Genomic DNA, 55,890 nt, shown 5'->3' with positions numbered 1-55,890 from the left:
CAACGCGATGCGTCTCACCCTCCACCCGCAGGGCCTCGCACCGCGCATCCGCAACCTGCGCGAGTGGCGCGGTCACCTGCTCGCCCAGATGGAGCGGCAGATCGCCCTGTACCGATCGGCGCCGCTGCGGGAGTTGTACGAGGAGGTCGCCGCGTACCCGGTGCCGGAGTCCGGGCCGGTGCCGGAGCCCGGGCCGGTGGACGAACCTGCGGATCCTGTGCCGCCCTTCGCCCTGCCGATGCGGATCGAGCACGAGGGACGGGTGCTCTCCTTCATCTCGTCCGTCGCCACCTTCAACACCCCCATGGACGTGACGGTCGCCGAGCTGGCCGTCGAGACGTTCCTCCCCGCGGACCCGGCCACGGTGAAGTACCTCCACTCGCTCATCGGCTGACCGGGCCGCGGGCGGGAATGGAGATGAACGTTCGACTCCGTTCCTGTGAGAGTGACGCCGGGACGTGACACACTGGCCCGCGTGCCTCGACGCGTAGGGGAGACGTGGGGTGAGTGAGCGACGGCCCGCACCCACGGTGGGCCAGGTGGTCCTGGGCAGGCGGCTGCAGGAGTTGCGTGAGGCGGCCGGCCTCGGCCGCGAGGAGGCGGCCCGCGCCCTGCGCGTGGCCCCGGCGACCGTACGGCGCATGGAGACGGCCGACGTCGCGCTGAAGGTCCCTTATGTGCAGGTGCTGCTGGAGACGTACGGCGTCGGCGACGAGGAGGCCGAGGCGTTCGTCTCGCTCACCGAGGAGGCGAACCGTCCCGGCTGGTGGCAGCGCTACCACGACGTGCTGCCGGAATGGTTCAGCCTGTTCGTGAGCCTGGAGGGCGCGGCCCGGCTGATCCGCTCGTACGAGCCGCACTTCGTGCCCGGCTTGCTCCAGACGGAGGCCTATGCGCGCGCCGTGCTGGAGGCCGGGACCGTCGGGCAGACAACCCCGGAGTCGATCGAGCGGCATGTGTCGCTGCGCCTCGCGCGCCAGCGGCTGCTGGAGGCCGGCGACCCGCCCCATCTGTGGGTGGTGATGGACGAGACGGTGCTGCGCCGCCCGGTGAGCTCGGACGCCGCGGTGATGTCCGAACAGCTCGACAGGCTGGTCGAGTTCGCCGAGCGCGACCGGATCACCCTGCAGATCTCCGAGTTCGCGGCCGGTCCGCACCCGGGGACGTCCGCGCCGTTCTCGCTGTTCCGTTTCGCCGAGCCCGAACTCCCCGACATGGTCGTCACGGAGTACCTGAGCGGCGCTCTGTACCTCGACGACCGCAAGGAGGTCTCCGCGCACCTGGAGGTCCTCGACCACATGACCACGCACGCCGCGTCCGCGGAGCACACCAAGAAGATCCTGCGGGACGCCCGCGCGGCCCTTTGAGGCCCCCCGCACCGCGGGCCTCGCCCGGCCCTCGGCTGCCTCGTCCGTACTCCGGACTGCCGCTCCCGACTGCCGAACCCCTGACTCCCGACCCCTGACTCCCGACCTCTGACCCCGACCTCTGACCCCGACCTCTGACTTCCGACCCCTGGCTCCTGACTCTCCTGGAGGCGAGACCGTATGCCCGGATCCGAGGCCGAGCAGGCCCCCGCCCGCATCGACACCAGCAGGCCGCATCCGGCCCGCGTCTACGACTGGTGGCTGGGCGGCAAGGACAACTACCCCGTGGACGAGGAACTGGCCCGCAGGATCCTGGCCGTGGACGGCACCGTGCTGCGCGGTGCGCGGGCCAACCGCCGGTTCATGCAGCGGGCCGTCCGCACGGCCGCCGAGGCCGGGATACGCCAGTTCCTCGACATCGGCACCGGCATCCCCACCCGGCCCAACCTGCATCAGGTGGCGCAGGGCGTGGCCCCGGAGGCAAAGGTCGTCTACGCGGACAACGACCCGATCGTGCTGCGGCACGCGGAGGCCCTGCTGCACGGTTCGGCGGAGGGCTCCACCCGGTACGCGCACGCCGACGTCCGCGACATCGACGCGCTGCTGCACCGGGCAGCCGACACCCTGGACCTCACACGGCCGGTGGCGCTGTCGCTGGTGGCGTTGACGCACTACCTGAGCGACGACCCGGCAGGCGACGACGTGCACGGCCTGCTGAAGAAGTACGTCGCCGCGCTCGCGCCGGGCAGCTGGCTGATCCTCTCCCAGGTCACCCCGGACCTGAACCCCGCGGCCATCGAGAAGGCCGCGGAGAACTTCCGGCGCAGTGGAACCCCTTTCTACCCGCGTTCCCTGGCCGGGTTCGCGCGCTTCTTCGAGGGCCTGGAGCTGCTCGGGCCGGGCGTGATCCCGGTCTCCGGCTGGCGCCCCGAGCCGGAGGACGTGGCGGTCCAGGCGGAGGGCATCGTGCCGGTGTACGCGGGGGTCGCCCGTAAGCCCTGAGCCGGTGCGGAAACGCGTTCCCGACCGGCGGAGAGGGGTCGGGTGAAGGCCCCTGCCCGCACCGCCGGCGTCACGGCCTGCACCCCCGACGCCGCCGCCCCCTCCGGTAGCATCGGTGACGGGGAGTCGACGGTTCGTCACGGGCGGGCGCTGCGGGGGAAGCGGGCATGGTCAAGAGATACGTGGTCGCGCCGCACGGGGGTCGTGGCACCCATCCCGACATCGGGTCCGCGCTGCGCGCCGCGACCGCGCGGGGCCGGGCCGCCCGGGTGGAGATCACTCCCGGCCACTACGAGGAACGGCTCACCGTCCGGGGCGAGATCGAGCTGACCGCGCTCGGTGAGGCCGGCTCCGTGGTGGTGGGCGTTCCCCGCGGCACCGTGCTCGACGCCTCGGGGTCGGTCGTGGTCCGCGGTCTCGTGCTGGTCGGCCGGGACGCCGAGACCGGCGTCGTCGACTGCCACGCGGGAGCCCTGACCCTCGACCGGGTGGCGATCCGGGCGCACGACGGGATCTGCGCGCAGGCCCGTCCCGGCACGTCCATGACGCTGACGGACAGCGTGTTCCGGTACGGCCGGACCGTCTTCGCCGGCGCCGCCGGACACGTCGAGCGGTGCCGGTTCACGGACGCCGCCGACAACGCCGTCGCGGTGATCGAGAACGCCCGGGTGCTGGTCCGGGACAGCCGGTTCGACGGCAGCCGGATCCACGGCGTACGCGTCAGCGACGCCTGGGCCCACCTCGTCGGGTGCGAGCTCACCGGCGCCGGGCAGGCGGCCGTCATGGCGGACACACGGGCGGAGCTGACCGTCGAGAGGTGCACGGTTTTCGCCACGCATCTGGCGGCGCTGGCGTTCATCGAGCAGTCCCGGGGCTCCGTACAGGACACCCGTGTCACCGACGCAGAGAACGGGATTCTGGTGGCGAGCGGCGCCGACCCCACGGTGCGCCGCTGTGTGTTCGCCGACTGCCGCGACACCGGCGTCCACGTGCAGGACTCGGGCCGCGGCACCTTCGAGGACTGCGAGATCACCGGCGCGGGAAACGTCGCGGTGCTGTCGACCCGGGGCGGCGCCCCGCGGGTCACCGGCTGCCGCGTCTCGGCGGGCAATGTCGGCATCGCCGTCACCGACCGGGCCAGAGGCCACTTCACCCGCGTGGACGTGCACGACCTGACGGGCGTCGCGCTGCGGGTCTGGGACGAGAGCAAGGCCGAGTTCGCACAGGTCCGCGTCGAGCGCTGCCCGTTCGGTCTGGAGACGCGGGGCAACGGCGGTACGACGGCCGAGCTCACCGACGCGACGATTCTCGACTTCGACATGGCCGCGGTGGCCGCCGTCGGTCAGTCCCGGGTGACGCTGAGGGGGGTGTCGGCGCAGCGCGGGCTGCTGGGGTTCGGTGCCGGCGAGGAGTCGCAGCTGCACGTGCACGACAGCGAGGTCTCCACCGTGAGCACCGGTGGGGCCCTGGCGTTCGGCACGGCGCGGCTCGTCGCGAGGAACCTCACCGTGACCGGCGCGGAGTCGTACGGCCTGTGCGGGACGGGCTCCGCGTATCTGGACGTCGCCGACAGCCGTTTCGAGGACTGCGCGGCCACGGGCGTGCGCTGCGACGACGCGTGCGGCGGCCGTCTGGCGGGCTGTGCCGTGACCGGGACGACCGCGGTGGCCGTGCAGCACAACGGCCGCGTCAAGCTGGACTCGCTCCGGACGTCGCTGCCGGTCAGGGAGATCACGGAACCGGCCCCACCGCCCACGATCGTCAACCACTACCACGGGCCGGTCTTTGTCGAGGCGGTCCACAGCGCCCAGTTGGCATGGAACAACACCAACGTCATCCAGCAGCAGACCGACCGGAACGGCCGGAGCGACGAGAGCGAACAGGACGGAGTCGGCCCATGAACGACCCGCAGCAGGTGCACCACTACGACGGTCCGGTGTTCCAAGGGACCGTCTCGGGCGCGCAGTTCGCCTGGAACAACGAGACGGCGACCCAGAACCAGCAGCTCAACAGCACGGTCGCCGCGGGGCACGAGGCGCTCGCGACGCTGGTGACCGAGCTGCTCCGGCAGCTGCCCGCGGCCGGCCTCGGCGACCAGGAGCGCGCGGACACCGAGAGCGCCGCCCAGGAGGTCCTGGCCGAGATCACCGGCCCGGAGTCGCCGGAACCGGGCAGGCTCCGCCGCTCGGTGACCATGCTCAAGGGGGCCCTGGCACCCGTGGCGACCGGCCTCGCGGCCGGGACGGCGGTCGGGGCGCAGGAGTGGGCGCAGTCCGCGATCAGAGGGCTGACGGGACTCGTCTGAGCCGGGACGGCGCTTGTCCGGCGAGGGCCGGGCGGCGAATGGACGGGGCGCGGGGCCGGATACGGCTCCCGCGCCCCGGACCCGACGCGACGGACTCAGGCGAGCTTGGCCGACAGGGTGATGGTCGTGCCGGTGAGCGCCTGGCTGACCGGGCAGTTCTTCTTGGCGTCCTCGGCGGCGGCGGCGAACGCGTCGTCGTCGAGGCCCGGGACGGTGCCCTCCACGGTCAGGTGGATGCCGGTGATGCCCTCCCCCGGCTGGAAGGTGACGTCCGCGGAGGTGACGAGCTTGGTGGGCGGGGTGCCGGCGCCGGCCAGGCCGTGCGACAGCGCCATGGAGAAGCAGCTGGAGTGGGCGGCGGCGATCAGTTCCTCCGGGCTCGTCTTGCCGTTCGCCTGCTCGGCGCGCGAGGGCCACGACACCGGCTGCTGACCGATGCCGGAGGAGTCGAAGGTCACGACCCCGTTGCCCTCGAGCAGGTTGCCTTCCCAGACCGTGTGTGCGGAGCGCGTGGTAGCCACGGTTCTTCCTTTCGCATGAGGTTCTGCATTCGGTACCCGTGGAACGGGTTTCCGTGCCCCCCATCCGATCACACTCCGCGTCACCGCACCCGGAACACCGGCCCCCGCGCGGTGAACGGCAGTCGACGACCCTGTGGGATCAGGTAGGCGTGCTCCCGCCGTACCCGCAGTACGTCGCACCAGCCGTCGGTGATGACGAGCAGCGGCGCGCCCGGCGGGAAGTCGTCCGCGCGGTGCAGCAGGTCGATGCCGGGCTGGAGGACCGTACCGCCGCGGCCGTGCACCCGGACCCGGCCGGCGATCTCGGCGACCGGCAGATAGCCCGCGTCGTGCGCGGCCGCGTCGCAGAACACCACCCGGGCGGCCGGAACGTCACGGGCCTCGGCGTACGAGGCGATGGCGCCGAGCGCCTTGCCGAGCAGCGTGCGGTCCATGGAGCCCGAGGTGTCCAGGACGACGCCGAACGTACAGCGGGCGATCTCCTCGGGCGGGAAACGGCGGCCGGCGCGCGGGATGCCGGGCGTGGAGGCCTGGCGGCGCGCGGGACGGGCGTAGGTCCGCACCGGCTCCGGGCGTGGCACGAACTCGTCGAACCAGCGGGCCAGTCGGGCGTCCCAGGGCAGCGGAGGGTGGCTGAGGGCGCGGATCTCCTCCACCAACCCGCCGGGCAGGAAGCCCCGTTCCTGCCGCTGGTGCAGCTCGAGACCCTGGGCGAGACCGCGGCGGTAGAAGCCGTCGAGGTCGACGTGGTCGCAGGGCGGGCCGAGCGGGGCCCCGAGGATGTCACCGAGCCCCTTGCCGCGCAGTGTGGCCAGTCGCCGCATCCGGCGCAGGTCCACGGTGATGCGGTCGTAGACCTCCTCGGCGGACAGCCCCGACAACTCGGCGTCGTACAGCAGCCCTTCGGGCATGGTGCCGACCTGCATCTCGCGCAGCCAGCCGTTGATGACGTAATCGCAGGCGACGTTGAAGAGATAGGGGTCGCGGGTGCCGCAGCGGTCGCCGTGGCGCAGGGCGGCGTGCAGCATCTCGTGGGCGAGGACGAACCGCCATTCCTCGTCGTCGTAGCGGCGCAGCGGGTTGATGTAGATCTCACCCGCCTCGGCGTTGACGGCGGCGATCGAGATGCCGTGCGCGCGGGCGAGTTCGGCGTCGGCGACGAGCTCGATACCGGCCGCGAGACCGCCGAGCAGCGGGTAGGACGAGACGAACCAGCTCAGCGCGCGTTCCCAGGGGCGCCGGTCGGTCATCTCGCCGGTCAGGGACGCGCGGCGGCCGCCGGTCAGGGACGCGCGGCGGCCGCCGGCCATGTCCATCGCGGCGGACACGGTCCGGGTCAGGGCCGTGGCGAAGGCCAGCGGCCAGTCCGGCATCGGGCGCCCGGACGAGGTCCACCGTACGAGCACCTGGTCGACGGCCGTGCCCGCGGTGCCGCAGTGCTCGTAGGCGGCCGGGAGCCCGGTGCGCCGCCAGCGGCCGGCGAGCTGCTCCTCGTCGCCGCCCGGGTACGAAGCCGGCAGTTCGTCGGGGGCTCGGCCGACCGGAAAGGTCAGCAGAAAACGGTTGACGACCGTGCAGCGCGCGGCGAGGTCGTACCGGTCGGGCTGGACGCGCTCGCCCGGGGACGCCGGAAGGTGTCCGAAGCCGAGGTGGAGGGCGGCGTGCGCGAGGGACCAGGCCCAGACGGCGGGGTCGGCGATCCGGGTGGGGTGGGCGTGCAGGGTGCCGTTGGAGTCGGCGCGGACGAGGCCGTCGCGGGGAGCCATGGTGCACTCCTCACGGCGGCAGGTGCCGAAGTCGACGGCGGCCAGCGCCGGGTGCCCGCGCAGCGCCGTCCGCCCGGACTCGAACGCCTCCGCCGCGAGGTCCCGCTTCTTCGTGTCGCGGTCCTCACGTCTCACCGGCGCGCCTCCACCAGGCGGGGCATGTCCCGGGCCGCCTCGACCAGGAACCAGGCGGGCAGCACCGGGTTGCCGTCGGCGTCGGCGGCGATGACGGTCTGCGCGACCTCGACGGAGATCTCGGCGAGCTGTACGAGCAGCGACTTGGCGCGGTAGGCGGTCTGCCGGCCCTTGGCCGACATGTGTTCCCGGACGGTGGGGAGTTCCTTGACGAGCCGGCCGCGGAACGAGTCGGCGAGGTAGTAGAGCAGGTCGCGGTCCTCGACCCGGCGCGGCCAGGGGGCGTCGCCCTTGAGGACGGCCTCGATGCCGTAGCGGCTGCGGACGATCTTGACATAGCCGCGGAAGGCGGTGGCGTGCGTGGGCGTCAGCGTGCCGTGCGCGAGCACCGCGAGGGTGTCCTCGTCGAGATCGCGTCCGAAGGAGTGCAGCGCGTCGGAGAGCATGTGCCAGGAGCGGGGGGTGGAAAACGGTTCCTCGGTTTTCGGCGGCTTGGACCACAGGTGGTCGGGCCGGTCGGTGAGGTGGTCGACGACCCACGGGTGGATGTCGTTGCCCGCGGCCCACTTCAGCCAGTCCTTCGCCGAGGCCTCGAGGTGGACATGGGTGAGGCGGTTGACGAGCGCGGAGGCGATGGGCCGGGCGAGCGCGTTGTCCGTGGCCCGGTTCCCGGCGCCGATGACGATGGAGCCCCCGGGAAGTTCGTAGTCGCCGATCCGCCGGTCGAGGATGAGCGAGTAGAACGCCTTCTGGACGTCGGGCGTGGCCGCGTTCAGCTCGTCCAGGAACAGACAGTACGGCTCGTCACGGGCGATGGCCTCGGGCGGGCAGAACACCGACCGCCCGTCCCGGATCTGGGGTACCCCGATCAGGTCCTCGGGCGCGAGCTGGGTACCGAGCAGGCTCACGCACTCCAGCCCCAGCGACTCGGCGAACTCCCTGACCAGGGAGGACTTTCCGATGCCGGGGGCGCCCCAGAGGAACACCGGCCGCACGGTGGCGAGGCCGAGGAGCAGTTCGGGGATGCGGGAGGGCGTGACGGTGACGGCAGCCTGCAAGGCAGAGGCTCCTCGAGGGATGCGGAAGGGGCGCGAGTGCGCGGGATCCGGAGACGACCGGATCGGTACCGACAGTGTGTGCGTACGGCTCCCCCGGCGCAGCCGAATTTCAGGCGGCGCGCTCCTCCGGGGCTGTCGTGAGCGGTATCTGGGGGCCGTCGGACTCGCGCAGCCAGCGGCGCAGGACACGGTGCACCTGCTCCGCGCCGGTCAGTTCCTCGCCGTCCCCGACGGGTGCGGACAGCGCGAGCGGGGACAGCAGGAACGGTCTGGCCTGCGCGCCACCGAGACCGCCGTGGGAACCGATCTGCTCCTCGAAGGCGAGGACCTCGCCGTCGCCCGGGTCGTGGAACGAGTTGACCATGATGTCTGCGGTGTGCGGAAAGGAGTGGGTGCGGCGCACGGCGTCGGCGGCGGCGGGCCCGAAGGCGGCCAGCGGGCCCGGCGTCCGGTCGAGTTGGTCCAGCGGTATCTCCGCGCCGTACGCGCCGAGGACGACCCCGCCGTGCTGCTCGCTGCGGACGAGGAGGAAGCCGATGCCGGGGTGGTTGGCGAGGGTGGTCAGCAGGGCGGGGTGGCGGGCGTCGATCTCCTCCTTGCTCATCCGGTGCGGTACGTCCGGGAAGGAGATCAGGCCGAGGTTGCCCGAGGCCAGCACGATCGGTTCCGGGCGGCGGCCGGCCGGGCGGTGGCGTTCGCCGACCTCCTCGACGGGCCGGCGCAGGGCCGCGCGGACGGCCCCCCGGGCCTCGGCGCCGCTGTGGGTGCGTTCGGCCTTGCGCGGCACGGGCAGCCCGCAGCCGGCCCGCACCAGGTCGCCGAGGGTGAGGCCGTAGCGGGCGCGGAACGTCTCGCCGGGGCTCTGGCCGTGGTCGGACAGCACGACGATCCGGTAGGGGCGGGGCGCGTGCTCGGCGACGCTCTCGAGCAGTGCGAGCGCCCGGTCCAGGCGGCCGAGGACCTGTTCGGTGTCCCTGCCGAGCGGCCCCGAGTGGTGCGCGACCTCGTCGTAGGCCACCAGGTCGGCGTAGACGGCGGTGCGGCCGGCGAGCATGTCGCCCATCACGGCGGCCACCACGACATCGCGTTCGACGACCGTCGCGAAGGCGCGGACGAGCGGGTAGAGACCGCCGCGTCCGACGCGCGGGCGCTCCTTGCGCAGCCGGGCGCGGATGGACTGGCCCGTCTCGCGGCCGACCTCGGCGACGAACGACAGCGCGGTGCGCACCGCGTTGGCCGGATCGGAGAAGTAGGCGAAGTAGCCGGCCCGGGACCGTGTCTCCCGGCTGCGCCGGCGGGTGGCGATGGACAGCACGAGGGCCTGCTCGTCGGCGCCGCCGCTGAAGAGGTTGCCTCGGCTCGCGCCGTCGGCGGACAGCAGCCCGCCGTCACCGGTGCGTTCGACCGCGCGGCGCTGCAGTTCGGCGGCGCTGGTGGGACGGTTGCAGACCATCACCTCCCCGGTGTCCTTCTCGTACCAGCGGAAGGCGGGCACGTCGTGGTTGCTGCCGTGCAGGATGCCGAGCTGGCTGGCGCCGGTCTGGCTGGACCAGTCGGTGTGCCAGAGGGTGAGCCGGTGGCTGGGGCGGGGGGCGCCGCCGCCCGCGCTCCCCTGTGCGGAGGCCTGTCGCGGGGCCGCGCCCAGCCATCCGGCGACGGTCGGCATCAGGCCCTTGCGTACCGCCGCGGCCAGCACGTCGTGGCCGACGCCGTCGAGCTGGAGGAAGACGGTGCCGGGTGTGGCGGGGCAGGGGGCGCCGGCTCTTCGGCGGCGGTCGGCCAGCCGGTACAGGCGGCGGCGGTAGGCCTCGTCGTCACGTACGGCCAGGGCGCCGCCGGTCGCCGAGGCCACGGCGGACATCACGGCGGCGACGATCACGGCGGTCTCCGGGGCCACCTCGCTCTGCCCGGAGGGGTTCAGGCGCAGGGCGAGCAGCAGCAGCGAGCCGTTGAGGAAGAACACCAGCAGGCCCAGGACCAGCGCCGGGACGAGCAGCAGCAGGCGTACCAGCAGGGGCCAGGCCAGGGCCGACAGGACACCGAACACGCCGGCGCCGACGGCGGCCGTCATGGCGATGGTGGTGGCACTGTCGCCGTCGGCGGACTGGAGCCGGAAGTCGGGCAGGATCCCGGCGAGCACCAGCATCGTGAGCGTGGAGACGACCCACACCGCGACGCTCCGCCCGGCCTGACTGACGGCCCGCCGCCACCGCACCCCTCGCACGCCCCGCACACCTCGCGTTCCGGCCCCGACGCCCGGGGGCCGCCCTCCACCCTGTCATACGGCGGTGACAGGCACCCGGCGGCTACCTCCCGTCGTAGCCGGCCGTCGGCATCGACAGTCTCCGGTGCACCCGGGCCTTCATCTGCGCGTCGTAGGCGGGTTCGGCGCTGCCGACCGTCTCCACCCGCACTCCGCGCCTAGCGCACTCCGCGGAGAACTCCTCCACGGAACTCAGCGCGCTCTCCAGCACCCGGCGGCTGGGCGCGACGAAGAGGTCGACGCCGGCCCGGATCCCGTCCCACAGCACGCAGTGGTCGGCGCGCAGACCGCGGACCAGCAGTTCCCGGCCGACGACGTAGCCGCGCTCCGCGGCCCATCGCGCGCACATCGCGTGCTGGCTGCGGGAGTCCACCAGGAAGGGATCGGCGTCCAGTTCCTCGAGCGGCGTCAGACTCGCGATCGCGGTGACCCGCATGACCCGCGCCGGTCCCATGGCGTCCCCCTCTCACCTCCGGGTTTCGCCGCCGACCCTACTCCTGCCCGTAGGCTTCGGGGAGTCGCGCGAAGGAGGCAAAGAGGTGGCGGTGGAGATCACATGGTGGGGGCACGCCACCTGCACGGTGGAGGATTCGGACGTACGCGTGCTCACCGATCCTCTGTTCGCACGCCGCCTCGCGCATCTGCGCCGCCGCCGGGGCGCGCCGCCCCCGCCCGACGCCTGGCGCGCGGACGTGGCGCTCGTCTCCCACCTGCACGCCGACCATCTGCATGTGCCCTCGCTGGCGCGCCTTGCGCCGGGCACGCGCCTGCTGGTGCCCCGGGGCGCGCCGCGCGCCGTCCCCGGGCTGCGCCGCCTGCGCCATCTGCGGCTGAGCGAGATGGCGCCGGGGGACGAGACCACCGTCGGCGACGTGCGGATACGGGCCGTGCCCGCGCGTCACGACGGGCGGCGGTTGCCGGTCGGGCGGCACCGCTGCCCCGCGCTCGGGTACGTCGTCGAGGGCGAGGCCAGGACGTATTTCGCCGGGGACACCGGTCTGTTCGACGACATGGCCGAGCAGGTCGGGCCGGTCGACGTGGCGCTGCTGCCGGTGGGCGGCTGGGGGCCGCATCTCGGCGAGGGGCACCTGGACGCGGGGCGCGCGGCCGAGGCCCTGGTCCGGCTGGCGCCGCGGACCGCGGTGCCGGTGCACTACGGCACGTACTGGCCGATCGGCATGGACGCCGTGCGCCCCCATGAATTCCATGCTCCCGGCGAGGAGTTCGTCCGGCTCGCGGCGGAACGTGCGCCGGGAGTGGCGGTCCACCGGCTCGGGCACGGCGAGAGCGTGCGCGCGGGAGTCCCACGGTGAAATGGTGGCTCGCCGCGACCGTGACGGTCGTGCCGACCGAGGCCACGCAGCAGGCCCTCGGGTATCCGTCGCTGTTCCTGCTGGTGCTGATCGGGGCCCTGGTGCCGGTGGTGCCGACGGGGGCCCTGGTGAGTACGGCGGCGGCGGTCGCCGTCCACCAGACGGTGCCGTTCGCGCTGGCGACGGTGTTTCTGACGGCGTCGCTCGCGGCCTTCTGCGGGGACGCGTCGCTGTACTGGCTGGGGCGGCGCGGGATGCGGTCGAAGAACGGCTCGCGCTGGCTGGAGGCCATCCGCTCGCGGGCGCCCGAGGAGCGGCTGGAGCAGGCGCAGGACAAGCTCGCCCACCACGGCACGGCCGTGCTGGTGCTGTCCCGGCTGGTGCCGGCGGGCCGGATACCGGTGATGCTGGCCTGTCTGATGGCGAAGTGGCCGCTGCGCCGCTTCGTGCGGGGCAATCTTCCGGCGTGTCTGGCCTGGACGGCGACCTATCAGCTGATCGGGATACTCGGCGGCTCGCTGTTCCCCGAGCCCTGGGAGGGCGTGGTCGCCGCGATCGCGCTGACCGTGGTGGTCGGCGCGGCCCCGAGCCTGTGGCGCCGGGTCCGGGGGACCACGACCGCCTAGCCCGGGAGCCGCGCGGGGCGGCGACCGCGTGGAAGCGCCACTGCCGTTCCGCTCCTACTCGAGAACGCGTGCGCCTCCCACCGGCAGGTCCCACAGGGCGTCCCGCTCCAGTCCCGCCTTCTCCCAGGCCGCGCGCACCCGTGTGAGGGGCTCGAGGACGGGCTCGGCGGACAGCACGAAGGTGCCCCAGTGCATCGGGGCCATCCGCCGCGCCCCGAGGTCGAGGGTGGCCCGGACCGCCTCCTCCGGATCGCAGTGGACGTCGCTGAGCCACCAGCGGGGGTCGTAGGCGCCGATGGGCAGCAGGGCGAGATCGATGCCGGGGTAGCGCTGTCCGATCCGGGAGAACCAGTGGCCGTAGCCGGTGTCCCCGGCGAAGTAGACGCGCTGTCCGTCGGGGGCGGTGAGGACCCAGCCGCCCCAGAGCGAGTGACAGGTGTCGGTGAGGGAGCGCTTGGACCAGTGGTGAGAGGGCACGAAGTCGAAGCGCACGCCGCTCAGTTCGGCCGCCTCCCACCAGTCCAGCTCGGTGACCCGCGTGAACCGGCGGCGCAGGAACCAGCGTCCGAGCCCGGCCGGCACGAACACGGGCGTGTCCCGCGGGAGCCGGCGCAGGGTGGGGGCGTCGAGATGGTCGTAGTGGTTGTGGCTGATGACGACGGCGTCCACGCGCGGGAGCGCCTCCCAGGGGACGCCGACGGGGGTGATCCGGGCCGGGGTGCCGAGGATGCGACGGGACCAGACGGGGTCGGTCAGGACGGTGAGGCCGCCGACGCCCACCACCCAGCTGGCGTGCCCCGCCCAGGAGACGGCGACGGTACGGGCGTCCACCCGGGGCAACGGAGCGGGTGCGAAGGGCAGCCGCGGAATGTCGGCGAGGCCGTCCCTGCCGGGCCGTACGGAACCCTCGCGGGCGAACCGGGCCAGGGCCTTGAGGCCGGGCAGCGGTGAGGTCAGCCGGTCGTGGAAGGTCCGCGGCCACACCCGCCGCTCCCCGATCGGGCGGGGCTCGGCGAGCGGCGGGGCGGGGGACGCGAGCGGGGACAGGGGAGCCGGGGCGCCGGCGTCCTTCGTGGTCACCGCGGTGGTGGTGGTCGACTCGGACTGCTGCGTCATCGAGGAGGCTCCCATCGCCGAGCGTCGTCACGGAGGTCGTCGAAGACCGACCTCAAGAGCGCCAACGCGCGGTGCACGTGTGGCAGTTCCAGCGGTTCGGGTGACGTGAGGCATGCCGCGCGCTGGGCGTCCGTGCCGTCCAGCAGCATGTCGGTGGAGAGCCGGACGCGCAGGGCCCCGAGTTCGTCCCCGAAGCGGTGTCCGCCCGGTGCGGGCATCCCGAGCCGCAGGGAGAGGAAGTCCTCCAGGTCCTGCGCGTCGCCGACGCCGTGCGCGGCGAGCGCGGTGCGCAACGGGCCGAGATCGACGTACAGGTGACGTCCGGCCCGGGGCGGGAGGGCGAGGCCGCCCGCGGCGGTCACGACGGCGTGCACCGCGTCGGCCACGCGCGCGTGCAGGCGTACGACGGCGGCGACGCGCTCGGTGACCGGCTCAGGCTCGGTCAGTGCGTACGCGGCCGCGGCGGCGACCGGAGCGGCCACCCCCGCGCCGAGCGCGGTGAGGACGTCGAGCACCCGCGCGCGCAGGTCGTCGCCGGTCGCCGTGGCGGGGAACCGGGCGACGGCCGCCGGCCAGCCGATGGGCAGCAGCGCACCGGCGAGATCGCTGACGACGGTGACCTGCTCCGGGAGCATCTCGGCGGGGCTGACCGGCACGGTGTCGTGCGGGGCGTGCAGCGTGTCGCGCCAGGTCTCGTCGCTGACCAGGTGCAGGCCCTCGCCCGCGGCGGCCTCCACCGCCTCGTGCAGCACCTCGGGCGGCGCGACGGTCGCGGTGGGGTCGTCGGCGACGGACAGCACCAGCAGCCGCGGGTCGCCGCCCTCGGCGCGCACCCGGCGCACGGTCTCCAGCAGGGCGAAGGGGTCAGGGACTCCCCCGCACTCGGCGGGCGTCGCCACATGGAAGACGGGCCTTCCCAGCAGGCGTGCGTACGGCGCCCACCAGGCCGCGCAGGGCCGGGGCACCAGGACGTCGCCGCCCAGGGCGGCGGTCAGCGCCAGGAGCAGGGCGGGGGCACCGGGCCCGGCCACGACGTGCCCGGGTTCCGCGGGGGTCCCGCGCCGCTCCCAGTAGCCGCGGGCGGCGCCGAGCAGGGCGGGGCCGCCGCCGACCGGCTCGCCGTCGGCGCGCCCGGCGGCCCGGGCGAGCACCGAGACGAGTTCCGGCAGCACCGGCAGTCCGTCCGAGGGCAGCGGCGGGCCGTAGCGGACGGGCCCGTGGTCCTCCGCTCGCGTCCGCCGCATCTCGTCCTCCGCGCAGTCCGTCCCTGATGCCCTGTCCGGTCCGGTTGCCCTGTCCGGTCCTGGGGCCCTGCCTCGTGCGGTGCCCGCGGCGCCCCGTCCCGGCGACCTGCCCGGCCGTCGGACGTCGTCGCGGGCCGGGCGGGGTGCCGCGTCCCGTGCGGGCCGTCCGGCCCCGCGGGGCCGGACGCTCGTACGGGGCCGATCGTGCTCCTGGGCTCTGAGTACCCCGTGGGGCCTCGCCCCATGGCCGTGCCGCACGTTGCGCCCGTCACAGCGCGGGCCGGACGGGCCCTCCGGCGGGTCAGACGCCGCCCTCGGGGCCCCGGCGGCGCAGCCGGTGCACGGCGGCGCCGAGCGCGCCGGCGATCAGCAGGCCGCCGGCGGCGAGCGCGGGGACGGAGTCGGTGAAGGCACCGCCCTCACCGGCCTGGACGCCGTGCCCGACGGTGGCGGGGGCGCAGTCGGCCTCGTGGGCGGAGGCCTCGTGGGACGCGGCGGCTCGGGGCTCGGGCGGGGTGCAGGGCCGGACGGTGCGGCAGGTGTCACCGTGCGGCGCGCCGGTGCCCTGCGCCGGCGGACACGGCCCGCCGGTGGCACAGGACCCGGCGGGCGCCGAGCCGCACGGCTGCGGCGCGGCGCGCGCGACGTCCAGGGTCGCGCTCCACGGCTTGCCCTGTCCGCCGGGCGCCGCCGGACAGGTGCCGTCGACGGTCCAGGCGGCGTCGGGCCCGACCGCCTCCGGGCTCACCTCGAGGTCGTCGGCGGGCGCGATACGGGCGGTGCCTTTGTACGCGGCCCCGGTCTGCGCACCGTCGGCGCCGGGGACCTTGCTCAGTTTGACGGTGCCCTCGGCGAAGGCCTGCGAGGTGGCGTCGAGGCTCTCGGGCGCGGTGCCGCCGAGGGGACCGCAGGAGACGGAGACGGTGACACTGCCGCCCGGGGCGACGCTGCCCGGGCTGACCTCCGCCGCCGGGTCCGCGAACGCCGCCGGAGCGACGGCGACCAGGACGGCGCCTGCCACGGTGAGGGCGGAGAGGAGCTGGGCGGTGCGACGCATGGGACGGTTCCTTCGGCCGACGGCTGCGGGCGGGGCGTTGCCGCCCCACAGCCATCAGAGCCCGAGGAGCCGCCGGCCGCGCGCGGCCGGACGCCATTGGCGGGACACGCGCCACCAACCGGGTGACCGCGGATGCCTCCGCGACGGCGGACTCCCGCTGCGCCACGCCTGCTACGCCACCTCGTTCAGCACCTGTTCCCGCAACCGATTGCAGCACCGGTTGATCAGCCGGGACACATGCATCTGCGAGATGCCCAGCTGTTCCGCGATCCGACTCTGCGTCATGTCCTCGAAGAACCGCATGTACAAGATCGCCCGCTCCCGCTCGGGCAGCGCGGCGAGCCGTGTCCTGACCGCCTCCCGGTCGACGACCGTGCCCAGCGCCGGGTCCGCCGCTCCCAGCACGTCACTCAGCGAGTAGCCGTCCTCGCTGCCCGGCAGCTCCGCGTCCAGCGACAGCGCGGTGAAACTCTCCAGCGCCTCCATACCGGTGCGGACGTCCTCCTCGCTGAGCTGAGCGCGCTCGGCGATCTCGGCGACGGTGGGCCGCCGCCCGGAGACGGTCTGGGCCAGGTCCTGGTCGGCGAAGCGCACCCGGTTGCGCAGTTCCTGGACGCGGCGCGGCACGTGCAGGGTCCACATGTGGTCGCGGAAGTGCCGCTTGATCTCACCGGTGACGGTGGGGACGGCGTAGCTCTCGAAAGCGTTTCCGAGTTCCGGGTCGTAACGGTCGACGGCCTTGACCAGACCGAGAGCGGCGACCTGACGCAGGTCGTCGAAAGCCTCGCCACGGCTGCGGAAACGGCCGGCGAGACGGTCGGCCATCGGGAGCCAGGCCTCGACGATCTGCGAGCGGAGCGTGTCGCGCTGGGGCCCGGGAGGCAGGCCCGCGAGCCTGCGGAAGGCGTCGGCGGTGTCGGGGGCGTCGTCGTGCGGACGGCGCTTCGCGTTCGCTCGGTTCGGCATGGGTGTGCAACTCCCTCGGGCGTGCTCTGGGTTGGCCGGTCACCGGGGAAGCGCGACGGCGGCCCGACCGGGCCGCCGGGGGACGCGAGGTCGCGGCCTCCCACGGACGTGCCTCCGGTCCGAAGCACTGTGGCGCGCCTGCCCCGGACTCCCCTCGCCAAACACCCGCCCAGGTTTTCCGGCGGCCCCGGGGGTCACCCGCAAGGGGACACGGCCTTCACCCCGTGTCCATGTCCCGAGCCCAGGAGTCACGTTCATGAGCGTCAAGGTCTCCGACCACGTCCTTCAGCGGCTGCGGGAGTGGGGAGTGGAGCAGGTCTTCGGCTATCCCGGCGACGGCGTCAACGGCCTGCTCGCCGCCTGGGGCCGGGCCGGGGACGAGCCGCGTTTCGTGCAGTCGCGGCACGCGGAGATGTCCGCGTTCCAGGCGGTCGGCCACGCCAAGTTCAGCGGCCGCCTCGGGGTGTGCGTGGCGTCCTCGGGGCCGGGCGCGATCCACCTGCTCAACGGCCTGTACGACGCGAAGCTCGACCATGTGCCGGTGCTGGCGATCGTCGGTCGGTCGCACCGCTCGGCGATGGGCGGCCCGTACCAGGGGGAGGTGGACCTGCACACGCTCTTCAAGGACGTCGCCTCGGAGTTCGTGGAGACGGTGACGGCCCCCGAGCAGGTGCCGAACGTCCTGGACCGGGCGATCCGCACCGCGTACGCCCGCCGCTGCCCGACCGCGGTCGTCATCCCCGCGGACGTGCAGGAGCTCGCCTGCGCGGCACCCGCCCACGAGTTCGGGACGGTGCCGTCCGGTCTCGGCCCGAGCGAGGGGACGACGATCCCGTCGGAGGAGTCCCTGCGGCGGGCCGCCGACCTCCTCAACTCCGGTGACAAGGTGGCGATCCTGGTCGGCCAGGGCGCCGCCGGGGCCCGGGCAGAGGTCGAGCGGATCGCCGAACTGCTCGGTGCCGGCGTCGCGAAGGCACTGCTCGGCAAGGACACCCTGAGCGACGAACTGCCCTACGTCACCGGCTCGGTCGGCCCGTTCGGCACCCGGCCGTCCTACGAGCTGATGCGCGACTGCGACACCTTGTTGACGATCGGCTCGTCCTTTCCGTACCCACAGTTCCTGCCGGAGTCCGGCCGGGCGCGGGGCGTGCAGATCGACATCGACCCGCGCACGATCGGGACGCGCTATCCGTACGAGGTGAACCTCGTCGGGGACGCGCGGGAGACCCTGCGCCGGCTGATCCCGATGATCAGGGGCGAGGAACGCGGCCGGGAGTGGTTCGACACCGTTGGTGACAACGTACGGCGCTGGAACGACGTGCTGGACCGGCGGGCGCGGCTGTCGGCCGACCCGATCAACCCGGAGTACGTGGCCCGCGCGCTGTCCCCGCTGCTCCCGCCCGACGCGATCGTCACCGCGGACTCGGGTTCGGTGGCGAGCTGGTACGCCCGCCACGTCACGCTGCGCCCGGGGATGCGCGGTTCCCTCTCCGGCACGCTGGCGACGATGGGCTGCGCGGTGCCGTACGCGATCGGCGCGAAGTTCGCCCACCCGGACCGGCCGGTGATCGCGCTGGTCGGTGACGGGGCGATGCAGATGAACGGGCTCGCGGAGCTGATCACGGCCGCCAAGTACCAGGATCGCTGGGCGGATCCGCGGCTGGTCGTCGCGGTGTGGAACAACCGCGACCTGAACCAGGTGACCTGGGAGATGCGCGCCATGAGCGGCGCTCCGTCCTTCCTGCCCTCGCAGGAGCTGCCGGACGTGCCGTACGCGGCGTTCGCCCGCTCCCTGGGGCTGACCGGGGTGCGGGTGGAGACGCCGGAGGACGTCGAGCGCGGCTGGCGTACGGCCCTGGAGGCGGACGGCCCCGCCGTCGTCGAGTTCCTCACCGATCCGGCCGTGCCGCCGGTCCCGCCGCACGCCACCTGGGAGCAGATCGAGGCCACGGTCGCCTCGGCTCTCAAGGGCGACGCCGACGGGGGTTCCATGATCAGACAGGGCTTCATGGCGAAGGTGCAGGAGTTCCTGCCGGGACCGCTGGAGAAGTGACCCGGCGACCCCGTGTCGGCTCCCTGTCCTCGGGTACGCGGTGCGCACCGACACCGTGGAAGACCTGGAGGGAGAGACATGCAGCGAGGCAGCGACCGGCTGAGCGTGCACCGGGACGACGAGATGAAGCACGAATTGCAGGGTCTGCTGAGGTCCGGTCACCCCACGCGGGTGGAGGAGTGGCACGACCCCGAGCCGTCCGCCGAGGACGACCCCGAGATCTGGGGCGGGCCGGTGGTGCCCGGGAGCTCCCGGGCGACGCTGGAGACCCTGCGGCTGGAACTGGCACGGACCCTGGGACGCAGTTCCTTCCCCGCGGACGCGGGCGCGCTGGCCGTGGGCCTGCGCCGCAAGAACGCGCCGGACGCGCTGGTGGAAGCGGTACGGCAGCTGCCGTCCGAGGACCGCTACGCCACCGTCCAGGAACTGGCCGAGGCACTGGTCGAAAGCCGCCGGTGACGGCACGGGACCGAGCCGGCGGGACCGGGCCCACCGAGGCCGGCATCTGAAGGACCTGCCGACATCACAGGGACCCCTGGGCCCCTGGGGCCCCAAGGGCCCCGAGCACACGGAAAGGACGTTGAACTCTCATGCGCATCGCGTTTCTGGTGGCGCCCGAAGGCGTCGAGCAGGTCGAGCTCACCGACCCCTGGCAGGCGGCGGTTGACGCGGGCCACGAGCCCGTCCTGGTGTCGACCGAACCGGGCGAGATCCAGGCGTTCAACCATCTCGACAAGGCGGACACGTTCCGGGTCGACGAGGTCGTCGGCGAGGTGTCCGCGGAGTCCTTCGGCGGGCTGGTCCTGCCGGGCGGGGTCGCGAACCCCGACTTCCTGCGCACCGACGACAAGGCCGTGGCGTTCGTCAAGGACTTCTTCGAGCAGGGCCGCCCGGTCGCCGCGATCTGCCACGCCCCGTGGACGCTCGTCGAGGCGGACGTCGTACGGGGCCGGGTGCTGACCTCGTGGCCGAGCCTCGCGACGGATCTGCGCAACGCGGGCGCCACCTGGGTCGACGAGCAGGTGAAGATCTGCGACCACGGCCCCAACAAGCTGGTCACCAGCCGCAAGCCGGACGACCTGAAGGCCTTCTGCGAGACGTTCGTGGACGTGTTCGCACAGGAGGCGGGCTGACCGTAGCCGGAGCTCGGCGCCAGTCACCGAAAGCCGGCGCCAGGTCGGCGCCGGCTCCGCACGAGCCGACCGAGATCGGGGAAGGCCCGGCAGACGGCGAAGACCGCGACAGAGGCCGCGACGGAGGGAACAGTCGGACGGCTCCGGTGGGCTCAGGCCTCGCCGGGGCCGCTCGTCGTTCCCGGGCCCCACTTGCCGACCGGAGCGCCCGCCGGACCGCCTTCCGAGGTCTTCGGGCTGCCGCCCGGGGCCTGGCGCGAGCCGGGTCGGTCGGCTTCGACGGCTCGCTCCCTCGCCCCGTCCCGGGTACGGCCGGGCGAGACGAAGCGGCGCGGGTTGCGGCGCAGGTACTCGCCCTCCAGCTGGGCCATGCGGCCGTTATGGGCGCGCAGGGCGTCGTTCGAGCCGTACAGCAGGGTGTCGTGGCGCGTGCGGTGGATCGTCTCCAGCTCTTTCATCAGCTGCTGATCGTCCAGCCGCTCAGGTTCGACTCCGGTCATGGTCATGCCCCGCTCGTCGTGGTCGTCCATGCGGTCCGGGTACCCACCCGCGAGCACGTCCCCGCATCCACTGTACGAACATTCGGGCCCCCGGGCCCCGCGGGCCTGCCTGGGGAGCGCGCTCCCTGCCTACCTGGCCCGCTCCACGCGCCGCTCGTCCCACACCGGCTCCGCGGTCTCCCGGACCCGGCCGTCGCTGCCGAAGACCAGGTAACGGTCGAAGGAGCGGGCGAACCAGCGGTCGTGGGTGACGGCGAGAACCGTTCCGTCGAAGGCCTCCAGGCCCTCCTGGAGCGCTTCGGCGGACTCCAGGTCGAGGTTGTCGGTCGGCTCGTCGAGGAGCAGGGCGGTGACGCCCTGCAGTTCCAGCAGCAGGATCTGGAAGCGGGCCTGCTGGCCGCCGGAGAGCCGGTCGAAGCTCTGTTCGGCCTGCTGGGTCAGCTCGTACCGGCGCAGCCGGGACATGGCCGCGCCCCGGTCCTGGGAGTGTTCGCTCCACAGGATGTCCAGGAGCTTGCGGCCCAGGAGCTCGGGGTGGGCATGGGTCTGGGCGAAGTGGCCGGGCACCACCCGCGCGCCGAGCTTCCACTCCCCCGTGTGCGCCACGGTGTCGCCGGCGAGCAGGCGCAGGAAGTGCGACTTGCCCGAGCCGTTGGAACCGAGGACGGCGACCCGCTCGCCGTAGAAGACCTCCAGGTCGAAGGGCTTCATCAGACCGGTGAGCTCCAGTCCCTTGCAGGTGACCGCCCGCACGCCCGTGCGGCCGCCCTTGAGGCGCATCGTGATGTCCTGCTCGCGGGGCGGCTCCGGCGGCGGGCCGGCCTCCTCGAACTTGCGCAGCCGGGTCTGCGCGGCCTGGTAGCGGGAGGCCAGCTCATGGCTGATGGAGGCAGCCTGACGCAGGCTCAGGACCAGCTTCTTCAGCTGGGCGTGCTTCTCGTCCCAGCGGCGGCGCAGCTCCTCGAAGCGGGCGAACCGTTCACGGCGGGCCTCGTGGTACGTGGCGAAGCCGCCGCCGTGCACCCAGGCGTCGGCGCCGGCCGGGCCGGGCTCTACGGAGACGATCTTCTCGGCGGCGCGGGAGAGGAGTTCGCGGTCGTGGGAGACGAAGAGGACCGTCTTGCGGGTCTCCTTCAGCCGTTCCTCCAGCCACCGCTTGCCCGGCACGTCGAGGTAGTTGTCCGGCTCGTCGAGCAGCAGCACCTCGTCGGTGCCGCGCAGCAGCGCCTCCAGCACGAGCCGCTTCTGTTCGCCGCCGGAGAGGGTGCGCACGAGGCGGAACTGGGCCTTGTCGTAGGGGACGCCGAGCGCGGCCATGGTGCACATGTCCCACAGGGTCTCGGCCTCGTACCCGCGCACCTCGGCCCAGTCGGCGAGGGCCTGCGCGTACTGGAGCTGCGCGGTCTCGTCGTCGACGGTCATGATCGCGTGCTCGGCCTCGTCGACGGCCTTCGCCACCTCGCGGATGCGGGGCGAAGCCACGGACACCAGCAGGTCCCGGACGGTCGTCTCGTCCCGCACGGAGCCCACGAACTGACGCATCACGCCGAGACCGCCGGACACGGTGACGGTCCCGCCGTGCGGTTTCAGCTCGGAGGAGATCAGCCGCAGCAGGGTCGTCTTGCCCGCGCCGTTGGGTCCGACCAGCGCCACCACGGCCCCTTCACCCACCCGGAAGGACACGTCGCCGAGCAACGCCCTCCCGTCGGGGAGGTAGTACTCGAGGTGCGCGGCTTCCAGGTGTCCCATGAGGCGCATTCTGCGGGCCGCCCACGGGATGCGGCAAACCGTTATGCGCGGCCCGGCGGGGAAGGCGTGCCGTCGCCCGTCAGCCGCCCGCCTCCGTCACCGGCTGCCCCGCGGGGCCGGCCTCGCCCGCGGGCACGACCGTCGCGCCCGCCCAGGACAGGGCCTTCCAGCCGTCGGCCGGGGAACCCTCGAGGACGACGGCGCCGGTGTTGGCGAGCCGGTTGGCCGCGGCGAAGGGCACGTCGACGTTGTCGGCGCGGGTGGCCGCCCACGCGCGGATCGCGGCGCCGTGGCTGACCATCGCGACGGTTCCCGCGCCGCTCGCGGCGGCCTCGGCGACCACGGCGTCGTACCGCGCCAGGAACTCGGAACCGCTCTCCCCGCCCGGCATACGCAGCTCGACGTCGCCGGCCGCCCAGGCGAACACCGTGCGCATGTAGAGCTCGCCGCGCTCCGAGTTGCCGGACACCATCTCGAGGTCGCCCGCGGAGATCTCCCGGATGCCGTCGCGGACGAGTACGTCGAGGCCGCGGGCGGCGGCCAGCGGGGCGGCGGTGAGCCGGGTGCGTACGAGGGTGGAGGCGTAGAGGGTCTCGATGTCCTCGTCCGCGAGGGCCTGCGGCAGGGCGGCGGCCTGCCGGGCGCCGAGTTCGGTGAGGCCGGGGCCGGGGACCGCGGTGTCGAGCAGGTAGTCCACGTTGGTGGGGGTCTGGCCGTGGCGGACGAGCAGCAGTCGCATGCAGTGACCCTCCGGTGTCGGAAGCCGCCCCGCACAAGAAACGGCCACTTCAGGGTACTCGCAGCGGATGATTCCCCATGTCGGTCCCAGCGTCCTGAAGCCCGGTCGGCACGGCCCGCGCGGTCTGTTCCTCGCCCTCGACGACCAGGTGTTCGCGTTCGCCGCCGAACGGCACTGGCCGGCCGCCGAGCCGGTCCTGCCGCGGCTGAGCCGGGGCGCGAACCACGGCCTGCTCTGGTTCGCGACGGCGGCCGCCCTCGCCGTGTCCGGCACGCCCCGGGGCCGCCGCGCCGCCGTGCGCGGGCTGGCCTCACTCGGTCTGGCCTCCCTCACCATCAACACCGTCGGCAAGCCATCGGTACGCCGGTCCCGGCCGGCGCTGGACGCGGTGCCGCTGGGGCGGCGGCTGAAGCGGCAGCCGATCACCACGTCCTTCCCGTCCGGCCACTCCGCGTCGGCGGCGGCCTTCGCGGCCGGGGTCGCCCTGGAGTCGCCGACATGGGGCGCGGTGGTGGCGCCGGTCGCGTTCTCGGTCGCGATGTCCCGGGTGTACACGGGCGTCCACTTCCCGAGCGACGTGCTCGCGGGCGCGGCGCTGGGCGTCGGCGCCGCGTTCGCCGTCCGGCGGGCCTTGCGTCCCCGACGGCGAAGTCACCGGGACACGGAGGACGACTGACGCGCCGTCAGCCCACAGTGCAAGACGAATGGTCTCACGATCCGGTCATCGACGTACGGTGAGGGAACCGGGGACCCGGTTCGTCGAGAAGGGGTAGAACCATGCCGAAAGCACAGGAGACGGCCGTCTACACGCACGGACACCACGAGTCGGTGCTGCGCTCGCACACCTGGCGGACCGCCGCCAACTCCGCTGCCTACCTGCTCGGTTCGCTGAAACCCCACATGAAGATCCTGGACATCGGCTGCGGCCCGGGCACCATCACGGCCGACCTGGCCGCCCTGGTCCCCGACGGGCACGTCACCGGCGTCGACCACGCGCCGGGGATCCTGGAACAGGCGCGTGGCGCGGCCGCCGAGCGGGCCCTGACCAACATCGACTTCGCGGTCGCCGACGTACACGCCCTGGACTTTCCGGACGACACGTTCTGCGTCGTCCACGCCCACCAGGTGCTCCAGCACGTCGGCGACCCGGTGCAGGCGCTGCGCGAGATGCTGCGGGTGACGAGGCCGGGCGGCTACGTCGCCGTCCGGGACTCCGACTACGCGGCGATGACCTGGTATCCCGCCTCGTCCGGGATGGACGACTGGCTGGACCTGTACCGCCGGGTGGCGCGGGCCAACGGCGGCGAACCGGACGCCGGGCGGCGGCTGAAGTCGTGGGCGCTGGCCGCGGGATTCACCGACATCACGGCCACCTCCGCCACCTGGACCTTCAGCACCGCCGAGGAGCGGGCCTGGTGGAGCGGCCTGTGGGCCGACCGCACCGTGGCCTCGGCGTACGCGGAGCGCGCCACCCGGGGCGGACACGCCACGGTGGAGGATCTGCACGCCGTGTCGGAGGCCTGGCGGGAGTGGGGGCGGCGGGAGGACGGCTGGTTCAGCGTCCTGCACGCGGAGATCCTGTGCCGGAAGGCCGCCTGACGCGTGCGGGCATCACGCACGCGCTCGACGGGTGTGCGGACGCACCACGAAGGATCCGCGCACGCATCGTGGACGACTCGCGCACGACTCGAAAACGAACCGCGAATGATTTCCGCAATCCGGGAAACCCGCATGGCAGGAGGTTGACACTATGGTTCCCGTTCTGCTGGTTCTGCTGCTGGTGCTGATTCTTTTCGGCGCCGGATTCGCGGTGAAGTTGCTCTGGTGGATCGCACTCGCGGTTCTCGTCCTCTGGCTGCTCGGCTTCCTGGCTCGCGGAACCACTTCCGCGGGAGGCAGGGGTCGCTGGTACAGGTGGTGAGCTGAGGCAGTGAAGCAACGCCGGACCGGCTTCCCGGGGAGTGGGGCGACTCACTCCCGGGGAAGCAGCGGTCCCAGCGGCCCGAGGTCCAGATTCAGGTCCTCGGGCCGCAGTCCGTAGCGTTCGCGCAACTCGGTCATCCGGTCGTCCAGCAGCATCAGGGTGAGCCCGATCCGCTCCTCCTGCTCCTCGCTCAGATCGCCCGTGTCGAAGCGGCGCAGCGCCTGCCGTTCCATCAGCTGGCGCAGCAACTCCACGACGGTCAGCACGAGTTTCACCAGATCGCGCTCGACGGTGTCCGGTTCGAGATCGAGATGGTTGCGGCGTTCGGTCACAGCGACTCCCCCCATGGCGACGGCACCTGCTCATTGACGGAGCTGATCAGCGCGTTGAGGTCGATGCGGACGAGGTCGACGTCCGCGATGCGCAGGGTGATGTCCCCCGTGATGACGACCCCGCCGGCCAGCAGCCGGTCGAGCAGGTCGACGAGAGCGACCTCACGGCGCTCCACCACGGTCATGCGCCCTCCCCCGTTTCCACGGCGCCCGGCTCACCGGCGGACTCCACGAAGGAATAGGCGGCCCACGGTCCCGTGAGTTCCACACGCATTCCGGGTTCCTGTCCCTTGGTGCGGTCCACCATTTCCACGAATTCCTCGGATTCCGCGCGCGGAACGAGATAGGCGGCGTTCAGTACGTTCTGTCCGGACGCCTCGGCCAGGGCGGAGTTCTGCGGCGGATGCAGGCGGGCGTCGTCGGCGTGCGCGGACAACTGAGCGTGAAGGCTTCCGGCGAACCGCTCGGCGCGCTGCCAGGCGTCCTCGTGGGCCCGGGCCCTGGAGCGCCGCTGCATCAGGTAGTCCCGGCCCGAGGCGGGCTTGCTCACCGCCCGCTCGGACTCCTGAGCCTCGGCCTCCACATACACCTTCACCCCCCACTCGACCCGGCCGGCGAGCCGGTCCAGGACGCGCCGGAAGTCGTCCTCGCGCTCCTCCATCATCACGCGGACGCCGCTGTCGTCCCGGAACACCGTGGCGAGCCGCAGGGGCAGCGGTGTGGTGACGGCCGTGAGGGCGTCGATCACCTGTTGATGGGCGCGGGCGGTCGCGGTCAGCCAGTCCAGGTCCTCCAGATGGCGCCGGAGCGGCTCCTCCGCGAAGTCCCGCTCCGGCACATGGCTGACCACGGCGATCAGGCCGCGGTGGGTGAGCAGTCTGGGCGGGTCGCCCGCCACCCCCGACAGCGCGGCCTGGAGGGGCGCGCCGAGGGGGTGACAGACGGCGTACACGTACCGCAGTCCGGTCATGGTGACTCCTCTCGGACGTCCTTCGGGGCGCTGCCGTCCTTCGAGGCGCGCCCCTCCTTCAGGACACGGCTCTCCTCCGGGGCGCGGCCCAGCTCCAGTTCCTCCAGCCGCGCCAGCCGCTCCCGCAACTCGGCGTTCTCACGCGCGAGTTCGTTGCGGCGGGCGCCGGAGGACAGCGCCGGGTCGTCCTCCCACCAGTCGATGCCCATCTCCTTGGCCTTGTCGACGGAGGCGACGATGAGGCGGAGCTTGATGGTGAGCAGTTCGATGTCGAGCAGGTTGATCCGGATGTCGCCCGCGATGACGATGCCCTTGTCGAGGACACGTTCCAGGATGTCGGCGAGATTGGCTCCGCCGCCCTGGCCGTACGGCTCCGGCATCCGGCTCGGCATGCTCATCGCCGGCTCCGGCCCCTGGCGGGCGCGTCCTCGGCCCGGGGCTCCTCCTCGGGCTCCTCCTCGTCGTACTCCTCGTACTCGTCCTCGGCGGCCTCGGGCTCGCCCTCCTCCTCTTCCTCCTCGTACTCGCCCTCGGGCTCCGCCTCGTCGTCCTCTACTTCCTCGTCCTCGGCGACCGGGCCCTCGTCCTCGTCGTCGTACTCCTCATCGTCCTCCCGGCCGCGGTCCCCGGCATCCCGCGCCTCGGCGCCCTCCTCGGGCTCGCCGTTCTCGTCGTTCTCGTCGTTCTCGTCGTTCTCCTCGGCGACCGCGTCCTCGTGGGACGTGACGACCTCGCCGTCGCGGATCTCACCGCGCCAGCTGTCCTGCGCCTCCCCCTTGATCGTGATGAAGCGGGCGAAGTTCTTCAGGTCGAGGCGGGCACGGCGGCCCTGGGCGCGCCAGATGTTGCCGGTCTTCTCGAACAGCCCCGTGGGGTAGTACTCGATGACCAGCAGGATCCGGGTGAGGTTGTCGGCGAGCTCGTGGAAGGAGACGACGCCCTTCGTCGTGCCCTTGGCGCCCTCCGACGTCCAGGCGATCCGGTCGTCCGGCACCTGTTCGGTGGTCTTCGCCTTCCAGCTGCGGTTGGACCAGAAGACCTTCGCCTGCCAGTCGCTGGTGGTGTCGTCGGCGCGGTTGGCGCTCTTGACGCCCTTGGCGAAGGTGCTGAAGTCCTGGTACTGCGTCCACTGGTCGTAGGCGGTGCGCAGCGGCACGCCGACGTCGATCGTCTCCATGATCACGGTCGGCTTCTTGCCCGCGCTCTTCTTGCCCTTGCCCTTGCCGCCGAGGTTCTTGAAGGCGCCGGTCACCTTGTCCTTCGCCTTCGAGGCGCCGAGCTCCAGCGCGCTGCGCAGCGGCCCCTTGCCCTCGGCGACCTTGCGACCGCCTTCGAGGGCGAGCTTGGCGAAGCCGGGGCTGTTGCCCTCGGCGATGTCGTTCAGCTTGGCGGTGGTGTCGCCGAGCTTGTGGCCGACCCCGGTCAGCAGGCGTGTGACCTGCGCGGCGAGGTACTCCTGCACCTCTTCCTTGAGCCGGTCGGCGGCCTCGCTGTGGGCGACTCCGGAGAGCGGGTTGCCACCCGCCGCCTTGCCGGCCGCGGAAGTCGCGGACTTGGCGGATCCGAGGGTCTCGGTCATCGGTCGTCGCCTCCCTTCGGCCGCCGGGAGGTGGTACCCGAGGCAGCCTTCGATGCGGTCCTCGCGCCCGTCTTCGGGGCCGACGCGGTCTTCTTCGCGGCGGTGGCGCGGGCCGGAGCCTTCTTGGCGGGCGCCTTCTTCGCGGGGGCCTTCTTGGCCGTCTTCTTCGCGGGTGCCTTCTTCGGCGGTTCCTCTTCGTCGCCCTCGTCGTCGGCGTCGCGCTCGTCGTCCTCGTCGTCCTCGTCGGCGTCCTCGTCGGCGGCGTCCTGAGGCTCGTCGTCCTCGTCCTCGTCGGAAGCGTCCCGAGGCGCCTCGTCCTCCTCGTCCTCCTCCTCGTCCGCGTCCTGCCGGCCGGGCACCACGCCGTCGAGCTGGTCGCGCACCTCGGCGGTGCGGCCGTGCAGCCGGTCCGCGAGGGATTCGATCTGCCGCTCGACCATGGCGCCGGAGGCGGCCTTGCCGACCCCGCGCAGGTCCTGACGCAGCTGATCCCCGATCTCCTTGAACTGAGGGTTGTCCCGCAGTTGCTGGGAGACCAGATCCGCGATGCCCTTGGGGGTCAGGTTCAGCCGCTTGCCGGCCACCAAGGAGCCGACGGCGAAAGCCAGTTTCAGTTTCTTGGTACGTCCGAGGAAATACCCGGCCCCGACCGCCAGGCCCAATGCCGTTCGGTTCATCCTGTCCACCCGTCGTCCGTTCCCGCACTTCTGCGCGTAGCGCTCTCCAGCCGATCGAGGAGTTCGTCCTCCTGCTGGTCGAACTCCTCCTCAGTGATCTCGCCGGCGTCCAACCGCTCCTCCAGACGCGCGAGTTCGGCCCGGACCGTGGCGGGGTCGTAATAGATCCGCTCGGCCTCCCGGACCACCTGTTCGATCACCCAGCCGCTGCCGCGCACCGGGGCGAACGGCAACAGCAGCACCTCTGAGATGAGACCCATGGCGCACCTGCCTACTCCGTGCCGGTGCCCGCCGGTGCGGCCGGACCCGGTTCGACAAAGCTGTACGGCGGCAGCGGCCCGTTGACGCGCAGTTCGAGGTGCGGACGGCCCTTGCGGAGCTCCTCCGCGGCCTCCAGGAACCCGGCCGCCGAGTCGCGGTCCACCAGGAACGAGACGTTGACCAGCCAGCCCGTGGACTCGGGGCCCACACTGGTGGCCGCGGCCAGCGGCGTGAGGCTCTGCTGCACGTCGGCCGCGTCCTCGGCCTCCTTGGCCTTGACCGCGGCGGCCACCATCTCGCCCAGCTGAAGCTTCTGCTCATAACTGCCGCCGCCCGCCTGCCGGTTGGCCTCCGCGAGACCCCGCAGTTCGGGACTGTCGGCCATCACCTGGTGCAGGACGGCCTCCTCCACGTGCGAGGCCTTGATGTTGTACTCGACCTTGCCTTCGAGGGCCCGCAGACGCTCCTCGTAGTGCTCGGCGCGCTCGGCGAGGACTCCGGTGACGGAACTGTCGTCGGGCGCGACACTGCCGAACCGCATGGGCAGCACACAGCCGTCGGCGCCGGCCTCGGCGAGCACGGTCTGGTGGGCGAGCAGCTCCCTGCGCTTGGGCCGCAGCCCTTCCGGGGCGTCGCTGACGATCGCCGCCAGAGTGCCTTCCTTCAGGACGCGCACCGGCAGAGGCGGGTCGCCGACCCCGGCCAGGCCGTCCGGAAGGTCCGCGTGCGAACCCGCCACGATGCCGTACACGTAGGTGCTCACTCCTGCTCCTCCTTCCGGCGCGCGGTGGTGCTCTTGCGCGTCCGCGGCCTGGACTCCCGCTCCTCCTGGGCGGAGCCCTCGTCACGGGCCTGCTTGAAGGCTCCGGAGATGGTCTCCGCGGCGCCGGACAAGGCGCCCTTGGACTTGCCGCGCGCGCCGGACTCGGTGATCTCGCCGACCAGGTCGGGCAGGCCCGGGCTCTTGCGCGGCCCCGCCTCCAGGTCCAGGCGGTTGCACGCCTCGGCGAAGCGCAGGTAGGTGTCCACGCTGGCCACCACGACACGTACGTCGATCTTGAGAATCTCGATTCCGACGAGGGAGACCCGTATGAACGCGTCGATGACGAGACCCCTGTCGAGGACGAGCTCCAGCACGTCGTAGAGGCCGCTGGAGCCGCCTCCGCCGCCGGACTGTTGTGCCGGGACAACGGTCATGTCGACCGCGCCTCCTTCTGTGGGAGTGGATGATCGGTCATGAATGCGGGCCGGCGGCCTAGCGGCCGCCCGGCCGGTGCGAGTCGGAGCGCCCACGCTCGTAGCGGCGAACACGCCGGTAGCCGGTGAGCTGGCCCTCGGGGTCGAGTTCCACCTGGTAGCTCGCCATCAGGCTCATCGTGTCGGGCACGCGGGCGAGCTCCAGAACCTCGACGTCCAGGGACCAGCCGTCCTCCGTCTGCTCGAAGGACGAAACGCTCTCGGCGGTCATCCCCGTCAGCTCCGTGAGCTGGGCCCGCGCCTGGCGCAGCACCTCCATGGGGCTCGGCCGGTCGTCCGCCACGTCGTCCTTGCCTTCCCTGGTCGTCGGAGTCCGCGCACTCTCCGGACTCTCTGATCTCTGCGGTCTCTTCGAACCCCGGTGACCTCGTGAACCCCGCGGAGTCCGGGAACTTCCCTCGTCACCGGAAGTCCCTGTGGTCCGTGAGGTCCGCGAGGTCCGTGAACTTCGCGAAGGGTGCGGTTCTTGCGATTTAGGTGTTTCGTGTTCTCTATGTGAATCGTGAGACGCGTGTGACTGTGATGTGCTTTCTGTGTTCACCATGGCCACCTCTTCTTCCGTGTGGCCCAAAGGCTCTTGGCCAAACCTTCACGCGTCACGGAGTGCGTCGAGCCGCCGTCTGGCGGGCCCCAGGGCGCGCACGCGGCCCGTCAGCCCCGACCAGGGACGGGCATGGGCCTGCTCGGCGGCGTCGGCGATGGTCCAGCGGCGCGGACCGAGCTCCGGATCGCGCAGCTGATCCCAGGTGATGGGCGTGGCGACGGGCGCCCCGGGCAGCGCGCGCACCGTGAAGGGGGCGACGGCGGTCTGCGCGTAGCCGTTGCGCTGCACGTCCAGGTAGAGCCGGTCGCCGCGGTCCTTCTTGCGCGCGGCCGTGGTCAGCCGGTCGGGGTGCTCCGCCACGAGCAGCTCGGCGGCGTCCCGGGCGAAGCCGCGCACCTCGTCGAAGTCGTCGCGTCCGTCCACCGGGACGACGACGTGCAGTCCGCGCGAGCCCGTCGTCATCAGGGCCGAAGGCAGCCCCAGCTGGTCGAGGAGCTCGCCGAGCCGTTCGGCGGCCTCCCGGACGGCGGCGAAGCGGGAACCGTCGGCCGGGTCGAGGTCGAAGATCATCAGGTCCGGGCGGTCGACCCTCCCGACCCGGGAGAGCCAGCGGTGCACGGTGAGGCACGCCTGGTCGGCGAGGTAGGCCAGGGTGGCGGAGTCGTCGCAGACGGTATGGCGGACGGTGCCGTCCTCCTTGGCCACCTCGGCCCGCTTGATCCATTCCGGATAGTGCTCGGGGGTGTTCTTCTGCATGAAGCGGGGCCCGTCGATCCCGTCCGGATGCCGTTCCAGCATCAGCGGCCGGCCGCGCAGCTGCGGAAGCATGAACGCGGAGACCGACCGGTAGTACGCGACCAGATCTCCCTTCGTGTACTGCTTCGCCTCCCCACCGCCCGGAAAGAGCACCTTGTCCGGACGGTGGACCTCGATGCTGCGGCGGCCCACCCGCACCTTTCGTACGGCGTCGCCGCTCACGGGGCGATCGCCTGCTCCACCAGCAGCCGGGCGGACGCCGCGATCGACTCGGCGTCGATGCCCGCGGCGTGCAGCTGCTCGGCCGGGCTCGCCGAGCCGGGCATCGTCCGGACGGCGAGCCGCACCAGCCGGGGCACCGGCCGCCCGTCCAGGAAGGCGTCGAGGACCGCGTCCCCGAGCCCGCCCTGTTCGTGGTGGTCCTCCACGCTCATCAGCAGCCCCGTCTCCTCGGCGGCCTGCCGCAGCGTGGCCCGGTCGACGGGCTTGACCGAGTAGAGGTCGACGACCCGGACCGCGATGCCCTCGCCGTCGAGCGCCTCCGCGGCCTTCAGGGCCTCGTGCACGGTGACGCCGGCCGCGACGATCGTCAGCCGGTCGCGGTCGGAGGAGCGCAGCACCTTGCTCCCGCCGACGGGGAACTCCTCGTCCGGCCCGTAGAGCACCGGGGCGGCGCCGCGTGAGGTGCGCAGATAGCGGACGCCGTCCAGGCCGGCCATGGCCGCGACGAGCCGCGCGGTCTGATGCGGGTCGCACGGGTACAGCACGGTCGAGCCGTGCACGGCCCGGAACATCGCCAGGTCCTCGAGACCCATCTGCGAGGGCCCGTCCTGTCCGATGGCGACCCCCGCGTGCGAGCCGACGAGATTGATGCCGGCCCCGCTCACCGCGGCCATGCGGACGAAGTCGTGGGCCCGGGTCAGGAAGGCCGCGAACGTCGAGGCGTAAGGGACCCAGCCGCGCGTCGCGAGGCCGACCGCCGCGGCGACGAGCTGCTGTTCGGCGATGTAGCACTCGAAGAACCGGTCGGGGTGCTCCTTGGCGAAGGCCTCGGCGCGCGTGGAGTCGCTCACCTCGCCGTCGAGGGCGACGATGTCCTCGCGGGCTGCCCCGAGCGCGGTGAGGGCTTCGCCGTAGGCGTCACGGGTCGCCACGCCCTTCTCGCGGTCCTCCCCCTCCCAGCGGGGCAGCACGAGGGGCCCGGTCGGGACGGAGTGCAGCATGCGGGCGGCGGCCGGCTCCTGCACGTGGACACGCAGGCTGCGGATGCCGCCCAGTTCCTCGATCGCCTCGTCGGCGTCGGGCAGCGGCTTGCCGTGCAGGCCCTCGCGGTCCTCCACGGACCGCACGCCCCTGCCCTTGAGGGTGCGGGCGAGGATCACGGTGGGCTGCCCCAGGGTGGAGGCCGCCTCGCCGTAGGCGCGGTCGACGGCGTCGACGTCGTGTCCGTCGATCTCTGTCGTGTGCCAGCCGAAGGCCTGGAAGCGGCGGGCGTACGCGTCGAGGTCGTGGCCGTGCCGGGTGGGGCCGCGCTGGCCGAGCCGGTTGACGTCGACGACCACCGTGAGGTTGTCGAGGTGTTCGTGGCCCGCGTGCTCCGCGGCCTCCCACACCGAGCCCTCGGCGAGTTCGCTGTCGCCGCACAGCACCCACACCCGGTATCCGACGCGGTCCAGCCGCTTCCCGGCCAGCGCGATGCCGACGCCCACCGGCAGCCCCTGGCCGAGCGAGCCGGTGGCCGTCTCGACCCACGGCAGCCGCTGCGGGGTGGGGTGTCCCTCGAGCCGGCTGCCGAGTTCGCGGAAGGTCAGGAGCTCCTCGTCGTCGATGGCTCCGGCGGCCTTGTAGGCGGAGTACAGCAGGGGGGAGGCATGGCCCTTCGAGAGCACGAAGCGGTCGTTGCCCGGGTGCGCCGGGCGGTCGAAGTCGTAGCGGAAGTGGTTCGCGAGCAGTACGGCCATCAGGTCCGCGGCCGACATCGAGGACGTCGGATGTCCGGATCCCGCGGCGGCGGAGGCACGCACGCTGTCGACCCGCAACTGCTGTCCGAGTGCGGTGAGTTGGGCGGTGTCCATCGGACTAGCGGCCTCCTTCCGCGCGGTCGTCGCCGCCCTCGGCTGGGTCGTTGTCGACGGGGGTGTTCTCGCCGGGGGCGGGGGCCGGATCGTTCCCGTCCGCCCCCCGGCCTGACTGCTTCCTCGCGGCCTCGGGGTCCGGTCGGCTCCCCACGGACCCGGCGTCGGTCCCGTCGGTCCTGTCGGTCCGCACGGCCGCCGGCCCGTCACTGTGCCGCCCCACCTCGGGTGTCGGCGAGTCGATCGACTGGGAGCCCTCCTCCGGCGACGACTGGCCCACCCGGGACCCGCTCCCACCGCCCGAATGCTGTCCCACCTCGGGTGTCGGCGCGGTGATCGACTGGGAACCGTCCTCGGGCGCGGGGTGGTGCTCGCCGGACCCGCCGGTCGCCTTCTTCGTCTCGTTCACGTCGTTCACGTCGTTCACGTCGTTTCCTTCGTTCTTGTCGTCGGCGTTCTGGTCGTGGGCGTTCTCGACGTCCGCGTTCTCGACGTCCGCGTCGTGCGCGTCGTGCGCGTCCGCCGCGGTGGCCGCGCCGGGACCGGAGGCCGCCGGTTGGCGCCCGTTCTCTCCCGGCATCCGTGCCAGTTCCGGCGACGCCGTGTCCAGCGGCACCGACCAGGACCGGACCAGACCCAGCTGCACGTCCTGTCGCGGGAGTACGGCGTCCAGCAGCCAGTCGGCGGCGACGCGCACGCGGTTGCCGGGCATGGCGGCGAGATGGTAGCCACGGGCCACCGCGCCGGCCGCGGGGCCGGACAGGTGGACGCCGAGCGGATTGGCTGCGGCCTGCACCCCGCCCAGGTCCACGACGAACCCCATGTCCTTGTGCCGGTAGGGCCGCAGACCGGCCGGACCGCCGCCCTCGACGAGAGAGGCGGCGACGTTCTGGCCGGCCACCTTGCCCTGCCGCCACGCGTGCTGGGCGGTCATCGGCGTGTACTCACCGGGCTTCTCCAGATCGGGTACGGCGGCCGCGTCACCGCACGCGAACACCTCGGGCCTGCCCGGAACCTGCAGGGTCGGTTCCACGAGCAACCGCCCGCGTTCCATGGGCAGCCCGAGCGACTCGGCCAGCGGATCGGGCCGTACGCCCACGCACCACGCCAGGGTGCGGGTGGCGACGAACTCGCCGTCGGTCAGCAGGACTCCGTCGCGGGTCGCCTCCTTGACGGAGGTCCCCATGCGCACCTCGACGCCCCGTTCGCGCAGCACCCGGTCGGCGGTGCGGGAGAGCCGCTCGTCCAGCTCGGGCAGGACCCGCGGCGCGACGTCGAGAAGCAGCCAGCGTGGCCGCATGCCCCGGCGCAGGGGGTGGGCGCGCACCAGGGCGTCGGTGAACAGCTGCCCCTGTGCGGCGACTTCGGTGCCGGTGTAGCCCGCGCCGACCACGACGAACGTACAACGCGCCGTACGCTCGGCCGCGTCGGCGCCGGAGGCGGCCAACTCCACCTGCCGGGTGAGGTGATCACGCAGGTAGAGGGCTTCGGGCAGGCCGCGGAATCCGTGTGCGTGCTCGGCGACGCCGGGAATGGGCAGCAACTTGTTCACGCTGCCTGCGGCGAGCACGAGCCGGTCGTAGCCGAGCGTGCCCTTGTCGCCTTCGGGGTTCGTGTAGTGGACGGTGCGCGCGTCGAGGTCGACGTGTTCGGCCTCGCCGAGCACCGGCCGCACCTCACGAAGGGTCCCCGACAGGGAGACGGTGACCCGCCGCGGCTCGAGGATGCCCGCCGCCACCTGGGGCAGCAGAGGCAGGTACAGGAAGTAGTCGGTCGGGTTGAGCAGAGTGATGTCGGCCCGCCCTCTGGCCGCCCGCGCCAGGGTGCGGGCCGTCCGGTACCCGGCGAAGCCGGCTCCGACGATCACGATGCGGGGACGCCTCACGTGGGCCTCCGATGGGGTTCGGGCGGTTTTCGTACGAAGGTTTCCGCGTCCCCCCGGCAGAAGCCGCCAAACGTGGGCCGGCGCCCCCTCCGGCCGCCCGTGTCCGCAGCGTGACGGCCCGGAGGGCCGGGACGCCCGCGCACACCGGGCGGCCCCGCGGCAGCGTGTGCCGCGGGGCCGCCCGGCTGCCGAACACGTGACGCGGCTACGTCACTTCGGCGTCGGCGCGCCGCCCGTCAGACCTGCTGCGGACGCTCGGGATCGATGTCGTCGGCGCGCGGCGCCTCGCCCGGCTGCGGCACGTGGGCGCCGGGCGCGGTCGGCGGCATCGGGGGGTACGCCAGCCCGGTACCGCCGGGCGGCCCGGCCGGCGGCGTACCGCCGATGACGCGGCCGGGGCCCTTGTCCGGTGCCGCGCCGAGGCCGGCCTTGGGCGATGACGGGGCGTGCGGCCTCGCGGCTCCGCGCAGCAGGTACGCCGCGACGGCGAGGACCGCGGCGGTGATGAGTGCCGCGACCCAGTCCGGCAGACCGATGTCGAGTGCCAGCCCCACGGCGAGTGCGACGGCCGCGCCCGCGTAGAGGGCGACGGCGCCGGACGCCGCGTAGAGCATGGCCGTACGGCGCTGCTTGCGGGTCTGCTCGCGCAGCTCCTCGCGGATCGTCTCGCGGGCCACCTGCGCCAGCTCGTCGACCAGATGCTTGTCCAGATGCTCCAGGTGATCCATGCGCTCCATGGACCTCGGGTACCCGCTGTCATGGACGCTTAACTCCAGGAACCGGCGCGCCGGAGCGGTGGGGAGGGAACGGGCGGAGGGCCCGGGCGGGGATCGGGTGAAGGGACGACCTCGCCGCGCCCGCCCCAACCAGGCTCGTCCGCAGGGACGTTCCGGGATCCATACTGCGTGTCTGTGTCGACGACCTGGAGGCCTCGGTCTCCTTCTACGAGCGGCTGGCGGGGACCGGCGCGCTCCGCTTCGAGCGGGGCCGGGTCCAAGTGGCCGCGGTCGGCTGCTTCCTGCCGATGAGCGGGCCTGCGGCCGAGCTGGACCTGATCGCCCGCCACCCGGACGGGGCGGTGTGCGGGTACGTCGACCGGCGCGGGTCGTGAGGCGCCGGGCGCGGTGAAATTCCGTGGGCGGCGGTCCGTGGCGGACGTAGAGTCGGGCGTTCGACGGCAGGCACGAGGGAGCGGCAGTGAGCGAGCAGCACACCTACCGGGTGATCGTCCGGGGCACCTGGGACGGCCTCACCGACGAGGGCCGGACCCGGCTCGTCGCCGAGGCCGCCGACCACGGTCTGACGAGCATGCGGTTCACCGAGGAGGGCACGCTGACGTACGAGCCGTCGCCGCTGAAGCACTTCTCCATGCGCTACGTGGTGGTGTCGGACGCGGCGGACGGCGAGGAGATGGCGGGCGCGCTCGCCGAGGAGCGCGCCGAGGCGACGCTGCGGGAACTGGGCCACGGCTTCACCGCGCTGCGGTCGACGGTCACCGACCTCGACACGATGAAGATCAACTACAAGTCCGCATCTCGGCGGTGATCGCCCACCGCTCGTGGTCCCGCCACTCTCCGTCGACGTGGAGCATCTTCGGGGAGAAGCCCTCCCTGCGGAAGCCGCAGCCACGGGCGAGGGCGATCGAGGCGTCGTTGCCGGGCTGCGCGTTGATCTCCAGCCGGTGCAGCCGCATCGGTCCGAACGCGTGCCCCACCACGAGGTCGAGCGCCTCGCGCATCAGCCCGCGTCCGGCCGCGTGCGCGAAGGCGCCGTAGCCCAGTGCGCCGCACTGGAAGCCGCCCTCGACGATGTTGTTGATGTTGACGAACCCGGCGACCGCCCCGTCCTCCAGGGTGCACACGAGGAAGCCCGCCTTCGACGGGTCCTCGATCAGCCGGCCCGCGTAGGCCGTGTAGGCGTCGGCGGTGACCGGCGGGAACAGCCACGGGTGGTGCAGGTCCTTGCTCTCACGCGCGCGGGCCGTGAACTCCGGACCGTCCTCGTACGCGAAGTGACGGATGCCCACGCGGGGGCCCTCGGCGAGGTATCGGGATGCGGTGTGCGGCATCCGGACAGCCTACGACGAGGTCACTTGCGCCGTTTTCTGACGTACGCGAAGGAGGCGCCGCACAGGGCGCCGACGGCCCACATCGCCAGGAGCGCCGTCCACAGCGGCACCGTCACCTCGGGGATCAGCAGCCGGATCTTCACGGGGCGGGTGTTCTCGAAGACGAAGACCAGGGCGAGGACGGCGAGCGCCAGGACGACGATCCGGCCCGGCGTCAGCGCTTCGCCCTTGCCGACGCTCTCGGACGTCTTCGAGGTCTTCCGGCTCATACGGCCAGCCTGGGCCCCGCACCGCGCTCACGCACGGTGAGCCGCGCCCTCCGGGTGAGGCGGCCGGGAGGTCAGCGCAGGGCCGGGGTGTCGAGGGTGAGCGTGCCTTCGTCGGCGTCGAGTACGGCGGGCACGCCGAAGGGCACGGTCAGGGCTCCCTCGCAGTGGCCGAACCCGAGCTCGTCGACGACGGGGACGCCGAGGCCGCCGAGCCGGTCCACGAGGACCGGGCGCAGCTCCTCGTAGGGGCCGCAGCCCTCCCAGGAACCGAGCGCGACACCCGCGACACCGTCCAGCCAGCCGGTGCGCAGGAGCTGGGTGAGGGCCCGGTCGACACGGTACGGCCGCTCCCCCACGTCCTCGATCAGCAGCAGCCCCCCGCCGACGCCGGCCCGGGTGTGCGGGGTGCCGTAGCCCGTGGCCAGCAGCGTCAGGCAGCCGCCCAGGGTGACGCCCCTCGCCCGGCCCCCCGCGATGGGCGTGCCGGTGGAGGCGAGCGTGCGGACGGTTTCCGGGGCGAACAGGGTGCCCCTGAGGTGTTCCTGCGCCCGTGCGCTCTTGATGAAGTCGACGCCGGCGGCCGCGGGCCCGTAGAGCGTGACCAGGCCCAGGCGCAGGGCGAACGCCTCGTGCAGCGCGGTGCTGTCGCTGAAGCCGACGAACACCTTCGGCCCGGCGGCCCGCATCGCGTCCCAGTCGAGCAGGTCGACGATCCGCTGGGCGCCGTAGCCTCCGCGTGCGCACAGCACGGCGTCGACGGCCGGATCGCACCAGGCCCGCTGGAGATCGGCGGCCCGGTCGGCGTCGGCGCCCGCGAGGTGCGGCAGCCGGTCGTGCCGGTCCAGCACATGGGGGGCGACCACGGGGTCGAGGTCCCAGCCGCGCAACAGGTCGAGGCCGGCCTCCAGCCGCTCCTCCGCCACCGGCCCGCTGGGGGCGACGACCGCGATCCGGGCGCCGGGGGCGAGCCGGGACGGCCGCACGAGTTCCTTCACCGCACAAGCTCCAACCTGGGGATTCCGGGCGGGCGCAGCCCGAACACCTGAGCGTACAGCGACAGCTCGGCCTCCAGGGCGCGCACCATCGTGGCCGCCTGCCGGAATCCGTGCCCCTCCCCCTCGAACGCCAGGTACGCGTGCGGCACCGTCCGTCCGGCCAGCCGGGCGAGGAAGCGCTCGCACTGGGCGGGCGGGCAGATCATGTCGTCCAGCCCCTGGAGGAGCAGGAACGGCACGGTGATGCGGTGGGCGTGCTCGATCGGCGAGCGTTGCGCGTAGCGGGCGGGCACCTGCGCGAGGGGGCCGACGAGACTCTCCGGGTAGCGCGACTCGAAGTCGTGGGTCTCCCCCGTCGCCCAGCCCACCAGGTCCAGCACGGGGTAGCGGATCGTGCCGCAGGCGTAGACGTCGGTGCCGGCCAGCGAGACCGCGGCGGTCCAGCCGCCCGCGCTGCCGCCCCGGACGGCCAGCCGCCGGCGGTCGGCGGTGCCCTCGTCGGCGAGGGCGAGGGCGACGGCCGCGCAGTCCTCGACGTCGACCACGCCCCACTGCTCCCGCAACCGCTCCCGGTACTCCCGTCCGTACCCCGTCGAGCCGCCGTAGTCGACCTCGGCTACCCCGATGCCCCGGGAGGTGAAGTAGGCGATCTCCAGATCCAGTACGAGCGGGGCGCGGTCGGTGGGTCCGCCGTGCGCCCACACGACGTAGGGCGGCAGTTCGTGGCCCGGCGCGACATGTCCGGGGTGGTGGGGCGGATAGACGTGCGCGTGGATGTCCCGGCCTTCGGGACCGGTGAACGTACGGATCCGGGGCTCCGGGTAGTAGGCCGGGTCCACCGCGTCGTCGTGCGCGGCACCGACGACCCGGGCCCGGCCGGTCCTGGCGTCCAGCTCCACGACCTCGTACCCGCTGCGCGGACCGGCCGCGACGGCGACGACGCGGTCGCCCTGCACGGCGAGGGTCGGCGCGAACTCCGTCCACGGTCCGGCCGCGTCGACGAGTTCACCGGTCTCCGGGTCGAGGATCCCGAGGACGGTGGCTCCCCGGCCGTGCACGACGGCGACGAGCCCGCTCTCCAGCGGTGCGAACCAGCGCTGCCCGAGCTTCCACAGGGCTCCGCCGAACTCCTCCTCGCGAGGGCAGAGGGGCCGGTGGTCGCGGTACAGGTTCCACCAACCGCTGCGATCACTCGTGTACAGCAGACGGTCTTCCCCGGACTGCGGTCCGGCGTCCGCCGATCGCTGGCCGTCGTCCGCCGGCCGTGCTCCGTCGGGTGCGGACCGTCGGCCGTGGTCCGACGACGGTCGCCCGTATCCCGTCGACGGGATCCAGTCGACCTGGGCGATCGACTCCTGTGGCCCACCGGCCACCACCCGGGCGCCGCCCAGGGTGCCGTCGCCCATGACGTCGGCGACGACCACCTCCGTGCCCTCCCACGGCATCAGGGGGTGGTCCCAGGCCAGCCAGGCGGCCCGGCGGCCGTCCGGCGAGAGGCGCGCACCGGTGACGAACCGGCGTCGGTCGTCGGTGAGTTCACGCACGGCGCCGCGGTCGTCGGCGGCCGAGCCGTCCAGCGGCACCGCGGCCAGCACCCGGCGCACGTCGGTCGGACCCCCGCCCGTGAACTCCTCCAGCACGCACCAGACTTCTCCCCGCTCCAGCAGCAACTGCGGTTCCGCCCACCGCAGTCCACCGCCCACCGACGAGACGGGCGTGAGCGGGCGCGGCTCGGCGCCGTGCGCGGACCCTGGCTCGTACCCGTACAGCCGCTGGTCCGCGAAGTGCACGAACACCACGAGGAGCCGGCCGTCGCGTACGGCACCGGCCCACGGCTGTCCGCCGTACTCGACGACCCGGCTGCGGACGTTCCAGGGCGCGGGCAGGACGGACTCCTCCGTCCCGTCGGGGCGACGCCGCACGAGGGTGCGGCGACCGCGCTCGGCCGGCCGGGGCGCGGTCCACCACACCTCGTCGCCGACGAAGCCGACGTACTCGGGGCGCCCGTCGTGCGTGGCCGTGAGGGCCGCGTCGATGGGCGAGGGCCAGGAACCGTACGGCAGGACCTGCACGTTCTCCCCGTTCGCCTAGGCCGTCCGCAGGAACCGGTCGAGCACCCGCACGCCGAAGTGCAACGCCTCCACCGGGACCCGTTCGTCGACGCCGTGGAAGAGGGCCTGGTAGTCGAAGCCCTCCGGGAGCTTCAGCGGGGCGAAACCGTAACCGGTGATGCCGAGCCGCGAGAACTGCTTGGCGTCGGTGCCGCCGGACATGCAGTACGGCACCACGTGCCCCTCGGGCGCGAACTCCTCGACAGCGGCCCGCATACGGGCGTAGAGCGGGACGTCCACAGGCGCCTGCAGGGCCACCTCACGGTGGTGGAACTCCCAGTCCACGTCGGGTCCCGTGAGGTGGTCGAGGGTGGTGCGGAACTCGTCCTCGCCGCCCGGGACACAGCGGCCGTCGACGTAGGCGACGGCCTCCCCGGGAATCACGTTGACCTTGTAACCGGCGCCCAGCACGGTCGGGTTGGCGCTGTTGCGTACGGTCGCCTCCACCAGGGCGGCCGCCGGGCCGAGCTTCGCCAGCAGAGCGTCCACGTCGCGCAGATCGGCGTCGACGCCGTACAGCGCGGCGAGTTCGGTGAGCGCGGCACGGACCGTCGGAGTGAGCCGCGGGGGCCATTCGTGCTCGCCGATGCGCGTGACGGCGGCGGCCAGGCGGGTCACCGCGTTCTCCCGGTTGACCTTGGAGCCGTGTCCGGCGCGTCCGCGTGCGGTGAGCTTCAGCCAGCCGGTGCCGCGCTCGCCCGCGGCGATGGGGTAGATCTCGCGCCCGGCGCCGTCGTGGAAGGTGAACGCCCCCGATTCGCCGATGGCCTCGGTACAGCCCTCGAACAGTCCCGGATGCCGGTCGGCGAGGAACCCGGAGCCGTCCTCGGCGCTGGCCTCCTCGTCGGCGGTGAAGGCGACGACGAGGTCGCGCCGGGGCCGGACGCCCTGCCGGGCCCAGGCCCTCAGCACGGCCAGGATCATCGCGTCCATGTTCTTCATGTCGACCGCGCCGCGCCCCCACACGACGCCGTCCCGCACCTCCCCGGAGAAGGGGTGGACGCTCCAGTCGGCGGCTTCGGCGGGCACCACGTCCAGGTGACCGTGGACGAGCAGCGCGTCCGCGGTCGGGTCGGTGCCCTCGATCCGCCCGACGACGTTGGTCCGCCCCGGGGTGCGTTCGAGGAGCGCCGGCTCGATGCCCGCCTCGGCCAGGAGCGCGGCGGCGTACTCGGCGGCGGGCCGTTCCCGGCAGTCGCCGCCGCCCCGGTTGGTGGTGTCGATACGGATGAGGTCCGAGGTGAACCGGACGACCTCGTCCCGCGCCCGCGCGTCAGCCATGCCGCTCCTGTCGCTGTCCCGGTCGCTGCCGCCGCCGCTCCCGGCTCTGCTCCTCAGCCATACTGCTCCTCGATCGCGGCCGAGACGATCGTGGTGACCGCCTTGAAGGTACGGATGCCCTCGTACATGGTGCCGCTGGTGTACGCGATCTTCCGCTCGCCGATGCGGGCGACGCCGGGCACGACGGTGGCCGCCATCGCGAGGTGCTCGGCGTCGAACTCCACGGCGACCGTGAACGGCCCGTCGGCAGACGGCTCCTGACGGACCGCCAGCCGCGTCGCCTCCTTCGCCGCAGCCCGGATGTCGGCGGCGGTGCGGGCCGGGGCACGGCACACGGCCGCATACCGGGAGACGTGGTCCTTGACCGCGACCTTCAGCGCCTCCGGCGCGTAGCCGAGCGCGTCCTCGCAGGCCACGTCGTCACCGGTGACGAGGATGACCGGCACCCCGTACTCGGCGACCACCCGCGCGTTGAGCAGCCCCTCGCTGGCCCGTACGTCGTTGAGCCAGACGCCGGTGAGGGAGTTGGCCAGGTAGGTGTGGGCCAGGACGCCCTCCATGCCGGCGCCCCCGTGATAGCCGACGAAGGCGATCCCGTCCACGTCCCCGTGCTGGACGCCCTCCACCATGGAGAGGGACTTGTGCCGGCCGGTGAGCATCTCCACCCGCTCGTCGAGCTGCTCGAGGAGCAGGTTGCGCATGGTCGAGTGGGCCTCGTTGACCAGGACCTCGTCCGCCCCGCCGTCGAAGAAGCCGAGAACGGCGGCGTTGACGTCCGAGGTGAACATCGACCGGCACCGCTGCCACTCCGGCGTCCCGGGCATCACGTCGGCCGGCCAGGTGACGCCGGTGGCGCCCTCCATGTCGGCGCTGATGAGGATCTTCACGTCCGGCCCCGTCCTCTCAAGGAAACCCGAGCCTATCGGGCCGTGCCCCGGTTTTCCGGGGAGCGACTCCACCCCGCACGGGAGGGTGACGGCGGTCATCTGCCGCGGGCGGCCACCTGCCACTTCGAGGGCAGCTCGATCCGCGAGCCGTCGGGCGCGAACTCGGTCGTGACGAGCGGCAGCTCGCCGGAGGCGAGGATCGTGAGGCCGGCGGTGCGCAGATATCCGGGCACCGCGTCGTCGGCCACTTCGCCGGGGGCGATGCCGTGCCGGAAGACGGGCGCGAGCTTCGGCGGCGGACCGGAGGGACCCTGCGCCAGTCCGCCGAGGACGGGACGGGCGGCCTCCGACAGTTCGACGAGGAAGAGCCGGCCGCGCTCCCCCAACAGCGCGGCGATCCCGTCCACCAGCGGCTGCCGGTCGCCGGGCTCGCACTGGTGCAGGACGCCCCTCATGTAGACGTTGGCGTCGCCGAGTTCGGCGTGCAGCGTCTCGGCCGCGCCCTTCTCGCCGGCGTCCAGGAGCCGGTACGCCGCCTGTCCGGCGGGGTCGGCGCGGCGGGCGTGGTCGAGGGCCGCGGCGGACAGGTCGGCGCCGACGACGTGCGGGAAACGGTCGGCGAAGTACCGGGTCTGGGTGCCGTTGCCGCAACCGAGGTCCACCAACGCCATCGCGGGGTCGACGAGGTGGGGTTCGAAGAGTGCCAGGTGCAGCGCGGCGGTCACCTTCGGATCCGCGTCCCAGAACACCTCGCCCGGTTCCTCCGGGGCCTCCCGCCAGAAGCCCTCCCACGCCTCCCGGTACCGACTCGTCACGCTCATGCACAACTCCCCAGGACGCACAGCCGATCCGTCGTGAGTGACGGGCGAGTACGGTCTATCGCTCCCCGGCCGGTGCGACAAGCGCGGCGCGTGTTCCTTCACGCCGCGTTCGAGATCCGCCCGCCGTGCGGTACGCCTCCTGGGCCGCGCTCAGCGCCCCGTGGAGCGGCGTGGCAGCGTCAGCTCGAACCACACGGTCTTCCCCGCGCCCGTACGGCTGGTGCCCCACTCGCGGGCCAGCGCGCTCACCACGCGCAGTCCCCGCCCGGCCTCGTCGCCCGGCCCGGTGCTCAGCAGGGTCGGCAGTTCATGGCCGTCGTCCTCGACCTCGCACAGCAGCGTGTCGCCGCGGACGAGGCGCAGGGCCACGGGGCTGCGGCGGGAGTGCCGTACGGCGTTGGTGACGAGCTCGCTCACCATGAGGGCGGCGGCGTCGGCGAGCCCGGCCAGGCCCCAGTCGTGCAGCTGTTCGCGGACCACCGCGCGGGCTCGGCCGACCTCCGCCGGATCGAGGGGGAACCGCCCTTCGCAGACGTCGTCCGGCCCGATGCCGTTGAGGCGCGCCATGAGCAGGGCCACGTCGTCCTTGCGGCCGCCGCGGGTGTTGAGGGCGCGGATGATGGTGTCGCAGGCGTCGTCCATGGAGGCGGCCGGATGGGCGGCGGACTCACAGAGGGTCGCGAGCCCGACGCCGATGTCCTCGCCGCGCACCTCGACCAGCCCGTCGGTGCACATCACCAGCCGGTCTCCCGGGTCCACGCGCACGCGTACCGCCTCGAAGGGCACCCCGCCGACCCCGATGGGCGCTCCGGTGGGCAGGTCCAGGAGTTCACTGCGGCCGTCGACGGCACGCACCAGCACCGGCGGGATGTGTCCCGCGTTGGCCAGGTGGAGCTCGCCCCCGATCGGGTCGTAGACGGCGTACAGACAGGTCGCGAGGTAGGTGTCGCCCAGCCGTTGCGCCAGGTCGTCGAGAGCGCGCAGGAGTTGGGCGGGCGGCAGATCGAGGGCGGCCATGGTCTGTACGGCCGTCCGCAACTGGCCCATCATGGCGGCCGAGTTGAGTCCGTGGCCCATCACGTCGCCGACGACGAGCGCGGTGCGCGCGCCGGGCAGCTTCACCGAGTCGAACCAGTCACCGCCGACCCGCCCGAGCAGCGTGCCGGGCAGATAGCGGGTGGCGATGTCCAGGCCCGCCATGCGCGGCGGAATGTGCGGCAGCATGCTGTCCTGGAGGGTCTCGGCGACGCTCTCCTGGTAGGTGTACATGCGCGCGTTGTCGAGCACGAGGCCCGCGCGGGCGGCGAGTTCGGCGCCGGTGACCCGGTCCATGTCGTTGAAGAGGGCGCGCTCCGGGTGGCGCAGCAGGATCATGAAGCCGAGGACGACGTCACGGGCCTTGAGCGGGACGACCAGCATGGAACGGCCGGTGATCAGGGGCCGGATGTCGCGCTTGTCGAACTGCGAGGCGATGGCGTGGCCCAGTTGCTCGCTGATGCGCGGCACGAGGACGGGCTGTCCGGTCGTCATGCACTGGAAGAACGGGGTGTGCGCGGGGAACGGCATGGCCTCGCCGACGGGCACGACGTCGTCCCAGCGACCCGGTTCGTCGGTGTGCTCGAGGGCGACCCGGTGCCACATGGTGGTCGTGTCCGGCACCCCGTCGGGGAACCCCTCCCCGGCGACGACCTGTTCGCGCAGATAGGTGCCGGCGACGTCCGTGAAGCGCGGGACGACGGCTCTGCTGACCTCGAGGATGGTGCGGGAGAGGTCGAGGGAGGTGCCGATCTTCCCGCTGACCTCGTTGAGGAACTCCAGCCGCTCACGGACGGCGACGTACTCGAGGTCCTCCCCGTCGTCGGCGAACTCCTGGGGTATGGGAGCCCCTTCGGCGGCGGCGCGGGCGGCCCGCTCGCGGCGCTCCCTGCGCTCGACACGTCGGGCCACGCCCCAGTCGGGGGTCACGGGCACTCGGTCGTTCTGACTGAACTCAAGCACCGGGTAACCGAGTTCGAGGACCTGCGCGACGATGCGCGCACTCTCGTCGACGCTCATGCTGGGCAGGATCTCGGGCAGCCGCCGGGCGAGTTCCGCGGCGCCGGGGAAGTCGGTGTGCAGCGCGAAGGCGGGCGCGATGCGTTCGACGGCCAGTGGGTCGGCCGGTTCGTCCCGGTGCAGCCCCGCCGCATCCGCGGCCAGCACCAGCAGCCGTTCCGTACCCGGCCCGACCAGCGGGTACGCCCACCACAGGACGTCCACCCGACCGCGGTCGCGGTCCAGTCCGGGCACGGTCAGGCGGGCCCGTCCGGCGGCCGGGTAGCCGAGGCCCCGGTCGAGGGAGGAGTCGAGGCCGGGCCCGAGTCCGTCGTAGGCCGCGTAGCCCCCGTAGCCGTCGTAGCCGCCGTCCGGAAGATCGTCGTCGGGCTCGGGGAGCGCACCGGAGACGGGGAGCAGATCGATCGCGGGCCGGCCGATCGCCTCCTCCTTGACGACGCCGAAGATCCGGCGTGCGCCGGTGCTCCAGTGGGAGACGAGTCCCTCGCGGTCCACCACGACCACGGCCAGGGGGACGCGCCCGGCGTCGGCGGGCCCACCGCCGCCCTCCGGGCTGGGTGGGTCGGCCGCGCCGCCCCCGGTTCCGCGGCTGGGAGGTACGTCCCTCTCGGTGCCACGGTCCATGGCCCAGGCCCTCTCTCCCCAGAGCTGTGCAAGATCTGTTCCGCCGTCACCACCGTACGGCGCACGTCGGTCGGCATGTGCGGCAATCCTCGAATTGGTTTCAGCGGCGCGCGCCGGGGTACGCCGCACGTCCCGGCGCCCTTTCCCGACCCGGTCAGTCCTCGTGACCGAGCTGGAGGTCGCGTTCCGTGCGTCCGCCGCCCGCCACTTGCAGGACGGTGGCGACCGGCGGGTAACCGGCGGCGATGACGGTGTACTCGCCGCTGGACTGGTCGACGAAGCGGAAGGCGCCGTCGGGCCCCGTGGTGAGCGAGTCCACGACGTTGCCCGCCGCGTCCAGGAGGGTCACGCGCGCGTCCTCGACGGGCCGCCCGCCGGTGGCCCGGACGGTGCCGCGCAGCAGGGCGCCGCGGGTGAGTTCGACGTCCTGCCGGGTCTCCCGGGCGGCCTGGACGCCGACCGCGACGGCGGCCGGGCGGAAGGCGGGCGCACCGGCGGCGAGGGTGTACTCGCCGGCCACGAGGTCGGTGATGACGTAGCCGCCCTCGCGGCCGCTGCGGGTGCTGGCGACGACCTCGCCGTGGATGTCGGTGAGGGTGACGGTGGCCTCCCGCACCGGGGAGCCGTCGGCGGTCACCACGCTTCCGGCGAGGCGTCCGGCGCCGCCGAGGACGACGTCCAGTTCGACGGGGCGCTCGCCGACGGTGACGGAGACCGCCCGCGGCTGGTGACCGCCGGCGGCGGCGATCAGGACGTACGCCCCGGAGCCGGGCGCGGCCAGCGCGAACCGCCCGTCCTCGCCGCCGGCGTCCCGGCCGATCTGCTGTCCGGTCACGTCGATGAGTGTGAGCGCCGCGCGGGACACCGCCGTCCCGTCCGGGTGCCGCACCGTGCCGCGGACGGGGACGCCGCCGGTGAGCGGCGCGGGCAGCGTGAGGGTCCGCGGGCCCGCCGTGTCGCCGGGCCCGGCTTCCGTATCGGCGCCGGCGTGGGACGGCAGGGGTTTCTCCTCGAGGAAGAAGGCGATGACCAGGCCGAGGAGCAGCACCGGCACGAGGTAGAGGAAGATCCTCGGCATGGCGTCGGCGTAGGCGCGGATGTAGGGGTCGCGCAGCTGCGGGGGCAGGGCGTGGACGAGTTGCGGCGTGAGGGACTCGGGGTCCGGCAGGCCGCTGTTCGCGCGCGCGGGCAGCCGGGTGCGCAGGGCGTCGGTGAGCCGGTCGGCGAAGAGCGTGCCGAAGACCGCCGCGCCGACGCTGCCGCCGATCTGCCGGAAGTAGTTGTTGGCGCTGGTGGCGGTGCCGAGGTCGGCGGGGCGCACGGAGTTCTGCACGGCGAGCACGAGGACCGGCATCACCAGTCCGATGCCGGCGCCGAGGACGGCCATCCAGAGGCTGTACTGGAGCCGGGGTGTGTCGACCTCCAGCCGGGACAGCAGCCACATGCCGAGGGCGGCCAGGGCGCTGCCGAGCACGGGATAGATCCGGTAGCGGCCGGTGTGCGTGATGAGCTGTCCGGAGAGGACCGAGGCGCCGACGATGCCGCCCATCATGGGCAGCATGAGCAGCCCGGACTCGGTGGCGGTGGCGCCGTCGACCATCTGGAGGAAGGTCGGCAGATAGCTCGCGGCTCCGAACAGCGCGACGCCGATCACCAGACCGACCAGTGCGCTGACGTTGAACACGGAGTCCCTGAACAGCCGCAGCGGGATGAGGGGTTCGGCGGCGGCGTGCTCCACGGCGAGGAACAGGGCGGCCGCGGCGACCGCTCCCGCGCCGAGGCCGAGGACGACGCCGGATCCCCAGGCGTACCGGGTGCCGCCCCAACTGGTGAGCAGCACGAGGCAGGTGGAGGCGGCGGCGAGCAGCAGGGTGCCGAGGACGTCGAACCGGGGCTTGGCCGTCGGCTTCGGCAGCTTCAGCACGACGGTGACGACGGCGAGGGTGAGGAGGCCGAAGGGGACGTTGATGTAGAAGCACCAGCGCCAGGAGAGATGGTCCGTGAAGTAGCCGCCGAGCAGGGGTCCCGCGACCGAGGCGAGGCCGAAGGCGGCGCCGATGAGGCCCATGAACCGGCCGCGCTGCCGGGGCGGCACGATGTCCGCGATGATCGCCTGGACGCCGATCATGAGTCCGCCGGCGCCGACGCCCTGGACCGCGCGGAAGGCGATCAGCTGGTTCATGGTCGCGGCCCGCCCGGCGAGCGCGGAGCCGATGACGAAGACCACGATCGCGAACTGGAAGACGCCCTTGCGGCCGAGGAGGTCGCCGAGTTTGCCGTAGACGGGCAGTCCGACGGTGACGGTGAGCAGGTAGGCGGTGATCGCCCAGGACATCCGGTCCAGGCCGTGCAGTTCGCCCACGATCTTCGGCAGGGCGGTGGCGACGATCATCTGCTCCAGGGCCGCGAGGAGCAGTGCCAGCATCAGGGAGAAGAAGACCAGTCGCACCCCGCGTCCGCCGGGTCGCGTGGGGCCGGCCGGCGCCGGCGGCCGGTCCTCCGGGGCAGGTGCCGTGACCGGCTCGTCCTGTGCCGTCATGGTCCCGCCCATGTGCCGTTCCCCTCGTCGCGCCTGACCCACAATTCCCGCGTAAAGCGACAACTACGAGCAAGCGCGACGAGTTACGGCGCCATCCCGGTCACAAGAGAGAACCACTCGAACCGGTGAAGGGAGTCAACGCGCGCGGAGCGCAAGGGTGTTGATCTACTTCTCGACCTCCGCGGCGAGGTTGGCGAGGATCAGGTCGTAGATCCGGTTGAGGCCCTTGGGCGCGAACGTCCTCTCGAAGAAGCCGCCGACGCCGCCGGCGCCGTTCCAGGTGCTGGTCACGACGACGCGCGACCTGCCCTCGCCCGCCGGGGTGACGCGCCAGACGGTGACCATCGAGGAGTTGCGGTCCTTCTCGACGAGCTCGCCGTCGGTCGGCTCGGCCACCTCCAGGAGGCAGTCACGGACGCGCTTGCTCGTGGCCTGGAGCTTCCAGTGGACGAGGGTGCCCTCGCCGTCGCCGCCCTCGCGCACCTCGTACTCGCTGAAGTGCTCGGGCAGCAGCTTCCCGCGCGCGCCGCTGTAGTCGGCGATGGTGTCGAACACCTTCTCAGGGTCCGCGGCGACGACCCGCTCGGTGGTGGCCTCGACCTGCGCCATGGGGTTCCTCCAGGTCCGTGTTGTTCAGGGTTGTTCGGGGTTCCTCAGGTTCGGGGCAAGCCAACCACCCCGGTCCACGGCCGCCCAAATCGGGGTCCCGGAAGCGATCGCGGGGCGATCGGAAAGAGCTTCCGAAAGACCCCTCGCACGATCATGGGAACACATGTTCTATTGTGGGGGCAGTGCTACCGAGGAGGCGTCATGCGCTGGGACAACCTCACCGTGGAGGCCCGCCACGACCGGCCGGCCGATGCCGCGCTGTTCGCCGCGGACGCGGTCACGACCAGGACGTTCGACACGCCCGAGTTCGCCGGCATCACCTTCCACGAGATCCGGGCCCGCTCGATCCTCAACCGGGTGCCGGGTGCCTCCCGGATGCCGTTCGAGTGGACGGTGAACCCCTACCGGGGCTGCACGCACGCGTGCGTCTACTGCTTCGCCCGCAAGACGCACAGCTATCTCGACCTCGACACCGGCACCGGATTCGACACCCAGATCGTCGTCAAGGTGAACGCGCCGGACCTGCTGCGCCGCCAGCTGGCCTCGCCCCGCTGGCACGGGGAGCACGTCGCGATGGGCACGAACGTCGACTGCTACCAGCGCGCGGAGGGCCGCTACCGGCTGATGCCGGGCATCCTGGCCGCCCTGCGCGACCGGTCGAACCCCTTCTCCATCCTGACCAAGGGCACCCTGATCCTGCGCGACCTGGACCTGCTGCGGGAGTCCGCCCGGACCACCGACGTCGGCGTCTCGGTCTCCGTCGGCTTCATCGACACCGAGCTGTGGCGCACCGTCGAGCCGGGCACGCCCGCCCCCGAGCGGCGCCTGGACGTGGTGCGGACCCTCACCGACCACGGGATCGGCTGCGGGGTGCTGATGGCGCCGGTGATCCCGTTCCTCGGTGACGAGCCGGCCCAGCTGCGCGCCACCGTGCGGGCGATCGCGGCCTCCGGGGCCACCTCCGTCACCCCGCTCGCGCTGCATCTGCGCCCCGGCGCCCGCGAGTGGTTCATGGCCTGGCTCGGGCAGCACCACCCCTCTCTGGTCCGCCGGTACGAGCGGCTGTACGCGGACGGCGCCTACGCCCCGAAGTGGTACCAGCGACGGATCACCCGTCAGGTGCACGAGCTGGCCGAGGAGTACGGGATCGGCCCCACGCGCGCGGGGATGCCGCGCAGGATCCCGCGGCCCGAGCCGGTGCAGGAGCCGGCCGGGTCCGGGCCGACCCAGCTCTCGCTGATCTGAGCGCGTTCGAGCGCATCCGGCGACCCGAAAGGGTCAATCGACGCCGGAACAGGTTCTGCGGGACGCTGTTCCCGGGACGATGCGGCGAGGGCCGTGACCTGTGCGGTCCGACCACCTCCGGCCCCTCCGTCGCCTCGGGAGCACTCCATGAACCAACGCGCAGCCGTGCTGTGCGCTGCCGCCGTCGTCGTGGCCGGGACGGTCACGGCCGTGCCCGCCGGCGCGAGCCCTTCGCACTCGCCGGAGCCGGCCCGCGCGGCGCTCACCTGGAAGGGGTGTGGCACCACCGGGCAGCCGACACTCCAGTGCGCGTCCCTGAAGGTGCCGCTCGACCACCAGCGGCCGAGCGGCGAGCAGATCACGCTGGCGCTGTCCCGCGTCCCGCACACCGCGAAGACGTACCAGGGCCCGCTGCTGGTCGACCCCGGCGGCCCGGGCGGCCGGGGACTGAGCCTGGCCGGGTTCGTCGCCTCGGCGCTGCCGAAGGCGGTGTCGGCCCAGTACGACGTCATCGGCTTCGACCCGCGCGGGGTGGGCAAGAGCACGCCCGCGCTGGACTGCGCCCCCGGCCACTTCGCCTCCGTGCGCCCGGACTCCGTGCCCAGCACCGAGGCGATCGAGGAGGCGAACATCGCCCGCGCCCGGTCCTTCGCGACGGCCTGCGCGAAGAAGTACGCGCGCGTGCTGCCGTACATCGACACGGTCAGCGCCGTACGGGACATGGACGCGATCCGCGCCGCGGTCCGCGCGCCGCGGCTGAACTACTTCGGCTACTCGTACGGCACCTACCTCGGCGCGGTGTACGCCAAGCTCTACCCGCAGCGGGTACGGCGCCTCGTCCTGGACTCGGTCGTCGACCCCACCGGCGTCTGGTACGAGGACAACCTCACCCAGGACCTGGCCTTCAACGACCGGCACCGCGCCCTGATGGCCTGGATCGCCAGGTACGACAAGACGTACGGGCTCGGCACCGACCCGGAGCAGGTCGAGACCAAGTGGTACGCGATGCGGGCGGCCCTCGCCGGGAAGCCGGCCGGCGGCAGGGTGGGCGCCTCGGAGCTGGAGGACACCTTCCTGCCCGGCGGCTACTACAACGGCTACTGGCCCCACCTGGCCGAGGCGTTCGCGGCATACGTGAACCGCAAGGACACCGAGCCGTTGGTCGAGGCCTACGAGAACTTCGCCGCCGTCGACACCGCCGGTGACAACGGCTACAGCGTCTACACCTCGGTGCAGTGCCGCGACGCCTTCTGGCCGCGCGACTGGGACGAGTGGCGCACGGACAACTGGTCGGCGTACGCGAAGGCGCCCTTCATGACCTGGAACAACGCCTGGTACAACGCGCCGTGCGCGTTCTGGCCGACCGGGCCGGTGGGACCGGTGAACCTCACCAACGGCGAGCTGCCGCCGGCCCTGCTGTTCCAGGCGACGGACGACGCGGCCACTCCCTACGAGGGCGGTGCGACGGTCCACGCGCTGCTGCGCGACTCGAGCCTCGTCGTCGAGGAGGGCGGCCAGAACCACGGCATCACGCTGAGCGGGAACACCTGCCTGGACAAGCATCTGGCGGCGTACCTGGCCGACGGCACCGTGCCGCGCGGGACCGGCGGGGTCGACGCGGTGTGCAAGGCGCAGCCCGACCCGAAGCCGCCGGCCGCGAAGGTCGCCTCACGCACCGCCCACGGCTCGACGCTGCACGGGCTGCTGGGGTTCCGTGGCTGAGCGCTGACCGCGACCCGTCGGGGGCGTTGTCGGACCCGTGGTCCACCATGGACGCATGAGCGAACCGACCAGGATCACCGCCCCCGACGGGGTCGCCGCCGCGGCCCAGTACTCCCATGTGGTGATGGGCACCGGCCGTTTCGTGGCCGTCGCCGGTCAGCTCCCGCTCGACGAACACCGCAGGCTGGTCGGCGAGGGCGACCCGGAGGCCCAGGCCCGCCAGGTCTTCGAGAACCTGCGCCGCTGCCTCGCCGCGGCCGGCGCGACCTTCGACGACGTCGTCAAACTCACCTATTTCGTCACAGACATGGCCCATATGCCCGCGATCCGCGCGGCCCGCACCGCCCACATACCCGACGACCGCCTCCCGGCCGCCTCGGCCGTGCAGGTCGCCGCCCTGATCCACCCGGACTTCCTGATGGAGATCGAGGCCTTCGCGGTGCTGAGCGCATGACGTCCGCGCTCGTCGTGCGGCCCATGGCGCTCACCGAGGTGAGCCGCGTCTCCGAGATCCGGGTCCGCGGCCGGCAGAGCGCCTACCGGGGTCTGCTGCCGCAGTCGTACCCAGGAGCCCTTCGAGGTGCAGGGCGTCGCGGCGCCCGAGGTGCGGCACCTCGCGCACCTGCCCGTCTGACACGGCCGCCCGACACGGCCCGTCCGGCACCGGCCGCCCGCTGCCCGTCGGCCGGTGGTCCTCACCTCTGCGCGGGGATGCGCGCCAACGCGTGTACGGCCGCCTCCGCCAGGGCGGGGTGGGCCAGGGCGTCGTTGAGTACCGGTCGGGCGCGGTCGTCGGCCAGGGCGCCCAGTCCCTCCACGCAGGCGAGGGCCACCCGGCGGTAGGGGTCGTGCGGGCGCAGGCGTCGCCGCAGAGTCGTGATCAGCGCGGGGACGGACTCGGGTGCGCGCAGGTCCACCAGCAGCCGGATCGGGTGCAGGGCGTAGGCGACGCGCAGTTCGTTGGTGGCCAGGGCGGCCGCGGCACGGGCGGTGCGGGGATCGTCGAGCCGCGACAGGGCGTGGGCGGCGGAGGCGCAGCGCGGCGGATCGCGGTGGTTGAGCAGCAGGACGAGCGCCTCGAACGCGCGCCGGTCGCCCGCGCACCCCAGCCGGAACGCGGCCAGTTCGCGGGCCCAGAGCGGCCGCCCCGACTCGGTGAGCACGCCCGCCAGTTCGTCGTGGTCCGCGGTACGCGCCAGCCGCTCGTACGCCGCCGTCGCGCCGGACTCGCGCCGTAAGCGCTCCGTGAGTGATCGCAACTCTTCGTCCATGGACCGAGCCTAGGGGCTGTACCGTGCGCTCGAACACGAACCGGGCACCCGGTCAGCCTCGTCGGCGACCGGCGTTCGAGCGGAACAGGTCACAGCCCCAGGGGCTGGCGCGCTCGTTACCCACCGGTTAAGCTCATACGAGCGAGTCAATCACTCGCTTCACCTCTCGTGGTGGCCTGGTGACGCAGTCGCCGCGAGAAGTCGGTTCGGTACCACCTGTACCGCTGTACGACCCGGCCTCGGGACAGGGCCGGTCGGATCCGCCGTTCGCTCCGGGCGTGTGCACGCCCTCGGCGACGGCTCCGGGCGTGTGCGCTCGTCAGCCCGGCAACACCCGCAACTCCTTCTCCGCACCCGGTGCGCCCGGGCCCCGCAAGGGCCGCTCGGCGCACCCGGGCGCGTTCCCAGTCGTCACCTCATTCCTGGAGTCCCGCGATGGCCGCTCCCCTGTCCGACACCCCTCTGTCCCCGCTCCAGACGATCGCCGTCATCGGCCTCGGCACCATGGGCACCGGCATCACCGAGGTCCTGGCCAAGGCCGGGCGCGAGGTGGTCGGCATCGACATCAGCGAGGCCCAGGCCGCGCGGTCGCTCGCCACGCTGGAGGCCTCCACCGCCCGCGCCGTGCAGCGCGGCCGGCTCACCGAGCAGGAGCGCACGGCGGCCCTGGCCCGCGTCCGCGTCTCCACCGATCTGCGCACCGCGGCCGACGCCGACCTCGTCATCGAGGTGGCGCCGGAGTCGTACGAGATCAAGCAGCAGATCTTCCGCGAGCTGGACGGGCTGGTGCGGCCCGAGACCATCCTCGCCACCGGCACCAACGCGCTCTCCGTGACCCGGCTCGCCGCCGACTCGGCGCGTCCGGAGCGGGTGTTGGGCCTGCACTTCTTCAACCCGGCGCCGGCCATGAAGCTGGTCGAGGTCGTCTCCTCGGTGCTGACCGCGCCCACCGCGGTCACCGCCGTCACCAACCTCGCCCTGGACCTCGGCAAGGAGCCGGTCGCGGTCGGCGACCGCCCCGGCTTCGTCGCCGACGGCCTGCTGTTCGGCTACCTCAACCAGGCCGCCGCGATGTACGAGGCCCGGTACGCCTCCCGTGAGGACATCGACGCGGCGATGCGGCTGGGCTGCGGACTGCCGATGGGCCCGCTCGCCCTGCTCGACCTGATCGGCGTCGACACGGCCCGTACGGTCCTGGAGGCCATGTACAGCGAGTCCCAGGACCGGCTGCACGCCCCCGCGCCGATCCTCAAGCAGCTCAGCGAGGCGGGCCTGACCGGCCGCAAGTCGGGCCGCGGCTTCTACTCCTACGACGCCCCGGGCAGCGCGACGGTCGTCGCGGACGCGCTGACGCCCCTGTCCGGCGCCGGCGGGGCCCCCGGCCGTCCGGTCCACTCGGTCGGTGTGGCCGGCTCCGGCACCATGGCCTCCGGCATCGCCGAGGTCTTCGCCAAGGCCGGCTACGACGTCGTCCTCGCCGCCCGCAGCGAGGAGAAGGCGCAGACCGCCAAGGCCCGGATCGGCAAGTCGCTCTCCCGCTCGGTCGACAAGGGCCGGCTGACCGCGGAGGCCGCCGCTCGGATCCTGGACCGGGTCACTCCGGCCGGCTCCTACGACGCCTTCGCCGACGTCGACCTGGCGCTCGAGGCGGTCGCCGAGGACCTGGAGGTCAAGCAGCAGCTGTTCGCGACGCTGGACAAGGTGTGCAAGCCCGGCGCGGTCCTCGCCACGACGACCTCCTCCCTGCCGGTCGTCGCCTGCGCCCGCGCCACCTCGCGCCCGCAGGACGTGATCGGGATGCACTTCTTCAACCCGGCGCCGGCGATGAAGCTGGTCGAGGTGGTGCGTACGGTGCTGACGGCCGAGGACGTCCACGCGACGGTCCGCGAGGTGTGCGGCCGGATCAAGAAGCACGCGGTGGACTGCGGGGACCGCGCGGGCTTCATCGTGAACGCGCTGCTCTTCCCGTACCTCAACAACGCGATCAAGATGGTGCAGGAGCACTACGCCTCCCTCGACGACATCGACGCGGCGATGAAGCTGGGCGGCGGCTATCCGATGGGCCCCTTCGAGCTGCTGGACGTCGTCGGACTCGACGTCTCGCTGGCGATCGAGAAGGTGCTGCACCGCGAGTTCCGGGACCCGGGCCTGGCCCCGGCCCCGCTCCTGGAGCACCTGGTGGCCGCGGGCTGCCTCGGCCGCAAGACCGGCCGCGGCTTC

The 55,890-nt window shown here is 72.9% G+C and carries 53 protein-coding genes and 3 pseudogenes (2 of these 56 running past the window's edge); 19 read left to right on the top strand and 37 right to left on the bottom strand.

What is annotated here, in order from left to right; translation table 11 throughout:
• The 5 genes from QF030_RS33030 to QF030_RS33010 all read left to right on the top strand — a co-directional run.
• Nucleotides 1–394: the 3' portion of a helix-turn-helix domain-containing protein gene (locus QF030_RS33030; RefSeq protein ID WP_307166225.1), read on the top strand. It extends 455 nt beyond the left edge of the window; the window shows 394 of its 849 coding nt (coding positions 456–849); the start codon falls outside the window, past its left edge; the stop codon is at nt 392–394.
• A 109-nt stretch (nt 395–503) separates the two neighbouring features.
• Complete coding sequence (locus QF030_RS33025; RefSeq protein ID WP_307166224.1) at nt 504–1,367, top strand: helix-turn-helix domain-containing protein; 864 nt, start codon at nt 504–506, stop codon at nt 1,365–1,367.
• A gap of 180 nt (nt 1,368–1,547) precedes the next feature.
• On the top strand, nt 1,548–2,369 hold the full coding sequence (locus QF030_RS33020; RefSeq protein WP_307166223.1) for an SAM-dependent methyltransferase: 822 nt from the start codon (nt 1,548–1,550) through the stop codon (nt 2,367–2,369).
• Nucleotides 2,370–2,536: 167 nt separating this feature from the next.
• Nucleotides 2,537–4,270, top strand: coding sequence for a right-handed parallel beta-helix repeat-containing protein (locus tag QF030_RS33015; RefSeq protein ID WP_307166222.1), 1,734 nt, complete (start codon nt 2,537–2,539; stop codon nt 4,268–4,270).
• A complete protein-coding gene (locus tag QF030_RS33010; protein WP_307166221.1) occupies nt 4,267–4,674 on the top strand; it encodes a hypothetical protein in 408 nt (135 codons plus the stop codon). Before QF030_RS33015 ends, QF030_RS33010 begins: the two co-directional genes overlap by 4 nt.
• Nucleotides 4,675–4,769: 95 nt before the next feature.
• Here the strand turns inward: QF030_RS33010 and QF030_RS33005 are convergent, their stop codons facing one another.
• The 5 genes from QF030_RS33005 to QF030_RS32985 all read right to left on the bottom strand — a co-directional run bounded on the left by QF030_RS33005 (nt 4,770) and on the right by QF030_RS32985 (nt 10,871).
• Nucleotides 4,770–5,195 (bottom strand): OsmC family peroxiredoxin, encoded by a 426-nt coding sequence (locus QF030_RS33005; RefSeq protein WP_020125610.1) that lies wholly within the window; start codon nt 5,193–5,195, stop codon nt 4,770–4,772.
• Nucleotides 5,196–5,275: 80 nt separating this feature from the next.
• Nucleotides 5,276–7,096 (bottom strand): vWA domain-containing protein, encoded by a 1,821-nt coding sequence (locus QF030_RS33000; RefSeq protein WP_307166220.1) that lies wholly within the window; start codon nt 7,094–7,096, stop codon nt 5,276–5,278.
• Nucleotides 7,093–8,154 carry an ATP-binding protein gene (locus QF030_RS32995; protein WP_307166219.1) on the bottom strand — a complete coding sequence of 354 codons (1,062 nt, stop codon included), beginning with the start codon at nt 8,152–8,154 and terminating at the stop codon, nt 7,093–7,095. The genes QF030_RS33000 and QF030_RS32995 overlap by 4 nt, the downstream gene beginning before the upstream one ends.
• A 109-nt stretch (nt 8,155–8,263) precedes the next feature.
• Complete coding sequence (locus QF030_RS32990) at nt 8,264–10,378, bottom strand: phage holin family protein (RefSeq protein WP_307166218.1); 2,115 nt, start codon at nt 10,376–10,378, stop codon at nt 8,264–8,266.
• An 82-nt stretch (nt 10,379–10,460) separates the two neighbouring features.
• Nucleotides 10,461–10,871, bottom strand: coding sequence for a hypothetical protein (locus QF030_RS32985; protein WP_307166217.1), 411 nt, complete (start codon nt 10,869–10,871; stop codon nt 10,461–10,463).
• An 85-nt stretch (nt 10,872–10,956) separates the two neighbouring features.
• Here QF030_RS32985 and QF030_RS32980 point away from each other — a divergent pair, with 85 nt between their 5' ends.
• Entirely contained in the window at nt 10,957–11,730 is a 774-nt protein-coding gene (locus QF030_RS32980) for an MBL fold metallo-hydrolase (RefSeq protein WP_307166216.1), read from the top strand.
• The gene (locus tag QF030_RS32975) at nt 11,727–12,356 is read left to right on the top strand and encodes a DedA family protein (RefSeq protein WP_307166215.1); all 630 of its coding nucleotides are present in this window, start codon (nt 11,727–11,729) and stop codon (nt 12,354–12,356) included. The genes QF030_RS32980 and QF030_RS32975 overlap by 4 nt, the downstream gene beginning before the upstream one ends.
• A gap of 54 nt (nt 12,357–12,410) precedes the next feature.
• Here the strand turns inward: QF030_RS32975 and QF030_RS32970 are convergent, their stop codons facing one another.
• The 4 genes from QF030_RS32970 to QF030_RS32955 all read right to left on the bottom strand — a co-directional run bounded on the left by QF030_RS32970 (nt 12,411) and on the right by QF030_RS32955 (nt 16,739).
• On the bottom strand, nt 12,411–13,472 hold the full coding sequence (locus QF030_RS32970; protein WP_307166214.1) for an MBL fold metallo-hydrolase: 1,062 nt from the start codon (nt 13,470–13,472) through the stop codon (nt 12,411–12,413).
• Nucleotides 13,469–14,716, bottom strand: coding sequence for an aminotransferase class I/II-fold pyridoxal phosphate-dependent enzyme (locus QF030_RS32965; protein ID WP_307166213.1), 1,248 nt, complete (start codon nt 14,714–14,716; stop codon nt 13,469–13,471). The genes QF030_RS32970 and QF030_RS32965 overlap by 4 nt, the downstream gene beginning before the upstream one ends.
• A gap of 301 nt (nt 14,717–15,017) precedes the next feature.
• Entirely contained in the window at nt 15,018–15,773 is a 756-nt protein-coding gene (locus tag QF030_RS32960; protein WP_307166212.1) for a hypothetical protein, read from the bottom strand.
• A 171-nt stretch (nt 15,774–15,944) separates the two neighbouring features.
• On the bottom strand, nt 15,945–16,739 hold the full coding sequence (locus QF030_RS32955; protein WP_307166211.1) for an RNA polymerase sigma factor SigF: 795 nt from the start codon (nt 16,737–16,739) through the stop codon (nt 15,945–15,947).
• Between the two features lie 256 nt (nt 16,740–16,995).
• Between QF030_RS32955 and QF030_RS32950 the strand changes: the two genes are divergently transcribed.
• The 3 genes from QF030_RS32950 to QF030_RS32940 all read left to right on the top strand — a co-directional run bounded on the left by QF030_RS32950 (nt 16,996) and on the right by QF030_RS32940 (nt 19,925).
• Entirely contained in the window at nt 16,996–18,792 is a 1,797-nt protein-coding gene (locus QF030_RS32950) for a thiamine pyrophosphate-requiring protein (protein WP_307166210.1), read from the top strand.
• Nucleotides 18,793–18,870: 78 nt separating this feature from the next.
• Entirely contained in the window at nt 18,871–19,251 is a 381-nt protein-coding gene (locus QF030_RS32945) for a DUF2795 domain-containing protein (protein ID WP_307166209.1), read from the top strand.
• Between the two features lie 131 nt (nt 19,252–19,382).
• Nucleotides 19,383–19,925, top strand: a complete 543-nt coding sequence (locus QF030_RS32940; protein ID WP_307166208.1) for a type 1 glutamine amidotransferase domain-containing protein — start codon at nt 19,383–19,385, stop codon at nt 19,923–19,925.
• 284 nt (nt 19,926–20,209) lie between these two features.
• On the opposite strand, the pseudogene QF030_RS32935 reads toward QF030_RS32940, so the two are convergent.
• The 3 genes and pseudogenes from QF030_RS32935 to QF030_RS32925 form a co-directional block, all read right to left on the bottom strand.
• Nucleotides 20,210–20,455 (bottom strand): annotated as a pseudogene (locus QF030_RS32935) (DUF6158 family protein); the annotation flags it as partial.
• Between the two features lie 99 nt (nt 20,456–20,554).
• Nucleotides 20,555–22,174, bottom strand: a complete 1,620-nt coding sequence (locus QF030_RS32930) for an ABC-F family ATP-binding cassette domain-containing protein (protein ID WP_307166207.1) — start codon at nt 22,172–22,174, stop codon at nt 20,555–20,557.
• A 79-nt stretch (nt 22,175–22,253) separates the two neighbouring features.
• The gene (locus QF030_RS32925; RefSeq protein ID WP_307166206.1) at nt 22,254–22,913 is read right to left on the bottom strand and encodes a histidine phosphatase family protein; all 660 of its coding nucleotides are present in this window, start codon (nt 22,911–22,913) and stop codon (nt 22,254–22,256) included.
• A gap of 67 nt (nt 22,914–22,980) precedes the next feature.
• Here QF030_RS32925 and QF030_RS32920 point away from each other — a divergent pair.
• The 3 genes and pseudogenes from QF030_RS32920 to QF030_RS32910 all read left to right on the top strand — a co-directional run.
• A pseudogene (locus QF030_RS32920) lies at nt 22,981–23,559 on the top strand (phosphatase PAP2 family protein); the annotation flags it as partial.
• A 131-nt stretch (nt 23,560–23,690) separates the two neighbouring features.
• Nucleotides 23,691–24,512: a class I SAM-dependent methyltransferase gene (locus tag QF030_RS32915; protein WP_307166205.1), complete on the top strand. Its 822-nt coding sequence runs from the start codon at nt 23,691–23,693 to the stop codon at nt 24,510–24,512.
• Between the two features lie 151 nt (nt 24,513–24,663).
• Nucleotides 24,664–24,834, top strand: a complete 171-nt coding sequence (locus QF030_RS32910) for a hypothetical protein (protein ID WP_057602533.1) — start codon at nt 24,664–24,666, stop codon at nt 24,832–24,834.
• A 50-nt stretch (nt 24,835–24,884) separates the two neighbouring features.
• Here QF030_RS32910 and QF030_RS32905 read toward each other — a convergent pair whose 3' ends face one another.
• From QF030_RS32905 to QF030_RS32840, 14 genes and pseudogenes are all read right to left on the bottom strand, one after another.
• Nucleotides 24,885–25,169, bottom strand: coding sequence for a gas vesicle protein K (locus QF030_RS32905; protein WP_307166204.1), 285 nt, complete (start codon nt 25,167–25,169; stop codon nt 24,885–24,887).
• Nucleotides 25,166–25,354 carry a gas vesicle protein gene (locus QF030_RS32900; RefSeq protein ID WP_057602494.1) on the bottom strand — a complete coding sequence of 63 codons (189 nt, stop codon included), beginning with the start codon at nt 25,352–25,354 and terminating at the stop codon, nt 25,166–25,168. The genes QF030_RS32905 and QF030_RS32900 overlap by 4 nt, the downstream gene beginning before the upstream one ends.
• Nucleotides 25,351–26,139, bottom strand: a complete 789-nt coding sequence (locus QF030_RS32895) for a GvpL/GvpF family gas vesicle protein (RefSeq protein WP_307166203.1) — start codon at nt 26,137–26,139, stop codon at nt 25,351–25,353. The genes QF030_RS32900 and QF030_RS32895 overlap by 4 nt, the downstream gene beginning before the upstream one ends.
• Nucleotides 26,136–26,537, bottom strand: coding sequence for a gas vesicle protein (locus tag QF030_RS32890; RefSeq protein ID WP_307166202.1), 402 nt, complete (start codon nt 26,535–26,537; stop codon nt 26,136–26,138). Before QF030_RS32890 ends, QF030_RS32895 begins: the two co-directional genes overlap by 4 nt.
• Complete coding sequence (locus tag QF030_RS32885; protein WP_307166201.1) at nt 26,534–27,718, bottom strand: SRPBCC family protein; 1,185 nt, start codon at nt 27,716–27,718, stop codon at nt 26,534–26,536. The genes QF030_RS32890 and QF030_RS32885 overlap by 4 nt, the downstream gene beginning before the upstream one ends.
• Complete coding sequence (locus tag QF030_RS32880) at nt 27,715–28,395, bottom strand: DNA primase (RefSeq protein WP_307166200.1); 681 nt, start codon at nt 28,393–28,395, stop codon at nt 27,715–27,717. The genes QF030_RS32885 and QF030_RS32880 overlap by 4 nt, the downstream gene beginning before the upstream one ends.
• A complete protein-coding gene (locus tag QF030_RS32875; protein ID WP_307166199.1) occupies nt 28,392–28,655 on the bottom strand; it encodes a gas vesicle protein GvpG in 264 nt (87 codons plus the stop codon). The genes QF030_RS32880 and QF030_RS32875 overlap by 4 nt, the downstream gene beginning before the upstream one ends.
• An 11-nt stretch (nt 28,656–28,666) precedes the next feature.
• A complete protein-coding gene (locus tag QF030_RS32870) occupies nt 28,667–29,419 on the bottom strand; it encodes a GvpL/GvpF family gas vesicle protein (RefSeq protein ID WP_307166198.1) in 753 nt (250 codons plus the stop codon).
• On the bottom strand, nt 29,416–29,853 hold the full coding sequence (locus QF030_RS32865) for a gas vesicle structural protein GvpA (RefSeq protein ID WP_307166197.1): 438 nt from the start codon (nt 29,851–29,853) through the stop codon (nt 29,416–29,418). Before QF030_RS32865 ends, QF030_RS32870 begins: the two co-directional genes overlap by 4 nt.
• A gap of 58 nt (nt 29,854–29,911) precedes the next feature.
• Nucleotides 29,912–30,196 (bottom strand): annotated as a pseudogene (locus tag QF030_RS32860) (gas vesicle protein GvpO); the annotation flags it as partial.
• A gap of 306 nt (nt 30,197–30,502) precedes the next feature.
• Nucleotides 30,503–31,435 carry a non-homologous end-joining DNA ligase gene (gene ligD, locus QF030_RS32855; RefSeq protein WP_307166196.1) on the bottom strand — a complete coding sequence of 311 codons (933 nt, stop codon included), beginning with the start codon at nt 31,433–31,435 and terminating at the stop codon, nt 30,503–30,505.
• On the bottom strand, nt 31,432–33,288 hold the full coding sequence (locus QF030_RS32850) for a transketolase (RefSeq protein ID WP_307166195.1): 1,857 nt from the start codon (nt 33,286–33,288) through the stop codon (nt 31,432–31,434). Before QF030_RS32850 ends, ligD begins: the two co-directional genes overlap by 4 nt.
• Nucleotides 33,289–33,292: 4 nt before the next feature.
• Nucleotides 33,293–35,173 (bottom strand): NAD(P)/FAD-dependent oxidoreductase, encoded by a 1,881-nt coding sequence (locus QF030_RS32845; RefSeq protein ID WP_307166194.1) that lies wholly within the window; start codon nt 35,171–35,173, stop codon nt 33,293–33,295.
• A gap of 236 nt (nt 35,174–35,409) precedes the next feature.
• Nucleotides 35,410–35,910, bottom strand: a complete 501-nt coding sequence (locus QF030_RS32840; RefSeq protein ID WP_307166193.1) for a phage holin family protein — start codon at nt 35,908–35,910, stop codon at nt 35,410–35,412.
• A gap of 161 nt (nt 35,911–36,071) precedes the next feature.
• Between QF030_RS32840 and QF030_RS32835 the strand changes: the two genes are divergently transcribed.
• Both QF030_RS32835 and QF030_RS32830 read left to right on the top strand, forming a co-directional pair.
• A complete protein-coding gene (locus QF030_RS32835; protein WP_307167770.1) occupies nt 36,072–36,284 on the top strand; it encodes a hypothetical protein in 213 nt (70 codons plus the stop codon).
• Between the two features lie 86 nt (nt 36,285–36,370).
• Nucleotides 36,371–36,718: a DUF6204 family protein gene (locus tag QF030_RS32830; protein WP_307166192.1), complete on the top strand. Its 348-nt coding sequence runs from the start codon at nt 36,371–36,373 to the stop codon at nt 36,716–36,718.
• Here the strand turns inward: QF030_RS32830 and QF030_RS32825 are convergent.
• From QF030_RS32825 to QF030_RS32780, 10 genes are all read right to left on the bottom strand, one after another.
• Nucleotides 36,690–37,241 (bottom strand): GNAT family N-acetyltransferase, encoded by a 552-nt coding sequence (locus QF030_RS32825; protein WP_307166191.1) that lies wholly within the window; start codon nt 37,239–37,241, stop codon nt 36,690–36,692. The two genes, QF030_RS32830 and QF030_RS32825, sit on opposite strands and share 29 nt — an antisense overlap.
• A 20-nt stretch (nt 37,242–37,261) precedes the next feature.
• On the bottom strand, nt 37,262–37,510 hold the full coding sequence (locus QF030_RS32820) for a LapA family protein (protein WP_307166190.1): 249 nt from the start codon (nt 37,508–37,510) through the stop codon (nt 37,262–37,264).
• 71 nt (nt 37,511–37,581) lie between these two features.
• Complete coding sequence (locus tag QF030_RS32815; protein ID WP_307166189.1) at nt 37,582–38,505, bottom strand: S66 peptidase family protein; 924 nt, start codon at nt 38,503–38,505, stop codon at nt 37,582–37,584.
• A complete protein-coding gene (locus tag QF030_RS32810) occupies nt 38,502–40,577 on the bottom strand; it encodes a S9 family peptidase (protein WP_307166188.1) in 2,076 nt (691 codons plus the stop codon). Before QF030_RS32810 ends, QF030_RS32815 begins: the two co-directional genes overlap by 4 nt.
• A 15-nt stretch (nt 40,578–40,592) precedes the next feature.
• The gene (locus QF030_RS32805; RefSeq protein ID WP_307166187.1) at nt 40,593–41,897 is read right to left on the bottom strand and encodes a M20/M25/M40 family metallo-hydrolase; all 1,305 of its coding nucleotides are present in this window, start codon (nt 41,895–41,897) and stop codon (nt 40,593–40,595) included.
• Between the two features lie 53 nt (nt 41,898–41,950).
• On the bottom strand, nt 41,951–42,784 hold the full coding sequence (locus QF030_RS32800; RefSeq protein ID WP_307166186.1) for a M55 family metallopeptidase: 834 nt from the start codon (nt 42,782–42,784) through the stop codon (nt 41,951–41,953).
• A 95-nt stretch (nt 42,785–42,879) separates the two neighbouring features.
• Complete coding sequence (locus QF030_RS32795; RefSeq protein WP_307166185.1) at nt 42,880–43,605, bottom strand: class I SAM-dependent methyltransferase; 726 nt, start codon at nt 43,603–43,605, stop codon at nt 42,880–42,882.
• Between the two features lie 150 nt (nt 43,606–43,755).
• Nucleotides 43,756–46,284, bottom strand: coding sequence for a SpoIIE family protein phosphatase (locus QF030_RS32790; protein ID WP_307166184.1), 2,529 nt, complete (start codon nt 46,282–46,284; stop codon nt 43,756–43,758).
• Nucleotides 46,285–46,438: 154 nt separating this feature from the next.
• A complete protein-coding gene (locus tag QF030_RS32785; RefSeq protein ID WP_307166183.1) occupies nt 46,439–48,835 on the bottom strand; it encodes an MFS transporter in 2,397 nt (798 codons plus the stop codon).
• 153 nt (nt 48,836–48,988) lie between these two features.
• A complete protein-coding gene (locus QF030_RS32780) occupies nt 48,989–49,432 on the bottom strand; it encodes an SRPBCC family protein (RefSeq protein ID WP_307166182.1) in 444 nt (147 codons plus the stop codon).
• A 201-nt stretch (nt 49,433–49,633) separates the two neighbouring features.
• On the opposite strand from QF030_RS32780, the gene QF030_RS32775 reads away from it, so the two are divergent.
• From QF030_RS32775 to QF030_RS32765, 3 genes are all read left to right on the top strand, one after another.
• Nucleotides 49,634–50,677, top strand: a complete 1,044-nt coding sequence (locus QF030_RS32775) for an Rv2578c family radical SAM protein (RefSeq protein WP_307166181.1) — start codon at nt 49,634–49,636, stop codon at nt 50,675–50,677.
• A gap of 147 nt (nt 50,678–50,824) precedes the next feature.
• Nucleotides 50,825–52,399, top strand: coding sequence for an alpha/beta hydrolase (locus QF030_RS32770; protein WP_307166180.1), 1,575 nt, complete (start codon nt 50,825–50,827; stop codon nt 52,397–52,399).
• A gap of 55 nt (nt 52,400–52,454) precedes the next feature.
• Complete coding sequence (locus tag QF030_RS32765) at nt 52,455–52,853, top strand: RidA family protein (RefSeq protein ID WP_307166179.1); 399 nt, start codon at nt 52,455–52,457, stop codon at nt 52,851–52,853.
• Nucleotides 52,854–53,094: 241 nt separating this feature from the next.
• Here the strand turns inward: QF030_RS32765 and QF030_RS32760 are convergent, their stop codons facing one another.
• Complete coding sequence (locus QF030_RS32760) at nt 53,095–53,670, bottom strand: adenylosuccinate lyase (RefSeq protein WP_307166178.1); 576 nt, start codon at nt 53,668–53,670, stop codon at nt 53,095–53,097.
• A gap of 435 nt (nt 53,671–54,105) precedes the next feature.
• Between QF030_RS32760 and QF030_RS32755 the strand changes: the two genes are divergently transcribed.
• Nucleotides 54,106–55,890 carry the 5' portion of a 3-hydroxyacyl-CoA dehydrogenase family protein gene (locus QF030_RS32755; RefSeq protein WP_307166177.1) on the top strand. The gene runs 21 nt beyond the window's last position, so the window shows 1,785 of its 1,806 coding nt (coding positions 1–1,785); it begins with the start codon at nt 54,106–54,108; the stop codon falls past the right edge of the window.

Origin of the sequence: Streptomyces rishiriensis (assembly GCF_030815485.1) — a bacterium.
GTDB classification, from domain to species: Bacteria; Actinomycetota; Actinomycetes; order Streptomycetales; family Streptomycetaceae; genus Streptomyces; species Streptomyces rishiriensis_A.
The sequence above is the reverse complement of the archived record's forward strand: the minus strand, read 5'-3'. Positions and strand labels throughout refer to the sequence as shown.

What these genes read in the sequence shown, in the direction of transcription:
- QF030_RS32900 (WP_057602494.1), bottom strand. Translation starts at nt 25,354, where the DNA reads ATGACCGTGGTGGAGCGCCGTGAGGTCGCTCTCGTCGACCTGCTCGAC.
- QF030_RS32840 (WP_307166193.1), bottom strand. Translation starts at nt 35,910, where the DNA reads ATGGAGCGCATGGATCACCTGGAGCATCTGGACAAGCATCTGGTCGAC.
- QF030_RS32765 (WP_307166179.1), top strand. Translation starts at nt 52,455, where the DNA reads ATGAGCGAACCGACCAGGATCACCGCCCCCGACGGGGTCGCCGCCGCG.
- QF030_RS32805 (WP_307166187.1), bottom strand. Translation starts at nt 41,897, where the DNA reads ATGGCTGACGCGCGGGCGCGGGACGAGGTCGTCCGGTTCACCTCGGAC.
- QF030_RS32970 (WP_307166214.1), bottom strand. Translation starts at nt 13,472, where the DNA reads ATGACGCAGCAGTCCGAGTCGACCACCACCACCGCGGTGACCACGAAG.
- QF030_RS32960 (WP_307166212.1), bottom strand. Translation starts at nt 15,773, where the DNA reads ATGCGTCGCACCGCCCAGCTCCTCTCCGCCCTCACCGTGGCAGGCGCC.
- QF030_RS32865 (WP_307166197.1), bottom strand. Translation starts at nt 29,853, where the DNA reads ATGACCGTTGTCCCGGCACAACAGTCCGGCGGCGGAGGCGGCTCCAGC.
- QF030_RS32955 (WP_307166211.1), bottom strand. Translation starts at nt 16,739, where the DNA reads ATGCCGAACCGAGCGAACGCGAAGCGCCGTCCGCACGACGACGCCCCC.
- QF030_RS32760 (WP_307166178.1), bottom strand. Translation starts at nt 53,670, where the DNA reads ATGGACGAAGAGTTGCGATCACTCACGGAGCGCTTACGGCGCGAGTCC.
- QF030_RS32785 (WP_307166183.1), bottom strand. Translation starts at nt 48,835, where the DNA reads ATGGGCGGGACCATGACGGCACAGGACGAGCCGGTCACGGCACCTGCC.
- QF030_RS32910 (WP_057602533.1), top strand. Translation starts at nt 24,664, where the DNA reads ATGGTTCCCGTTCTGCTGGTTCTGCTGCTGGTGCTGATTCTTTTCGGC.
- QF030_RS32985 (WP_307166217.1), bottom strand. Translation starts at nt 10,871, where the DNA reads ATGGGACCGGCGCGGGTCATGCGGGTCACCGCGATCGCGAGTCTGACG.
- QF030_RS32875 (WP_307166199.1), bottom strand. Translation starts at nt 28,655, where the DNA reads ATGGGTCTCATCTCAGAGGTGCTGCTGTTGCCGTTCGCCCCGGTGCGC.
- QF030_RS32780 (WP_307166182.1), bottom strand. Translation starts at nt 49,432, where the DNA reads ATGGCGCAGGTCGAGGCCACCACCGAGCGGGTCGTCGCCGCGGACCCT.
- QF030_RS32825 (WP_307166191.1), bottom strand. Translation starts at nt 37,241, where the DNA reads ATGCCGCACACCGCATCCCGATACCTCGCCGAGGGCCCCCGCGTGGGC.
- QF030_RS32895 (WP_307166203.1), bottom strand. Translation starts at nt 26,139, where the DNA reads ATGACCGGACTGCGGTACGTGTACGCCGTCTGTCACCCCCTCGGCGCG.
- QF030_RS33020 (WP_307166223.1), top strand. Translation starts at nt 1,548, where the DNA reads ATGCCCGGATCCGAGGCCGAGCAGGCCCCCGCCCGCATCGACACCAGC.
- QF030_RS32880 (WP_307166200.1), bottom strand. Translation starts at nt 28,395, where the DNA reads ATGAACCGAACGGCATTGGGCCTGGCGGTCGGGGCCGGGTATTTCCTC.
- QF030_RS33015 (WP_307166222.1), top strand. Translation starts at nt 2,537, where the DNA reads ATGGTCAAGAGATACGTGGTCGCGCCGCACGGGGGTCGTGGCACCCAT.
- QF030_RS33010 (WP_307166221.1), top strand. Translation starts at nt 4,267, where the DNA reads ATGAACGACCCGCAGCAGGTGCACCACTACGACGGTCCGGTGTTCCAA.
- QF030_RS32940 (WP_307166208.1), top strand. Translation starts at nt 19,383, where the DNA reads ATGCGCATCGCGTTTCTGGTGGCGCCCGAAGGCGTCGAGCAGGTCGAG.
- QF030_RS32795 (WP_307166185.1), bottom strand. Translation starts at nt 43,605, where the DNA reads ATGAGCGTGACGAGTCGGTACCGGGAGGCGTGGGAGGGCTTCTGGCGG.
- QF030_RS32770 (WP_307166180.1), top strand. Translation starts at nt 50,825, where the DNA reads ATGAACCAACGCGCAGCCGTGCTGTGCGCTGCCGCCGTCGTCGTGGCC.
- QF030_RS32925 (WP_307166206.1), bottom strand. Translation starts at nt 22,913, where the DNA reads ATGCGACTGCTGCTCGTCCGCCACGGCCAGACCCCCACCAACGTGGAC.
- QF030_RS32890 (WP_307166202.1), bottom strand. Translation starts at nt 26,537, where the DNA reads ATGAGCATGCCGAGCCGGATGCCGGAGCCGTACGGCCAGGGCGGCGGA.
- QF030_RS32945 (WP_307166209.1), top strand. Translation starts at nt 18,871, where the DNA reads ATGCAGCGAGGCAGCGACCGGCTGAGCGTGCACCGGGACGACGAGATG.
- QF030_RS32820 (WP_307166190.1), bottom strand. Translation starts at nt 37,510, where the DNA reads ATGAGCCGGAAGACCTCGAAGACGTCCGAGAGCGTCGGCAAGGGCGAA.
- QF030_RS32775 (WP_307166181.1), top strand. Translation starts at nt 49,634, where the DNA reads ATGCGCTGGGACAACCTCACCGTGGAGGCCCGCCACGACCGGCCGGCC.
- QF030_RS32930 (WP_307166207.1), bottom strand. Translation starts at nt 22,174, where the DNA reads ATGGGACACCTGGAAGCCGCGCACCTCGAGTACTACCTCCCCGACGGG.
- QF030_RS32885 (WP_307166201.1), bottom strand. Translation starts at nt 27,718, where the DNA reads ATGACCGAGACCCTCGGATCCGCCAAGTCCGCGACTTCCGCGGCCGGC.
- QF030_RS32965 (WP_307166213.1), bottom strand. Translation starts at nt 14,716, where the DNA reads ATGCGGCGGACGCGAGCGGAGGACCACGGGCCCGTCCGCTACGGCCCG.
- QF030_RS32950 (WP_307166210.1), top strand. Translation starts at nt 16,996, where the DNA reads ATGAGCGTCAAGGTCTCCGACCACGTCCTTCAGCGGCTGCGGGAGTGG.
- QF030_RS32915 (WP_307166205.1), top strand. Translation starts at nt 23,691, where the DNA reads ATGCCGAAAGCACAGGAGACGGCCGTCTACACGCACGGACACCACGAG.
- QF030_RS32790 (WP_307166184.1), bottom strand. Translation starts at nt 46,284, where the DNA reads ATGGACCGTGGCACCGAGAGGGACGTACCTCCCAGCCGCGGAACCGGG.
- QF030_RS32850 (WP_307166195.1), bottom strand. Translation starts at nt 33,288, where the DNA reads ATGGACACCGCCCAACTCACCGCACTCGGACAGCAGTTGCGGGTCGAC.